Origin of the sequence: Lentibacter sp. (assembly GCF_965658795.1) — a bacterium.
GTDB lineage: Bacteria > Pseudomonadota > Alphaproteobacteria > Rhodobacterales > Rhodobacteraceae > Lentibacter.
Genome location: NZ_CBFHTG010000008.1, coordinates 60,399 through 116,048 on the forward strand (window position 1 = coordinate 60,399; position 55,650 = coordinate 116,048).

General features: G+C 54.9%; 57 protein-coding genes and 1 pseudogene (1 of these 58 cut by a window edge). 30 read left to right on the forward strand and 28 right to left on the reverse strand.

Going from position 1 to position 55,650, the window contains the following annotated elements; translation table 11 throughout:
• A partial coding sequence (locus tag ACTG3X_RS07725; RefSeq protein WP_439110673.1) for a hypothetical protein occupies positions 1-185 on the reverse strand: 185 nt, incomplete at its 3' end.
• Positions 186-461: 276 nt separating this feature from the next.
• Here ACTG3X_RS07725 and ACTG3X_RS07730 point away from each other — a divergent pair.
• On the forward strand, positions 462-1,913 hold the full coding sequence (locus ACTG3X_RS07730; RefSeq protein WP_439110674.1) for a Hint domain-containing protein: 1,452 nt from the start codon (positions 462-464) through the stop codon (positions 1,911-1,913).
• Positions 1,914-2,074: 161 nt separating this feature from the next.
• Complete coding sequence (locus ACTG3X_RS07735; protein WP_439110675.1) at positions 2,075-3,430, forward strand: sulfatase-like hydrolase/transferase; 1,356 nt, start codon at positions 2,075-2,077, stop codon at positions 3,428-3,430.
• A gap of 43 nt (positions 3,431-3,473) precedes the next feature.
• Here the strand turns inward: ACTG3X_RS07735 and ACTG3X_RS07740 are convergent, their stop codons facing one another.
• On the reverse strand, positions 3,474-4,607 hold the full coding sequence (locus ACTG3X_RS07740) for an S-(hydroxymethyl)glutathione dehydrogenase/class III alcohol dehydrogenase (RefSeq protein WP_439110676.1): 1,134 nt from the start codon (positions 4,605-4,607) through the stop codon (positions 3,474-3,476).
• Between the two features lie 144 nt (positions 4,608-4,751).
• Between ACTG3X_RS07740 and ACTG3X_RS07745 the strand changes: the two genes are divergently transcribed.
• Complete coding sequence (locus ACTG3X_RS07745; RefSeq protein WP_439110677.1) at positions 4,752-5,048, forward strand: I78 family peptidase inhibitor; 297 nt, start codon at positions 4,752-4,754, stop codon at positions 5,046-5,048.
• On the opposite strand, the gene ACTG3X_RS07750 is transcribed toward ACTG3X_RS07745, so the two are convergent.
• Positions 5,049-5,489, reverse strand: a complete 441-nt coding sequence (locus ACTG3X_RS07750; RefSeq protein WP_439110678.1) for a c-type cytochrome — start codon at positions 5,487-5,489, stop codon at positions 5,049-5,051.
• Between the two features lie 98 nt (positions 5,490-5,587).
• Here ACTG3X_RS07750 and ACTG3X_RS07755 point away from each other — a divergent pair.
• Positions 5,588-5,809: pseudogene (locus ACTG3X_RS07755) on the forward strand (Ada metal-binding domain-containing protein); the annotation flags it as partial.
• Positions 5,810-5,811: 2 nt separating this feature from the next.
• Here the strand turns inward: ACTG3X_RS07755 and rimK are convergent.
• Entirely contained in the window at positions 5,812-7,221 is a 1,410-nt protein-coding gene (gene rimK, locus ACTG3X_RS07760; RefSeq protein WP_439110679.1) for a 30S ribosomal protein S6--L-glutamate ligase, read from the reverse strand.
• A gap of 165 nt (positions 7,222-7,386) precedes the next feature.
• On the opposite strand from rimK, the gene tgt reads away from it, so the two are divergent.
• Positions 7,387-8,517, forward strand: a complete 1,131-nt coding sequence (gene tgt, locus ACTG3X_RS07765; protein WP_439110680.1) for a tRNA guanosine(34) transglycosylase Tgt — start codon at positions 7,387-7,389, stop codon at positions 8,515-8,517.
• A gap of 291 nt (positions 8,518-8,808) precedes the next feature.
• Positions 8,809-9,147: a DUF2794 domain-containing protein gene (locus ACTG3X_RS07770; protein ID WP_439110681.1), complete on the forward strand. Its 339-nt coding sequence runs from the start codon at positions 8,809-8,811 to the stop codon at positions 9,145-9,147.
• A 62-nt stretch (positions 9,148-9,209) separates the two neighbouring features.
• Here ACTG3X_RS07770 and gyrB read toward each other — a convergent pair whose 3' ends face one another.
• Positions 9,210-11,627 (reverse strand): DNA topoisomerase (ATP-hydrolyzing) subunit B, encoded by a 2,418-nt coding sequence (gene gyrB, locus ACTG3X_RS07775; protein WP_439110682.1) that lies wholly within the window; start codon positions 11,625-11,627, stop codon positions 9,210-9,212.
• A 141-nt stretch (positions 11,628-11,768) separates the two neighbouring features.
• Here gyrB and ACTG3X_RS07780 point away from each other — a divergent pair, with 141 nt between their 5' ends.
• Positions 11,769-12,092 carry a hypothetical protein gene (locus tag ACTG3X_RS07780; RefSeq protein WP_439110683.1) on the forward strand — a complete coding sequence of 108 codons (324 nt, stop codon included), beginning with the start codon at positions 11,769-11,771 and terminating at the stop codon, positions 12,090-12,092.
• Here the strand turns inward: ACTG3X_RS07780 and recF are convergent.
• The 6 genes from recF to mutM form a co-directional block, all read right to left on the reverse strand.
• Positions 12,072-13,175 (reverse strand): DNA replication/repair protein RecF, encoded by a 1,104-nt coding sequence (gene recF / locus ACTG3X_RS07785; RefSeq protein ID WP_439110684.1) that lies wholly within the window; start codon positions 13,173-13,175, stop codon positions 12,072-12,074. The genes ACTG3X_RS07780 and recF overlap by 21 nt on opposite strands.
• Positions 13,176-13,196: 21 nt before the next feature.
• A complete protein-coding gene (gene dnaN, locus ACTG3X_RS07790; protein WP_439110685.1) occupies positions 13,197-14,315 on the reverse strand; it encodes a DNA polymerase III subunit beta in 1,119 nt (372 codons plus the stop codon).
• 121 nt (positions 14,316-14,436) lie between these two features.
• Complete coding sequence (gene dnaA / locus ACTG3X_RS07795; RefSeq protein WP_439110686.1) at positions 14,437-15,813, reverse strand: chromosomal replication initiator protein DnaA; 1,377 nt, start codon at positions 15,811-15,813, stop codon at positions 14,437-14,439.
• Positions 15,814-16,233: 420 nt separating this feature from the next.
• Positions 16,234-16,497, reverse strand: a complete 264-nt coding sequence (gene rpsT / locus ACTG3X_RS07800) for a 30S ribosomal protein S20 (protein ID WP_439110687.1) — start codon at positions 16,495-16,497, stop codon at positions 16,234-16,236.
• A 169-nt stretch (positions 16,498-16,666) separates the two neighbouring features.
• A complete protein-coding gene (locus tag ACTG3X_RS07805; RefSeq protein WP_439110688.1) occupies positions 16,667-17,443 on the reverse strand; it encodes an enoyl-CoA hydratase in 777 nt (258 codons plus the stop codon).
• Between the two features lie 66 nt (positions 17,444-17,509).
• Positions 17,510-18,361, reverse strand: a complete 852-nt coding sequence (gene mutM, locus ACTG3X_RS07810) for a bifunctional DNA-formamidopyrimidine glycosylase/DNA-(apurinic or apyrimidinic site) lyase (protein ID WP_439110689.1) — start codon at positions 18,359-18,361, stop codon at positions 17,510-17,512.
• A gap of 94 nt (positions 18,362-18,455) precedes the next feature.
• Here mutM and ubiE point away from each other — a divergent pair, with 94 nt between their 5' ends.
• The 4 genes from ubiE to ACTG3X_RS07830 all read left to right on the forward strand — a co-directional run bounded on the left by ubiE (position 18,456) and on the right by ACTG3X_RS07830 (position 23,607).
• A complete protein-coding gene (ubiE, locus tag ACTG3X_RS07815) occupies positions 18,456-19,199 on the forward strand; it encodes a bifunctional demethylmenaquinone methyltransferase/2-methoxy-6-polyprenyl-1,4-benzoquinol methylase UbiE (RefSeq protein WP_439110690.1) in 744 nt (247 codons plus the stop codon).
• Entirely contained in the window at positions 19,196-20,725 is a 1,530-nt protein-coding gene (ubiB, locus tag ACTG3X_RS07820; RefSeq protein WP_439110691.1) for a 2-polyprenylphenol 6-hydroxylase, read from the forward strand. Before ubiE ends, ubiB begins: the two co-directional genes overlap by 4 nt.
• A gap of 102 nt (positions 20,726-20,827) precedes the next feature.
• On the forward strand, positions 20,828-22,933 hold the full coding sequence (locus ACTG3X_RS07825) for a YjbH domain-containing protein (protein ID WP_439110692.1): 2,106 nt from the start codon (positions 20,828-20,830) through the stop codon (positions 22,931-22,933).
• On the forward strand, positions 22,912-23,607 hold the full coding sequence (locus ACTG3X_RS07830; protein ID WP_439110693.1) for a YjbF family lipoprotein: 696 nt from the start codon (positions 22,912-22,914) through the stop codon (positions 23,605-23,607). The genes ACTG3X_RS07825 and ACTG3X_RS07830 overlap by 22 nt, the downstream gene beginning before the upstream one ends.
• Here the strand turns inward: ACTG3X_RS07830 and ACTG3X_RS07835 are convergent.
• Both ACTG3X_RS07835 and fliK read right to left on the reverse strand, forming a co-directional pair.
• Entirely contained in the window at positions 23,604-24,257 is a 654-nt protein-coding gene (locus ACTG3X_RS07835; RefSeq protein ID WP_439110694.1) for a flagellar hook capping FlgD N-terminal domain-containing protein, read from the reverse strand. The genes ACTG3X_RS07830 and ACTG3X_RS07835 overlap by 4 nt on opposite strands.
• Positions 24,258-24,268: 11 nt before the next feature.
• A complete protein-coding gene (gene fliK / locus ACTG3X_RS07840; RefSeq protein ID WP_439110695.1) occupies positions 24,269-26,002 on the reverse strand; it encodes a flagellar hook-length control protein FliK in 1,734 nt (577 codons plus the stop codon).
• Positions 26,003-26,070: 68 nt separating this feature from the next.
• On the opposite strand from fliK, the gene ACTG3X_RS07845 reads away from it, so the two are divergent.
• The 6 genes from ACTG3X_RS07845 to ACTG3X_RS07870 all read left to right on the forward strand — a co-directional run bounded on the left by ACTG3X_RS07845 (position 26,071) and on the right by ACTG3X_RS07870 (position 29,922).
• The gene (locus ACTG3X_RS07845; protein ID WP_439110696.1) at positions 26,071-26,418 is read left to right on the forward strand and encodes a rod-binding protein; all 348 of its coding nucleotides are present in this window, start codon (positions 26,071-26,073) and stop codon (positions 26,416-26,418) included.
• Complete coding sequence (flgN, locus tag ACTG3X_RS07850; RefSeq protein ID WP_439110697.1) at positions 26,396-26,755, forward strand: flagellar export chaperone FlgN; 360 nt, start codon at positions 26,396-26,398, stop codon at positions 26,753-26,755. The genes ACTG3X_RS07845 and flgN overlap by 23 nt, the downstream gene beginning before the upstream one ends.
• Before the next feature lie 212 nt (positions 26,756-26,967).
• Entirely contained in the window at positions 26,968-28,257 is a 1,290-nt protein-coding gene (locus ACTG3X_RS07855) for a flagellin N-terminal helical domain-containing protein (RefSeq protein ID WP_439110698.1), read from the forward strand.
• An 89-nt stretch (positions 28,258-28,346) separates the two neighbouring features.
• On the forward strand, positions 28,347-28,721 hold the full coding sequence (flaF, locus tag ACTG3X_RS07860; RefSeq protein ID WP_439110699.1) for a flagellar biosynthesis regulator FlaF: 375 nt from the start codon (positions 28,347-28,349) through the stop codon (positions 28,719-28,721).
• Positions 28,718-29,122 (forward strand): flagellar biosynthesis repressor FlbT, encoded by a 405-nt coding sequence (gene flbT, locus ACTG3X_RS07865; RefSeq protein WP_439110700.1) that lies wholly within the window; start codon positions 28,718-28,720, stop codon positions 29,120-29,122. The genes flaF and flbT overlap by 4 nt, the downstream gene beginning before the upstream one ends.
• On the forward strand, positions 29,119-29,922 hold the full coding sequence (locus tag ACTG3X_RS07870; protein ID WP_439110701.1) for a DUF1217 domain-containing protein: 804 nt from the start codon (positions 29,119-29,121) through the stop codon (positions 29,920-29,922). Before flbT ends, ACTG3X_RS07870 begins: the two co-directional genes overlap by 4 nt.
• A gap of 7 nt (positions 29,923-29,929) precedes the next feature.
• On the opposite strand, the gene ACTG3X_RS07875 is transcribed toward ACTG3X_RS07870, so the two are convergent.
• Positions 29,930-31,318, reverse strand: coding sequence for a FliI/YscN family ATPase (locus ACTG3X_RS07875; RefSeq protein ID WP_439110702.1), 1,389 nt, complete (start codon positions 31,316-31,318; stop codon positions 29,930-29,932).
• An 89-nt stretch (positions 31,319-31,407) separates the two neighbouring features.
• Between ACTG3X_RS07875 and ACTG3X_RS07880 the strand changes: the two genes are divergently transcribed.
• Genes ACTG3X_RS07880 through ACTG3X_RS07920 form a run of 9 tightly spaced genes read left to right on the forward strand, consistent with a single transcriptional unit; the run spans position 31,408 to position 35,981 of the window.
• The gene (locus ACTG3X_RS07880; protein WP_439110703.1) at positions 31,408-31,797 is read left to right on the forward strand and encodes a FlgB family protein; all 390 of its coding nucleotides are present in this window, start codon (positions 31,408-31,410) and stop codon (positions 31,795-31,797) included.
• Between the two features lie 8 nt (positions 31,798-31,805).
• A complete protein-coding gene (gene flgC / locus ACTG3X_RS07885; protein ID WP_439110704.1) occupies positions 31,806-32,198 on the forward strand; it encodes a flagellar basal body rod protein FlgC in 393 nt (130 codons plus the stop codon).
• Positions 32,199-32,210: 12 nt separating this feature from the next.
• A complete protein-coding gene (fliE, locus tag ACTG3X_RS07890) occupies positions 32,211-32,501 on the forward strand; it encodes a flagellar hook-basal body complex protein FliE (RefSeq protein WP_439110705.1) in 291 nt (96 codons plus the stop codon).
• A gap of 2 nt (positions 32,502-32,503) precedes the next feature.
• The gene (locus ACTG3X_RS07895; protein WP_439110706.1) at positions 32,504-32,770 is read left to right on the forward strand and encodes a flagellar biosynthetic protein FliQ; all 267 of its coding nucleotides are present in this window, start codon (positions 32,504-32,506) and stop codon (positions 32,768-32,770) included.
• A gap of 3 nt (positions 32,771-32,773) precedes the next feature.
• Positions 32,774-33,487 (forward strand): flagellar hook-basal body complex protein, encoded by a 714-nt coding sequence (locus tag ACTG3X_RS07900; protein ID WP_439110707.1) that lies wholly within the window; start codon positions 32,774-32,776, stop codon positions 33,485-33,487.
• Positions 33,488-33,502: 15 nt separating this feature from the next.
• Positions 33,503-34,288, forward strand: a complete 786-nt coding sequence (gene flgG / locus ACTG3X_RS07905; RefSeq protein WP_439110708.1) for a flagellar basal-body rod protein FlgG — start codon at positions 33,503-33,505, stop codon at positions 34,286-34,288.
• Positions 34,288-34,707 (forward strand): flagellar basal body P-ring formation chaperone FlgA, encoded by a 420-nt coding sequence (gene flgA / locus ACTG3X_RS07910; protein ID WP_439110709.1) that lies wholly within the window; start codon positions 34,288-34,290, stop codon positions 34,705-34,707. Before flgG ends, flgA begins: the two co-directional genes overlap by 1 nt.
• Positions 34,708-34,718: 11 nt before the next feature.
• On the forward strand, positions 34,719-35,450 hold the full coding sequence (gene flgH, locus ACTG3X_RS07915; protein ID WP_439110710.1) for a flagellar basal body L-ring protein FlgH: 732 nt from the start codon (positions 34,719-34,721) through the stop codon (positions 35,448-35,450).
• A gap of 33 nt (positions 35,451-35,483) precedes the next feature.
• The gene (locus ACTG3X_RS07920; RefSeq protein WP_439110711.1) at positions 35,484-35,981 is read left to right on the forward strand and encodes a flagellar basal body-associated FliL family protein; all 498 of its coding nucleotides are present in this window, start codon (positions 35,484-35,486) and stop codon (positions 35,979-35,981) included.
• Positions 35,982-35,994: 13 nt separating this feature from the next.
• On the opposite strand, the gene ACTG3X_RS07925 is transcribed toward ACTG3X_RS07920, so the two are convergent.
• The 10 genes from ACTG3X_RS07925 to ACTG3X_RS07970 all read right to left on the reverse strand — a co-directional run bounded on the left by ACTG3X_RS07925 (position 35,995) and on the right by ACTG3X_RS07970 (position 45,795).
• Complete coding sequence (locus tag ACTG3X_RS07925; RefSeq protein ID WP_439110712.1) at positions 35,995-36,411, reverse strand: hypothetical protein; 417 nt, start codon at positions 36,409-36,411, stop codon at positions 35,995-35,997.
• Entirely contained in the window at positions 36,401-37,474 is a 1,074-nt protein-coding gene (locus tag ACTG3X_RS07930; RefSeq protein WP_439110713.1) for an EscU/YscU/HrcU family type III secretion system export apparatus switch protein, read from the reverse strand. The genes ACTG3X_RS07925 and ACTG3X_RS07930 overlap by 11 nt, the downstream gene beginning before the upstream one ends.
• Positions 37,471-38,247 carry a flagellar biosynthetic protein FliR gene (locus tag ACTG3X_RS07935; RefSeq protein WP_439110714.1) on the reverse strand — a complete coding sequence of 259 codons (777 nt, stop codon included), beginning with the start codon at positions 38,245-38,247 and terminating at the stop codon, positions 37,471-37,473. The genes ACTG3X_RS07930 and ACTG3X_RS07935 overlap by 4 nt, the downstream gene beginning before the upstream one ends.
• A complete protein-coding gene (gene flhA, locus ACTG3X_RS07940; RefSeq protein ID WP_439110715.1) occupies positions 38,244-40,325 on the reverse strand; it encodes a flagellar biosynthesis protein FlhA in 2,082 nt (693 codons plus the stop codon). The genes ACTG3X_RS07935 and flhA overlap by 4 nt, the downstream gene beginning before the upstream one ends.
• Positions 40,322-41,083, reverse strand: coding sequence for a transglycosylase SLT domain-containing protein (locus ACTG3X_RS07945; protein ID WP_439110716.1), 762 nt, complete (start codon positions 41,081-41,083; stop codon positions 40,322-40,324). The genes flhA and ACTG3X_RS07945 overlap by 4 nt, the downstream gene beginning before the upstream one ends.
• An 83-nt stretch (positions 41,084-41,166) precedes the next feature.
• Entirely contained in the window at positions 41,167-43,416 is a 2,250-nt protein-coding gene (locus ACTG3X_RS07950; protein WP_439110717.1) for a hypothetical protein, read from the reverse strand.
• The gene (motA, locus tag ACTG3X_RS07955) at positions 43,413-44,282 is read right to left on the reverse strand and encodes a flagellar motor stator protein MotA (protein ID WP_439110718.1); all 870 of its coding nucleotides are present in this window, start codon (positions 44,280-44,282) and stop codon (positions 43,413-43,415) included. Before motA ends, ACTG3X_RS07950 begins: the two co-directional genes overlap by 4 nt.
• Positions 44,283-44,337: 55 nt before the next feature.
• Positions 44,338-44,928: a MotE family protein gene (locus ACTG3X_RS07960; protein ID WP_439110719.1), complete on the reverse strand. Its 591-nt coding sequence runs from the start codon at positions 44,926-44,928 to the stop codon at positions 44,338-44,340.
• Positions 44,925-45,302, reverse strand: a complete 378-nt coding sequence (locus ACTG3X_RS07965; RefSeq protein ID WP_439110720.1) for a hypothetical protein — start codon at positions 45,300-45,302, stop codon at positions 44,925-44,927. The genes ACTG3X_RS07960 and ACTG3X_RS07965 overlap by 4 nt, the downstream gene beginning before the upstream one ends.
• 10 nt (positions 45,303-45,312) lie before the next feature.
• Entirely contained in the window at positions 45,313-45,795 is a 483-nt protein-coding gene (locus ACTG3X_RS07970; RefSeq protein ID WP_439110721.1) for a flagellar basal body-associated FliL family protein, read from the reverse strand.
• A 122-nt stretch (positions 45,796-45,917) separates the two neighbouring features.
• Here ACTG3X_RS07970 and fliF point away from each other — a divergent pair, with 122 nt between their 5' ends.
• The 4 genes from fliF to fliP are packed head-to-tail and all read left to right on the forward strand — an operon-like array spanning position 45,918 to position 49,132.
• Complete coding sequence (gene fliF / locus ACTG3X_RS07975) at positions 45,918-47,516, forward strand: flagellar basal-body MS-ring/collar protein FliF (protein ID WP_439110722.1); 1,599 nt, start codon at positions 45,918-45,920, stop codon at positions 47,514-47,516.
• Entirely contained in the window at positions 47,516-48,112 is a 597-nt protein-coding gene (locus ACTG3X_RS07980) for a hypothetical protein (protein ID WP_439110723.1), read from the forward strand. Before fliF ends, ACTG3X_RS07980 begins: the two co-directional genes overlap by 1 nt.
• Complete coding sequence (locus tag ACTG3X_RS07985) at positions 48,105-48,395, forward strand: FliM/FliN family flagellar motor switch protein (RefSeq protein ID WP_439110724.1); 291 nt, start codon at positions 48,105-48,107, stop codon at positions 48,393-48,395. Before ACTG3X_RS07980 ends, ACTG3X_RS07985 begins: the two co-directional genes overlap by 8 nt.
• On the forward strand, positions 48,395-49,132 hold the full coding sequence (gene fliP, locus ACTG3X_RS07990) for a flagellar type III secretion system pore protein FliP (RefSeq protein WP_439110725.1): 738 nt from the start codon (positions 48,395-48,397) through the stop codon (positions 49,130-49,132). The genes ACTG3X_RS07985 and fliP overlap by 1 nt, the downstream gene beginning before the upstream one ends.
• On the opposite strand, the gene ACTG3X_RS07995 is transcribed toward fliP, so the two are convergent.
• The 4 genes in view from ACTG3X_RS07995 to ACTG3X_RS08010 are tightly spaced (each overlapping or abutting the next) and all read right to left on the reverse strand, a layout consistent with a single transcriptional unit that may run on beyond the window.
• Positions 49,129-51,183: a hypothetical protein gene (locus ACTG3X_RS07995; protein ID WP_439110726.1), complete on the reverse strand. Its 2,055-nt coding sequence runs from the start codon at positions 51,181-51,183 to the stop codon at positions 49,129-49,131. The two genes, fliP and ACTG3X_RS07995, sit on opposite strands and share 4 nt — an antisense overlap.
• A complete protein-coding gene (locus ACTG3X_RS08000) occupies positions 51,180-53,924 on the reverse strand; it encodes a DUF4159 domain-containing protein (RefSeq protein ID WP_439110727.1) in 2,745 nt (914 codons plus the stop codon). The genes ACTG3X_RS07995 and ACTG3X_RS08000 overlap by 4 nt, the downstream gene beginning before the upstream one ends.
• Positions 53,921-54,793, reverse strand: a complete 873-nt coding sequence (locus ACTG3X_RS08005; protein WP_439110728.1) for a DUF58 domain-containing protein — start codon at positions 54,791-54,793, stop codon at positions 53,921-53,923. The genes ACTG3X_RS08000 and ACTG3X_RS08005 overlap by 4 nt, the downstream gene beginning before the upstream one ends.
• A protein-coding gene (locus ACTG3X_RS08010) for an AAA family ATPase (protein ID WP_439110729.1) crosses the window boundary here: on the reverse strand, positions 54,790-55,650 show its 3' portion. It continues 147 nt past the right edge of the window; the window shows 861 of its 1,008 coding nt (coding positions 148-1,008); its start codon lies off the right edge, out of view; its stop codon occupies positions 54,790-54,792. The genes ACTG3X_RS08005 and ACTG3X_RS08010 overlap by 4 nt, the downstream gene beginning before the upstream one ends.

The window sequence follows — 55,650 nt, forward strand, 5'->3', positions numbered from 1 at the left end:
TCCAGAAGATAGGCAAGGCCGCCCACAGCCGAGAAGATCAGCAAGCCAACGCCCACAGGCATAACCGACAGCCCCAGCGCATCAAACCGCGCCCAGGCCTCAAAGCCGATCAGGTCACCAAGGCTCAACACCACGGCAAACGCCACACACAGCCCGACAACAAATACCACTGCTTTTCTGATCATGCTTTCGCCTCACCGTAGGGTGGGTGAAACCCACCATTCCTTTATCTAGCTTAGCTTCTATAAGCGGTCTTGTCGTCTTTTTCGACACCCTTTTCAAAGCCCAGCCTGCTTTGACCTTCACAGGCGTCTCTCCAACGGCTTCGGCGATATCCTGATCCGAGCCAAGCTGGCGCAGATGCAACATTCCCAAAACATCTTCACAGCACGGCTAGCGCGAAAATTCGGTTTGCGCGAAACTCAAAAGAAAAAAATTGAGTAAAATGAGCAGGTCATATTATGGCAATCGGTGAAGCTGGTAGCATCACAACCAATTCTCCCGTGGCAAATCAGCCAATCACGGTCAATCTGGCCGATCCGCTGACAGACCCGGTCTACGCGCTGACCGCCACCAACAATGGCGGCAACCAGTTTACCCTGCGCATCGTCAACGAAACGCTCGATGCCAACGGCGATGTCACCTCCTTCCAGTTCATTATCGAAGAATGGGAGTATCACGACGGCCCCCATGGCGCGACCGAGACAATCAACTGGATCGCTGTGGAAGAAGGGGTTCACACGCTCCCTGACGGGCGCATCATCGAAGCTGGCACAACCTCGGCCAACCACACCAACAGCTCCGTCACCTTCGCGGGAAGCCACACTGATCCGCCCGTTGTTCTCACCTCGGTGATGAGCAACAACGACACCACAACAGTCGACAGTGACCCGCTCAGCATCACCGCATCAGGCTTCGACGTCCGCCTGCAGGAAGAAGAAGCCGAAGACGGCATCCACGCCAATGAAACCATCGGCTGGATCGCCATCGAGCCGGGCGGTGACGCAACTTCAGGCACAGCCCAGAGCTTTGACAGGCTGGATGAGAACGTCGACACCCACGGCCTCGGCGCGACATTTACCAACTCGGTTGTCGTCGCCGAAACCCAGACAATCAATGGCGGTGACACGGCGACAGTGGTCATCGACAGCCAGTCCAACACTCAAGTCAGCGTGTTTATCGAGGAAGAGACCTCACGAGACGCCGAGGTAAACCACACCAATGAAACCGTTGGCATCATCGCTTTTGAGAACGGGGCCATCCCCTGCTTTACCCGCGGCACGCTCATAGAGACACCCGCAGGCAAAAGCGCAGTCGAAAGCCTCAAGGCTGGCAGCAGCATCCTCACAACCGAAGGCCCCCGCCGCCTCTTGCGCGCCTACAGCCGCCGTATCGCGCGGGCCGAGTTGGTGGCCAACCCGCGCCTCTTCCCCGTGCGCATCCTCGCAGGGGCCTTGGGCCTTGGCCTGCCCGAGCGCGACCTGCTTGTCTCGCCCCAGCACCGTATGGTGGTAAATACCCCCATAGTGGCCCGGATGTTTGATGCCCCCGAAGTGCTCATCGCCGCCATAAAGCTCACGGCCTTGCCCGGCGTTTATGTGGAATATGATGTGGAGGCCGTGGAGTATATCCACCTGCTCTTTGACAGCCACGCCATCGTCTACGCCGAAGGCGCCGCCAGCGAGAGCCTGCTTTTGGGCTCTGAAGCCCTCAAAATGCTGACGGCCGAAGCGCGGACAGAGCTGCAAACGCTGTTTCCCGACCTCTTGCGCGAAGGCGCAACGCCCGCACGCCTCATTCCCGAGCCACGCCGCCAAAAAGCGCTCACCCACCGTATGGCCAAAAACCGAAAGCTGGCGCTCAGCGCTCAGCACATAGCGCGCCCCGCAAGCCTATCCATCGCGGCAGAGTAGCCCACCTTCAGCCCTTGGTAGCCCGCAACCTTGACGGTTACGCTCGGCACAACACGACATTTAACGATTTATATTCAGTAGGATTTCCCTTGCAACCGCGCCCCACGCCAGCCTCATCCTCAAAGAAAAAAGCAAGCGCCCCAGCGCGGCGCAAGAATGTCATGCTTGTCAGCTTTGATGATGCCATCGCCTTCTGGCACTACAAAAGAGCCTTCGGCGTAAAGCTCTACACCCCCAACCTTGATCGTATCTGCGCCCAGTCCACCGCCTTCAAGTCGGCCTATTGCCAAGCGCCCGTGTGCGGCCCCTCCCGCGCAAGCTTCATGTCGGGCCTCACACCGCACCAGTCGGGCGTGTTTGAAAACAGAGTGTCGATCTTTGACCGCGTCGAGCCGCGCGAAATGTGGCCCTATCTGCTCAGGCAAAGCGGCTACTATTGCTCTTCTGGCGGCAAGGTTCACCACAGTTTCAAACCGCTGCCAAAGCCCTTGCACGAGCAGTTCTACGATGACGAGCGCAAGCATTTTCGCATCGACTGGAACCTGCCGGAAGACAAGCCACAAGTGGCCCTCGGCGGTCACCGCAAGGGCCTCGCCACAACCGACCCCGCCGATGACGACTACTATCACGACGCCCATTCGACCAGTTCGGCGATCAGGTTTCTGGAAGACTATAGCGGCGAAGCGCCCTTTTACCGCGAGGTTGGCCTCTATAGCCCGCATGGCCCCTACATCACGCCTCTGCGCTTCAAAGAACACTACCATGTCAACAAGATCAAACAGCCCGAAGCCTGGCGCAACGGCTTCCCCCAAAACGACTACGCCAACAAGATCATCAAAACCGACCCGATTGATGCTGTCCCGGGCTACTGGGCCAAAAGCGTGCGCAATTACATCTCGGCTCTCAGCCATGCCGATTACCAGATAGGCCGCCTCTGGCGGGCGCTCAAAGCCTCGCCCCACGCCGATAACACCGTGCTGATCATTGTCTCCGACCACGGGTTTCACCTGGGCGAGCGCAGCCGCTTCCGCAAAACATCGCTCTGGGAGCAGGTCGCCAATGTCCCGCTCATTGTGCATGACCCCGATACGCCCGAGGCCCGCGTGGTGCACGACCCTGTGCCGCTCCTCGACGTGGGCGCAACCGTGTTCGACTATGCTGGCCTGCCCCCGCTCAAAGGCCGCGTCGGCCGCTCTTTGCGCCACTATATCAAAGGTGGCAAAGACCTTGGCCGCGCTGTGCCGACCTTCTATTTTGACAACGTCAGCCTGCGCAAAGGCAAATACCGCCTCATCCGCTATGTCGATGGCAGCACCGAATTCTATGATCTTGAGAACGACTGGTGGCAAACCAAAGATCTGGGCGAGGATCACCCCGACTTTGCCAAAACCATGCAAGCGCTTGGCGAAGCTTCGGCAGAATACGGGCTCGACATCACCAAAGCCCGCCCGCGCCCCATGGAGCCCCGCTCCAAGAAACTCGCGGCAGACCCAAATGCAGAAACGATCTATGTCTGAGGGGTCGCCCCCTCAGACCTGAGCATGTGGCGCAAATCGCGCCTTAGTAAACCACCACGCTGCGGATACTCTCGCCCGAGTGCATAAGGTCAAACGCTGTGTTGATCTCTTCGAGCGGCATTTTGTGGGTGATCATCTCGTCGATCTCCACTTTGCCGTCCATGTACCAATCCACGATCTTGGGCACATCCGTGCGCCCCTTCGCGCCGCCAAAGGCCGTGCCTTTCCAGACACGCCCTGTGACAAGCTGGAACGGACGCGTGCTGATTTCGGCCCCCGCAGGCGCAACCCCGATGATCACCGAAACACCCCAGCCACGGTGGCTACACTCCAGCGCATCGCGCATCACCTGCACATTGCCTGTCGCATCAAAGCTGTAGTCAACGCCGCCAAACTGGTCTTGCTCAGTCTTGGTGAGGTCCACAATCGCCTCGGTCACGCTCTGGCCCGAAAGCTTTGAGGGGTTCACAAAGTCGGTCATACCAAATTTGCGCGCCATGGCCTCTTTGTCGTCATTGAGGTCGACACCGATAATCTTGTCAGCCCCCGCCATGCGCAGGCCCTGAATCACGTTGAGACCGATCCCGCCCAGCCCGAAGACAGCAGCCGTCGAGCCGATCTCGACCCCTGCGGTGTTGATCACCGCGCCAATGCCCGTGGTCACACCACAGCCGATGTAGCAAATGCTCTCAAACGGTGCATCCTTGCGCACTTTGGCCAGCGCGATTTCGGGCATCACCGTGTGGTTGGCAAAGGTCGAACAGCCCATGTAGTGATAGATCGGCGTGCCATCGAGCATCTTGAAGCGCGTGGTGCCGTCGGGCATCAGGCCTTGGCCCTGCGTGCCGCGAATGGCGGTGCACAGGTTGGTCTTGCCCGACAAGCAAGCGTGACACTCGCGGCACTCAGGCGTGTAAAGCGGGATCACATGATCCCCCGGCACCAGCGTTGTCACACCTTCGCCCACCTCAAGCACAACACCTGCGCCTTCATGGCCCAGAATACTGGGGAACAGCCCCTCAGGGTCATCGCCCGAACGGGTGAACTCGTCGGTGTGGCACACCCCTGTCGCCTTGATTTCAATCAGAACTTCGCCCGCCTTGGGGCCTTCCAGCTCAACTTCCATAATCTCGAGCGGTTTGCCCGCCTCAAGCGCCACTGCTGCACGTGTCCGCATCACTTCTCTCCCGAATTTGCTGGCCAGAGCCTGCGACAAGCGCAGACCAGTTGCAAGACTTAGGGGGAAGGTACACACAGTTATTCCCCTGAGAGGAAATCGTAACCTCTGTTACGTAAGGCTGTGGTTTAGGGGGTTTTCCATATGTTTTTTATACGATTTGTCATTATCGCGGCCAGCCTTGTTGCGCTATCGGCCTGCCAGCTTGCACCAACAGAGCCTGTCGGCCCGCGCGTGGGCGATGTCTCAAGCGACCCGTGCGGCGCAAATGACCTTGGTTTCATGACAGGTATGCGCGTCGGCGAAGTCCAGTTTGACACTGTAGACCGCCCCGTCCGTATCGTCGGGCCACGCAGCGCCATCACGATGGATCACCGCCCCGAGCGCCTCAATGTCAACATTGACGCCTCAGAGCGGATCACTGGCTTCAGATGCGGCTGATCACTTCTTGACGCGGTAAGCCTTGTGGCAAGCAGCGCATGTGCCGCCCAGCGTGCCCATGCCCGCTTGCAGCCACTCAAGCTCGCTTGCGTCAAGCTCTTCTGCGGCTGTGCCCATAGCCTTCGCCTTCATCTCGAAGTCGGCCCAGTTCTCCCAGATCGCGGGCAGCGCTGTTGACTTCGGGTCCATCTCTTGGGCCTCAAAGGCCGCAGGCACTTCAGCCGCGTGATCAATCAGCGCCTGGCGCGCTTCACCGGCCTTGGCCGCATCAAATGCCACCTCGCCCTTGGCCATACCACCCAGCGTGCCTGTCGCGTTTTTCACGCCATCCATCAGCATCATCCGCGCTTTCACAGCCTCGTTTTCCACACCTTCGGTCATGGCAAACCCCGTGCCCGCAAGCGTCGCACCCAGTGCCAGTGTCACAAAAAATTTCTTCATAGCTACTCTCCTATTGGCTGATCTGATTACGCCACGGAAAGCACAGCCGATCAACACAAGCTTGCGTGACAGGCCAAAAACCGCGCTATAATAGCCTCATGTCACCTGATCAGCCTGACCACGCCACACTCTACCAAGCCTTGCTTGACCGCGATGCAAGCTATGACGGGCAGGTCTATGTCTGCGTATCGTCCACAGGCATCTTCTGCCGCCTCACCTGCCCCGCGCGCAAACCCAAGCAAGAGAACTGCACCTTCCGCACCTCCACAGCCGACTGCATCGCAGCAGGCTTTCGCGCCTGCAAACGCTGCCACCCGCTGGCCTAGAGCTTGGCGCGCGCCGTCTTCTTGCGCACAGGCGTCGGGCGCACACGCGCCTCGATCATCTCGTAAAGCGTGCCGGCAATATTCTTGCCGCTCGCGCCTTCGATCCCTTCAAGCCCGGGTGATGAGTTGACCTCAAGCACCTTCGGACCGTCACTGGCGCGCAGCAAATCCACGCCCGCCATGTGCAGCCCGAATGCCTTGGTGGCTTTCAACGCCACATCGCGTTCAGCCTTTGTGAGCTTTACCGCCTCGGCCTTGCCGCCACGGTGCAGGTTCGAGCGGAAGTCACCATCCGCCCCCGTGCGCCGCATCGAGGCAACAACCTTTCCACCAATCACAAAACAGCGGATATCCTCGCCCGCGGCTTCCTTCACAAAGTTCTGCACCAGAAAGTTCGCCTTAAGCCCGCGAAACGCATCAATCACCGATTCTGCTGCCTTCTTCGTTTCTGCCAGCACCACGCCTTTGCCCTGTGTGCTCTCCAGAAGCTTCACAATCAGAGGCGCCGTGCCAACCAGCCCGACAATCGAGTTGGTGTCCTTGGGGCTGGCCGCAAAAGCCGTGTTCGGCATCCCGATCTTGTGGCGCGCCATCAACTGGTGCGCATGGAGCTTGTCGCGGCTCGCCGTAATGCCTTGCGAAGAGTTCACACAGAATGTGCCGATGGTCTCGAACTGGCGCACAACCGCCGTGCCATAGGCCGTGATCGACGCCCCGATCCGCGGGATCACCGCGTCATAGCGCGCAAGGCGCTTGCCATCATAATGCACCTCGGGCGCCAGCGCATTCAGCGCCATATAGCAGCGCGTCGTGTCGATCACCTCCACAACATGGCCCCGCTTCTCGCCCTCTTCCACAAGGCGGCGGGTCGAATAATTGTCCTCACGGCTCAAAACAGCAATCCGCAGCGCCCGCTCGGGTGCTGCCTCGCGCAAGCGCTTGGAATGATAGACATCATAGCTCAGCTCGGGCTGCAAAAACCGCTCTGTCGCCACGATGGTGATATGATCTTTCAGCGCCTGCCGCCCCAAAAGCATCCGGCTGTTCATGGTCGCGCGGTTCGTCAACGTAATCTCGACAGGCCAGCGGTGTCCGTTCACCAAGAGCGGTGTCTCGATAACATAACGATTCTCGCTCTCCCCGTTGGAAGAGGTCACTTCGCGGCGGTCCTTGATCTCGGCAGAGCAGGCAAAGACAATATCGTCACGCCCCGGAACAGGGTGCACCATAAAGCGCACCTTGGGCTTGCTGGCTGCGCCAAACACCTCGATATCATAGGCATGAAGCGCCGATGTCTTCGCGCCGGTGTCCACTTTGGCCTGAATGGCAGGCAAACCAAGGTCTGGCAGGGCCAACCACTCCTCCCACCCAAATGACAAAACGGAATTACTCTTCTCAAGACTCATGCGCTGCGATCCAATGTTTGAAAAATAGCTGTGGCCGAGCCTAACCGATAAGGTCTCATTCACCAACTTGCGCCCCATTCGCACAGTTTTTATCCTAGGGCTAGCCCTTACGTTCATCGGCTTGGCCCTTGGCATTCAGCTCTATTTGCGCCAAGAGACAAAACCATGACACAGCCCTTCTCCTTCTCCCTCGCCGCCACCTCTGGCAAAGCCCGCACCGGCACGATCTCCACCCCCCGTGGCGAGATCCGCACACCTGCGTTCATGCCGGTTGGCACCGCCGCCACCGTCAAGGCCATGATGCCCGAAAGCGTGCGCGCCACAGGGGCCGATATTCTCTTTGGCAACACCTACCATCTCATGCTGCGCCCCACAGCCGAGCGCATCGCCGCTCTGGGCGGCTTGCACAAGTTCATGAACTGGGAGCGCCCGATCCTCACAGACTCAGGCGGCTTCCAAGTCATGTCACTGGCCGATCTGCGCAAGCTCACCGAAGAAGGCGTGGCGTTCAAAAGCCACATCGACGGCTCCAAGCACATGCTCACACCCGAGCGCAGCATGGAGATCCAGAAGCTCTTGGGCTCTGACATTGTCATGTGCTTTGATGAGTGCCCCGCGCTGCCGGCCACGCGTGATGACATCGCCAAATCCATGGAGCTTTCCATGCGCTGGGCCAAGCGCTCGCGCACAGCCTTTGGCGAGCGTCCGGGCTATGCGCTCTTCGGCATCCAGCAGGGCGGCTTGGAAGAAGACTTGCGCGGCCAATCCGCCGAAGCGCTTCAAGAGATCGGCTTTGAAGGCTACGCCGTGGGCGGCCTCGCCGTAGGCGAAGGGCAAGAGGCCATGTTCGGCTGCCTTGACTACGCCCCCGACCAGCTTCCCGTTGATAAGCCCCGCTACCTCATGGGTGTGGGCAAACCCGATGACATCGTCGGCGCCGTTGCGCGCGGCATCGATATGATGGATTGCGTACTGCCCTCACGCTCCGGGCGCACGGGTCAGGTCTTCACCCGTCTTGGCGTGCTCAACATCAAAAACGCCCGCCACCAGGATGACCCCCGCCCGCTTGATGAAAACTGTGGGTGCCCTGCGTGCAAAAACTACAGCCGCGCCTATCTGCACCATGTTTTCCGCTCGCAAGAGATCATATCCTCCATGCTGCTCACATGGCATAATCTGCACTACTACCAAGACCTCATGGCAGGCATGCGCGCAGCCATATCCGAGAACCGCTTCGCAGAGTTCGAGCGCAGCTTTCACGCCACACGCGCCCAAGGCGACATCGACCCGCTCTAGGCCCGCGGGCTGATCTGCTCGTTTGGCTTGTGCAAAAAGCACACGAGAGGCAGCGGCCAATGAAAGCGCCGCGCGCATCGTTAAGAGGTCAGATTAACCCTTCGCCAAGCCCCTTAACCATTCGGTTACAAAGCCCGAGCACCGCGCGCTCCGTTCACAGTCCAAAATCCTGTTTTGGCGGTGCACGCATGGTGCACGGGGGGTGCACACATATCACCCCCCCGTTCAAAGCCGCATTAACCATATTTTCGGGGGCTTGATTCGGCGGCCAATCGCGGCCACGCTGAGCGTATGAACATGGCACCGCACACACCCTTTCCAAGCAGTGGCCAAGTGGCCTTTCACCGCACCGAGCTGGCGCTCATTCTGGGGCTTTACGGCCGCATGGTCGCCGCAGGCGAGTGGCGCGATTATGGCATCTCCTGCCTCAAAGACTCAGCCGTGTTTTCCGTCTTTCGCCGCACCGCCGAGCACCCCCTCTACCGCATTGAAAAACATCCGAAATTGCGCCTCAAACAGGGGCAATATTCCGTCATCGGGATGGACGGCCAGATCCTCAAACGCGGCCATGATCTCAAGACAGTGCTGCGCGTTCTGGAGCGCAAGCTCATCCGCGCTGTCAGCGACTGAAGCCCACAAAAAAGGCCCGCCTGCACAGAGCAAACGGGCCTCTTTCAATCTGGCTAAACGCCTTAGAAGTCTAGGTTTTCCACGCTCAAAGCATTCTGCTGGATAAACTCGCGGCGCGGCTCAACAACATCGCCCATAAGCTTGGTGAAGAGGTCATCCGCCTCTGCGATATCCTCGACTTTCACCTGCAAAAGCGTGCGCGCGTCAGGGTCGAGAGTGGTCTCCCAAAGCTGGCTCGGGTTCATCTCTCCAAGGCCTTTGTAGCGCTGCAAGGAAAGCCCGCGCTCCCCCTCTTCAAGGATCGCCTTCAGCAAGTCGAGCGGCCCATAAATCATCTGCGTGCGGTCTTTGCGCTCAAGCCGTGCTGGCGTCCCGTAGACCTCTTTCAGGCTCTCGGTCAAAGTGCCGGTGCGGCGCGCTTCACCCGAGCGCAGCATCGGCCCGTCAAGTGTGCGCACCTCTTCCACGCCGCGCAAAATACGCGCCAAACGGATGCCATGATCCTGCGTGATACGGCCTTGCCAGCCCTTCTCGTATTCCAGCGCAATAAGGTCCAAACGCTTCGCAACCAAGTCGGCAACACCCTGCAAATCAGCCTCGATCGCACCCGGCACAAACGCCCCCGCAATCGCTGCTTGCTCAAGGATGTGGCGCGGGTAATGCGTTGGAAACGCATCCAAAACACGGCGCAGCTGGCGCGCTTCGTCGATCACGCGGATCAGGTCCTGGCCAGCCATTTCGCTGCCATTGCCCAGCTTGAGAACCGCCCCGTCAGAGCCTTGCTGCACAAGGTAGTCGTCCAGTGCCGTCTGGTCTTTGAGGTAGACTTCAGATTTGCCACGCCCGACTTTGTAGAGCGGCGGCTGCGCGATGTAGAGATAGCCACCCTCGATCAACTCGGGCATCTGGCGGTAGAAGAACGTGAGCAGAAGCGTGCGAATGTGCGCGCCGTCAACGTCCGCATCGGTCATCAGAACGATCTTGTGGTAGCGCAGCTTTTCGATGTTGAATTCATCACGCCCGATACCTGTTCCCAGTGCCATCACGAGGTTGCCGATTTCCTGGCTGCCGAGCATACGGTCAAACCGCGCACGCTCCACGTTGAGGATCTTACCCTTGAGCGGCAAAATAGCTTGCGTGCCACGGTCACGGCCCGTCTGGGCCGAGCCCCCGGCTGAGTCACCCTCCACGATGAAAAGTTCTGTTTTGCTCGGGTCTTTCTCCGAGCAATCCTTGAGCTTTCCAGCCAGAAAGTTCACATCCATCGCCGTCTTGCGACGTGTCAGCTCGCGCGCCTTGCGCGCCGCCTCGCGGGCGTGTGCCGCTTCAACGATCTTGCCAACGATGATCTTGGCTTGCGTCGGGTTTTCTTCAAACCACTCCGCCAGCTTGTCCCCCATCAGGCTCTCGACCACAGGGCGCACTTCCGAGCTCACCAGCTTGTCTTTGGTCTGGCTGGAGAACTTGGGGTCTGGCACCTTGACGGAGAGCACACATGTGAGGCCCTCGCGCGCATCATCGCCCGTGAAGTTAATCTTTTCTTTCTTAGCGATACCCGATGATTGGGCATAGTTGTTGATCGTCCGCGTCAGCGCGCCCCTGAAGCCCGCCATATGCGTGCCCCCGTCGCGCTGGGGAATGTTGTTTGTGAAAGGAAGAACCGTCTCGTGGTAGCTATCATTCCACCACATCGCCACTTCAACGCCGATATCGTCCTTTTCACCGACGATATAGATCGGCTCTTCCATGACTGTCGTCTTGGAACGGTCCAGATATTTAACGAATTCCTTAACGCCGCCCTCGTAAAACAGCTCGGATTTAACGGGTTCGGCAGGGCGCTCATCTTCCAGAATGATGCGCACACCGCTGTTGAGAAAGGCCAGCTCGCGCAAGCGCTTTTCCAGGATCGAGAATTCATAATCAAGGTTCGAGAACGTTTCTGTCGAGGCCAGAAAGCGCACCTCGGTGCCTGTCTCGCCATTGGCATCGCCCGTAACGCGCAGGTGCTCCACCGTGTCGCCATGGCTGAACTTTGCATAATGCTCCTTGCCATCACGCCAGACGCGCAGCTCAAGCCAGACAGACAAAGCGTTTACAACCGAGACACCCACACCATGGAGGCCGCCTGAAACTTTGTAAGAATTGCTGTCAAACTTACCGCCCGCATGCAGCTGGGTCATGATGACTTCTGCCGCCGAGACACCCTCTTCTTCGTGGATACCAACAGGAATCCCGCGACCGTTGTCGCGAACAGAAATAGAGGAATCCGCGTGAATTTTGACATTCACATAGTCTGCGTGACCCGCCAGCGCTTCATCGATGCCGTTGTCGACAACTTCATAGACCATATGGTGCAAACCAGAGCCGTCATCGGTATCACCGATGTACATCCCAGGTCGCTTGCGGACAGCTTCTAACCCCTTGAGAACCTTAATGGAATCTGCGCCATACTCTTCGGGTTTCTGCTCGTTCTCTGACATTCTCACGCTTCCTTTGCGATTTTGTCAATTTATACGGTTTATAGGGGGGGATGTCACGCCCAACCGCTATATTTTGTGGCCACTGAGCCCAGTCTGCGAAAGACAGGCATTCGTTGAAAAAGCGCCGGAAATGTCTTTATTTTGACACGCGATTTTCCGCAGTTGGGCACAGTCTCGTGTGACTTTGGCATCATGATAAATCAGAACCCCGCAAAGCCTCGCAAGTCCAAGACGCAGGCCTTCAGGCCAGCCAAGCCCAAGGATGACCAGCTTTGGTCACCGCTGGAATTCGTGCTCTTCAGTCTCGCCATTGTGGCGGTCTTTGCCTTCACGATGGGTCAGGAAAAGTACATTTATGTCGCTTATCTGTTTGAGCCCGTCTTTGCGCTCGGCATCCTCGGCCTTGCGCTGCAATGGGCCTATAAAATCCGTCAGAGAAAGCGCCTAAAGCAGCACGACCTCTGAGGCGCCACCCTCTTCGCGCACCTCGATATGCTGCGCTCGGTCACCAAGCTCCGCAAAGAGCTCTGGCCCTGTTCCTGTCATCCAGGCCTGCGCCCCCAAGGCGCAAATCTCGTCATAGAGCGCCGCCCTGCGGTCGGCATCCAAATGCGCTGCAACCTCGTCCAACAGCACAATGGGCGACACACCCAGTTCTGCTTTAAGCCCGCGCGCATTTGCCAGAATGAGCGAGATCAGGAGCGCCTTCTGCTCGCCTGTGGAACAGTCCTTTGCAGGCACGCCCTTGGCTGCGAAAACACCATATAAATCAGACCTGTGCGGCCCCACCAAAGCCCGCCCTGCAGCCATGTCCCGAAAGCGGCTTTCAGCCAGTGCCTCTGCCAGATCAGCTTCTGTTTCCGGCATACCCCCTTCACTTTGTACAAGCTCAAGCTCAGCCGAAGGAAAGGCCGTCTCCGCGCCGTCTTGAGCTGCCTTGAGCCGCGCAAGTGCCGCAACGCGGTTGTTGTGGATCGCCGCACCACTGCGCGCCATCTGCCCCTCAAGGGCCGCATACCAATGCGTATCGCGCACCTCGGCCTTGAGCAGCCTGTTACGCTCGCGCATCGCCTTCTCATACTCAAGTGACACGTCAGAATGATCAGGGAAAAAGCTCATGCTCATCCGGTCAAGAAAGCGCCGCCGCCCATCAGCCCCCTCGATCCAGAGCCGATCCATTGACGGGATCAACCAAACCATCCGCGCAACCCGCCCCAGAGACGTCTGGGCAGCTGGCTTGCCATCAATCCGAACAGCCCGCGACCCTCCGTCTATAGAGCTGGTTTCCACCTCGTAGCGACGACCATCACTCTCAACCAGCCCCGACAGTTTCCAGCCCAGATCTTCAGGCCGCTTCGCCATATCCTTGGCCGCAGCCCGGCGCATGCCGCGCCCCGGCGAAAACAGCGAGACCGCTTCCAAAATGTTGGTTTTGCCAGCTCCGTTGGAGCCAAAAATAGCCAAAGGCCGCGCATCAACTTCGAGCCGCGCGGCCTTATGAGAACGGAAATGTGAAAGCGCAAGCTTGGTGAGGGCAAGCGAAGCCATGCGTGCTTACCCCGCCAGAGCTCAAACGCGCATGGGCATTACGACATAGACAGCCGACGTATCATTGCCTTCACGCATCAGCGTTGGATCACCTGAAGAGTTGAACATGAACACAGCGTTTTCACGGTCAACCTGACTGGCGATTTCGAGCAGATACTTGGCATTAAAGCCGATTTCCAAGCGCTCGTCGCCATAGGCCACGGCCAGCTCTTCTTCCGCCGCGCCACTGTCAGGCGCATTGACAGAAAGGATGAGCTTGTCTTCTTCCAGCGTCAGCTTCACAGCGCGCGAGCGCTCTGATGAAACAGTCGCCACACGGTCAACAGCCTTGGCAAACTCTGCGGCATCCACCTCAAGCTTGCGGGTATTTCCCTGAGGAATAACGCGGGTATAGTCAGGGAATGTCCCGTCGATCACCTTGGAGGTGAGCGTGATATCTGGCGTTGCAAAGCGGATTTTGGTTTCGCTCACAGAGACCGCGATCTTCGCGTCGTCATCTTCCAAAAGCTTGCGCAGCTCGCCTACGGTTTTGCGCGGCACAATCACACCGGGCATATCGGACGCGCCAGATGGCAGCTCTGCATCGATACGTGCAAGGCGGTGGCCGTCCGTGGCCACGCAGCGCAAAACCTTGCCACCATCGGCATCTGACACATGCATGTAGACACCGTTGAGGTAGTAGCGCGTTTCTTCGGTCGAGATCGCAAATTTTGATTTGTCAAAAAGGCGGCGCAACACAGGCGCAGGCGCCGAAAAGTTCGAGCTGTATTCAGACGTCGCCATCACAGGAAAGTCTTCTTTTGGCAATGTCGCCAAAGAGAAATTCGAGCGCCCGGCTTCAACAGTCAGACGGCCCGAAGCACCATCATCAGTGAGCGTGACGAGTGCACCGTCAGGCAGCTTGCGTACAATCTCATGGAGCATGACAGCCGAGACCGTTGTCGCGCCAGCCCGCTCTACATGAGCATCCGTGCGGTCTACGACCTCAATATCGAGATCAGTCGCGCGAAACCGCACATCACTGTCTTGCGCTTCAATCAGCACGTTCGCCAAGATCGGGATCGTATTGCGGCGCTCCACAACAGATTGCGCCTGTGACACGGCCTTCAACAATGCGGCGCGCTCTATACTAAACTTCATCCCTAGCTCCTCTGTGCTGGCGGGAGGGGCAAATTAGCCCATCCGTCTGGCAACTCAAGTTCTTTCTTGTGTTGTCCACTGGAAAGCCGGAGGCGTCAAGCGCAGACGCTTCTTTGAAGGCTCAGGCCTCAAGCATACGGCGCAAGATTTCAATATCTTCTGCCAACTGCCCATCTTGCATCCGCAAATCATCAATCTTGCGCACGCCATACATGATGGTGGTGTGGTCACGCCCACCAAAGCAACGGCCAATCTCTGGCAGCGAGCGGCTCGTGAGCTGCTTGCAAAGATACATAGCTATCTGGCGAGGCCGCGCATATGTGCGCACACGCTTGGGACCAATCATATCACTCAAACGGATATTATAGTGCTCCGACACCTTCCGCTGGATCTCTTCAACCGAGATCTTGCGCTCGGAATCGCGCAACACATCAGCCAGACAGTCTTGCGCCAGCTCAAGCGTAATCGGACGCCCAACAAGTGACGCAAAAGCAAAGAGACGCGTCAATGCGCCCTCAAGCACACGAACGTTTGTGCTGATGCGGTGAGCCAGAAATTCCAGAACGCCAGCGTCAAGCTCGAGCTCGGGGTATTGGGCTTGCTGCACCTCAACCTTTGACTGCAAAATTCCAAGGCGAAGCTCGTAGTCAGTCGGATGCAGATCGACAACAAGACCACACTGCAAGCGGCTCTTGATCCGCTCCTCAAGGCCTTTGATCTCGCCTGGCGCGCGGTCTGCCGAAATAATAATTTGCTTATGCTGATCAACCAGCGCGTTGAACGTGTGGAAAAACTCTTCCTGCGTACTGTCTTTACCAGCGATAAACTGGACATCATCAACCATCAAAACGTCAACAGAGCGGAACAGCTCCTTGAAATCCATCATCTTGCGGTCGCGCAGTGCCTGCACAAAGCGATACATGAACTGTTCTGCCGAGAGATACACAACGTTCAGATCAGGGCGCGTGGTTTGAAGCTCCCAGGCTATGGCGTGCATAAGGTGTGTTTTACCGAGGCCAACACCACCGTAAAGAAACAGCGGGTTGAACGTAACAGGGCCACCTTCGGCGACACGCTTAGCTGCGGCATGAGCCAGCTCGTTGGGCTTACCAACAACAAAATTTGAGAATGTGAACTTAGGGTCAAGCGGGGCAGCGGCAACAATGCTATGCCGCTTCTCCGCGGGCTGTGGCGCAGCTTCGACCTCAGAGCCGTCACGCGTGCCCGCCCCTGAAGCTTGCAGCGCAGGCGCCTTGCCTGCAGGGACCATGAACCTGACACGCGACACATCGAGACCCATTCCCATCATTTGATAGAGAATTTGATCACCAAAGTTCTGCTGTACGTAGTTGCCGAGAAAAGTTGTTGGAACATTAAACGTCGCGACGCCCTTGGAGAGACCATCATACGCCAGGGGCTCAATCCAGCTTGCGTAATTGTTCTTACCAACTGCCTTAAGAAGGTTGCCTTGCAACGCGCCCCATTGTTCGTCCGTCATGTTTTTCCCGCTTCGTCTGTTGGGCTCAAAAACAGCCACATCTGATATTCACAAAAAATAAAACGCCCTTGCAGGCCCACACAATAACCACTCAATCTCAAGTTGAGACAAATCAAAGGTGACCAGCAAACGCCAGCTATCTTTTGATCTAAAACTGCAACCAATGGACATACGGCAGAAAATTAAGGCTTAGCGTAAAAACCAAGACCCACTTAACTGCATGTCCCCCCAAGGCGAGATGAATCGCTGAGGCTGAAATTAGCAACATGCACACAGCTGCCGCAACTTATCTTCACGCTTGACTCACGATTCCTCAGAAAAGAATCTCAGAGAGATAATGGAGCTGTTGAAAACACACGACAAAAGAAAAACGGCGCCCCTTTCGGAGCGCCGTTTCTCAGTCTGAATTGCGCCTATAGTTTAGGCGATAGCTTTGACACGTGATGTCAGGCGCGACATTTTACGCGCAGCTGTGTTCTTGTGGAAAACGCCTTTTGTGACACCACGCATAAGCTCGGGCTGAGCTGCGCGCAGAGCAGCCGTTGCCGCCTCTTTGTCACCAGAAGCAATCGCTTCTTCAACTTTGCGGAGATATGTGCGGATGCGTGAACGACGCGCTTTGTTAACAGCGAAGCGTGCTTCGTTCTGACGTGCGCGTTTTTTTGCTTGGGGCGTATTTGCCATGTGAGTGACCTCGGTTCGGTTATGTTGTTTCGTTTAAACGCGCTGCGCCCATAAGCCGACACCAAAGTGGTGATTCTAGCCAAAGCGGGCTGCACACGCATGTATTGAGAGGCCGTATAGGCGAGTTTGCCGAAAATGCAAACCCCTATATAACGGCCTCACACTCGGTTTATCGGTCGCGAAACTGCGGCTGCCGTTTCTCACTAAAGGCCGCCATGCCCTCTTTCTGGTCTTCCGTTGCAAAGAGTGAGTGAAACACGCGGCGTTCAAAGAGCAAGCCTTCGTTCAGCGTCGTCTCAAACGATCTGTTCGTGGCTTCTTTAATTGCCATGGCTGTGATCATGGACTTCTCCGCGATCTTCGCCGCCGCGCTCATCGCCTCTTCCATCAACTTTTTCGCTGGCACCACGCGGCTCACAAGACCTGCTCGCTCAGCTTCTTCGGCGTCCATAAAGCGACCCGTGAGGTTCATATCCATCGACTTCGCCTTGCCAACCGCACGCGTCAAACGCTGCGTGCCGCCCAGACCTGCCATGACACCAAGATTGATCTCGGGCTGTCCAAATTTGGCTGTGTCAGAGCAAATGATGAAGTCACACATCATGGCCAACTCGCAGCCGCCGCCCAGCGCATAGCCTGACACAGCAGCAAGGATCGGTTTGCGAATACGCCCGATCTCGTGGCTCTCTGGCGTAAACAGATCTTCGGTGAAAACATCCACAAAGCTCTTTTCACTCATCATTTTGATGTCAGCACCCGCCGCGAAAGCCTTTTCGCTGCCGGTGATGACAATGCAGCGCACCTTCTCGTTGGATTGGGCCTCTTTCAGCGCTTCAACCAGCTCTGTCAGCAGCTGTGCGTTCAGCGCATTGAGCGCATCGGGGCGGTTTAGGCGGATAAGGGCAATGTGGTCTTCCACATCGACGATGATCGTCTCAAAAGCCATGAGAATGTCGCTTTCGCTTGTTTCACTCAGAGCCAGTTGAATATCACTCCTGACGGTTGGTTCAAGCTATCTTTGACAGCTCGGGCAATAGAAGGTCGAACGCCCCGCTTGCACAATACGCGCAATCGTCGCGTTACAGTCAGGCGACTGGCACGGTGCGCCCTCGCGATCGTAAACAGAAAACTGATGCTGAAAATAACCAAGCTCCCCGCTGGCCTGCTTGAAATCGCGCAGAGATGACCCTCCCGCCGCAATCGCAGTTTGCAAAACATCCCGCACCGCGGGAACCACCTGCGCCAGCTTGGCACGGCTCACTTTTCCCGCTTGCTTGGTAGGTGAAATCCCAGTTTTATGAAGCACTTCGCAGACATAAATGTTCCCAAGCCCTGCAATAATCCTCTGATCGAGAAGCGCCGATTTCATGGGTGTCCGCCGCCCTGCCAGCGCAGTGACAAGATAACTTTCCGAAAACGCGTTGCCTAAAGGTTCAGGGCCCAGCTTGGCCAAAAGCGGGTGGCTCTCGGCCCCCGCTGTGGGCAGCAAGTCCATCGCACCGAAGCGCCGCGGATCATTAAACGCAATGCGCGCGCCACCTTTCATCCAGATGACGACATGGTCGTGCTTTTCCAACTGTGGATGCTCATGAACAAACTGCCCCATAGGATCACCAGAAACAGTCATCCGGCCCGACATTCCGAGGTGAACCAAAAGTGATTCCCCGCTGGCGAGGTCAGCGAGGATATATTTTGAGCGCCGCCGCAGCCTTAGCACTTTTTGCCCATTAAGCCGTTCCGCCATCCGCTCGGGAAAAGGCCAGCGCAGGTCAGGGCGGTTCACATCAACCCTGTCAATGCAGACACCCTCCATGGAGGGCGCGAGCCCACGCATCACGGTTTCAACCTCGGGAAGTTCTGGCATAGTTCGCTCGCTTTGCTGTTTCGTGCCATTTCAACGCATTGTGCGCACCACAGCAGCACTATATGAGAAGGGAGCGCAGCAAACGGCAAGGCCCATGGTAGATAAAACAACACATTTCGGATTTCAAACCGTCCCTGAGTCAGAGAAAGCTGGGCGCGTGCAGGGCATATTTGGGTCCGTCGCATCCAAATATGACGTGATGAACGACGCAATGAGCCTTGGTATCCACCGCATCTGGAAAGATGCGATGATGGACTGGCTCGCGCCCCGCAGCGGCCAGCGTCTTTTGGATGTTGCGGGTGGAACAGGTGACGTTTCCTTCCGCTTTCTAGCCCGTGCTGGCGCAGCCGAAGCCGTTGTCTGCGACCTTACCGAGCCAATGCTGATCGAAGGGCGCAAACGCGCTGAAGCCGCGCAAATGGCCGAGCAATTGAGCTGGGTCGTTGGCGACGCCATGGCACTGCCATTCCCGGACAACAGCTTTGATGTCTACACAATCTCTTTTGGAATTCGAAATGTAACCCGCCCTCAAGAAGCGCTGACCGAGGCTTACCGTGTCCTCAAGCCCGGGGGTCGGCTGATGGTTCTGGAATTCAGCCAAATTCCAAACGAAATGATGCAAAAGGTTTATGACCTTTATTCGTTCAATATCATCCCACAGCTCGGCCAAGCCATCGCCGGGGACAAAGACAGCTACCAATATCTCGTCGAATCTATCCGCCGCTTCCCAGATCAGGAGACGTTTCTCGAGATGATCAAAGGCGCAGGCTTTGAAAATACGCGTTACCGAAACCTGAGCTTGGGCATCGCTGCGCTTCATTCGGGCTGGAAAATTTGAAGGGCCCGCACAATATCTTCCGGATGATCCGGATGGGCGCGACTCTTGAACGCACAGGCGCCATGCCTGTTGTGTTGGACGCCTTCGACGCTCCGCGCCCGCTGCGCATTCTGGCGCGCACACTTGTGTGGCCATTCCAATGGCTCGGCAAGCGCGGCGACACTGAGCTGCCAGCGCCTGCGAGAGCCTTATCAGCCCTTGGGCCCGCCTACATCAAGTTCGGACAAGTTCTAAGCACGAGACCGGACCTTGTTGGCGGCGACCTCGCGCAGCAACTCCGCGTTTTACAAGACAAGCTGCCACCCTTCCCCAGCGATGCTGCAAAATCCATGATCCAAGCAGAACTTGGCCAGCCCGTAACAGCCCTATTTGATGACTTTAGCGAGCCTGTCGCAGCGGCTTCTATTGCACAAGTCCACAAAGCTACGCTCCGCGAGACAGGCGAAAACGTCGCCATTAAGGTGCTACGCCCTGGCATCGAGCGCGCCTTTCAGCGTGACATTGACGTGTTCTATTTTGTAGCCGGGTTTATCGAGATATTCAGCCCGGGGTCGCGCCGATTAAAGCCGCGGGACGTGATTGAGCACTTTGAAGGTGTCGTCAAAGGAGAGCTTGATCTCAGGTTGGAAAGTGCCTCTGCCAGCGAATTTGCAGCCAACACGGCCAGCGATGCAGGCTTTACGCTTCCCAAAATACTGTGGGAACACTCAAGCCGCCGCGTCATGACGATGAGCTGGGCAGATGGGGTTCCACTCGGCGATAACGATGCGATTGATGCGCTTGGCCTTGACCGAAATGAACTCGGAACGCGGGTGCTGCAACTCTTTTTAAGCCACGCCCTGCGCGATGGTTTTTTCCATGCCGACATGCATCAAGGCAACCTCAAGGTTGCTCACAACGGCGATATTATCGCGTTTGATTTTGGCATCATGGGGCATATCGACGAGTATACTCGCCGCGTCTATGCGGAGATTTTGTATGGCTTCATCAAGCGCGATTACCAACGCGTTGCAGAAGTCCACTTTGAGGCGGGCTATGTCCCCGCCGATCAGGATGTTGACGCTTTTGCACGCGCACTCAGAGCCGTTGGAGAGCCGATTTTCGGAATGGACGCTTCGCGCATCTCGATGGGAAAATTGCTCAGCTATCTCTTTGAAGTGACCGAACGATTTGGCATGGAAACGCGCACAGAGCTGATCCTTCTGCAGCGAACGATGGTTGTCGTCGAAGGCGTTGCCCGCAGCCTCAGCCCACAGCTCAATATCTGGAACGTTGCACACCCAATTGTTGAGGCCTACATCAAGCAGTCTCTGGGGCCACGCGCTCTTGCTGGTGACTTGATCAAGACGCTGCAGGTGGTTGCACGTTTTGGACCAAGGCTACCGCGACTGGTCGAAAATGCCTTATCTGCACAAGCCGCAGAGCGGCAACAACCAGACTCCAGCACCAAACCACTGAGCTATGTAGCAGCAGCCCTTGTGGGCGCTGGTATAACTGCGCTCGGGTTTTTCGTCTTGGCAGGCTGAGACGAATATGCAGCAACAGATCCAAATCGCGAGGCTTTAGCCTATCAAAGGAAAGCTGTTTCGATTAGCCTATTGAAAATGTTTACAAGGTACACGCTCGGTATGCGCATATCATATTTTCTGTCTGGTCTCGTAGCCGTTGCGCTAACGCCTGCAACCCTAACCGCCGAAACGCAGACAACCCGCTGGGTAAACATGTATGGTCTGTCTGGCGGCTTGTTGGATATGCCGACCGCTGAAGTTGCGGCCGATGGCCAGCTGACAACGAGCATCTCGCACTTTGCAGGTACAACCAAAACAAACCTAGCCTTCCAACTCACCCCGCGGCTGTCTGGCGTCTTCCGCTACTCGGCCCTCAAGGGGTTTGATGTTCCTGGCTACACGCTCTCATCCTACTACGACCGTAGTTTTGATCTTCACTACCAGATCATGGATGAGGGCGAATATCGGCCTGCACTGGCTGTGGGACTGCGCGACCTGCTTGGCACTGGGCTCTATGGCGGCGAGTATGTTGTTGCGACAAAATCGCTTGGCCCAAAACTGCGCCTTACCGGCGGCGTGGGCTGGGGGCGACTTGGTAGCCACGACAGCTTTGCAACTGTCGGTACGCGGCCAACAGAGCTTCTCGGCGGCGGCGGTATCCCCAACTATGACAGGTGGTTTCGTGGTCCGATGGCCGCTTTTGCGGGCGTGAGTTATCAGCACAATGACCGGCTTAGCTTTGCACTCGAGTACTCATCCGACGCTTATTTGCGTGAAGACGGTGATCTGTTTGATGTAAAATCGCCTCTCAATCTAGGCATAAACTACAAGCTCAACAACACCGTACAGCTAGGTGCGTCCTACATGTATGGTAGTGAATTCGGCATCAATGTTGCTGTCGCGCTCAATCCGAAAAACTCGCCCGTGCTGGGCGGCAACGACACTGCGCCGCAACCTGTAGCTTTGCGAGATAACCGCAGCATACGTGACCTTGGCTGGGCTGAAGAAGACGCAAAAAAATCACAAATTTCTAGCGCGCTTAAAACAGCGCTGGCCCGTGAGGGTATTGTACTCGAAGGCGTAAACATCAGCGCCAATTCAGCTGAAGTGCTCATTCGAAACGAGCGGTTTGACATTGAAAGCCAGGCTATAGGCCGCACGATGCGGATTATGAGCCGTATTCTGCCAAGCTCAGTCGAAACGCTCAAAGTGACACACTCAAATCGAGGGGTTCCCGCAGGTTCAGCCACACTTTCTCGCTCCGATCTTGAGGCGTTGGAAAATGCTCCCTCGTCGGCCGTTCTTGCGCGCACGCGTTTCACAGCAAATAGCCGAGCGCGTGACTTTGAAGTGCTAAAGAGCAGCTACCCACGCCTAGAGTGGAAGCTTGGGCCCATGGTTAAACTGAGCGTCTTCGACCCCGACAGCCCCGTAAGAGCTGACCTATTGGCAAACCTTGAAGGCCAGTACCACATTGCCCCCGGCTGGATCGCATCAGGTGCTTTTACATACAAACTAGCTGGCAACCTTGATGGCATTTCAGACAATCGGACAGGCTTCGTTGCCGTCAATCCAGCTTATCCAGTCAGATCGGATGCCCGCAGATACGCCGAAGGTAACGGCCCAAAGATAGACCATCTTACCATCGCAAAATACGGCCGCCTGAGTGATGACCTCTACGGGCGCATGACTCTTGGCTACCTTGAGCAAATGTATGCAGGTGTTTCTGGCGAAGTTCTTTGGAAACCCACCAACAGCCGCCTCGCCCTTGGTGGCGAGCTCAACTACGTCGCGCAACGAAACTTCAGCCAAGGCTTTGGTCTGCAAGACTACAAAATCGCGACAGGTCATCTCTCCGCCTATTATGATCTTGGGAACGGATTTCACACTCAAGTCGATGCTGGCCGCTACCTTGCAGGTGACTGGGGCGTGACAGCCGCACTCGATCGCGAGTTTGGTAACGGATGGCGCGTCGGAGCCTATATTACAAAAACAGATCTCTCCTCTGAGAGCTTTGGCGAGGGTTCCTTCGACAAAGGCATCCGCATCACACTCCCAATGAGTTGGGCTTTAGGAAATTCAACACAACGCACTTCAGAAACGACAATCCAGTCTCTCAATCGAGACGGTGGTGCTCGGCTGACTGTGAACGGGCGGCTCTATGACAAAGTGCGCAGCACCCACGGCGCGGAGATGGCAAAAACATGGGGGCGGTTCTGGAGATGAACTCACACATAAAACTTAAGGTGCTTTGCGTCATTGTTGCGATTGGTGTTTCCGCTTGCGGCAATCAGCCAGATCAAGGTGGCGTGTCCAAAGCCATTCAACAGGTTGTTTTAAAGAAAAAGAGCCCCGCACCTGAAATGCCCACCGCCGACGGGCTTCAAAAAACAATCAAAGAAGCTCTGAGTAATACAGATCGTCGACTTGCTATTGCTGTCGTTGAGAGCAGAAACAGCTTCACTTTTTTGACCGAGATCGCCACGAACGGTAGCTTCAGCACTTGGGGCTCGCCAGACCGCCGGACCATTACTGAACGCCAAGGTCTTATTACTGCCAGCCGAGGCCTTGGAGCAGACCTTATGTCAGCCGATGTCTCCGATAGCCTTAGACTTGTTCGCACTCGCAAGGCAGGACAAGCATCACGCAAGCATATCTATCTGGACGGCCAAAACAAAGAAGTTGAAACCCGCTTTACCTGTACAATAGCCACGACTGGCCAACAAAGAATCGCAATTGGTGAAATCTCGACAACTGTGACAACGGTAGCAGAGCGCTGCAAAGGCGGCAGCGCATCTTTTGAAAACACATATCAGGTCGCACCATCAGGCCAGGTTGTGCAATCACGGCAATGGCTTGGCCCCGTAAACGGCTTTCTCACAGTACAAAAATTACGTTAACTCCGCAGACCGATAATATCAGACGGACGAACAGCTTGGCCACCAGCCAGCAGTAAGACAATTTGTCCCTCTATCATCTGAGCTTCTTCGACGCGCTGATATGTTTCTACAGGCGAAACACCCAGAGTGTTACCATCAGAATAGTTTTCAATTTCAAATCGATAACTTCCTTGGGAAAAGGGTGCACCCGACTGAGAGACGCCCGCCCAATCCATAGGCGCTCCGTCAAGCGCGATCTGGCTGCGCTGAACTTCTGCTCCCGCATCATCATAGACCACTAGATAGGCTTCATCAGCGATACGCGATGGCATTGGGTAAAGCGTGACGGGCGAGCCGTCAAAGTAAACAGGCGCTTCGCTGCGAGCATCCATACCAACCCAGCTTGAGAGCTGCGCCAAGTTAGATGAGCCCATTTGCTCGGCCAAGCCAGCAAGAAGATCGTTCGTCAAAACTTGCTGTTCCACAGAAGAAAAACTCGCAAGCTGTGATGCATACTCAGCCGAATCCATTGGGTTCAATGGGTCTTGGTTCTGTGCTTGAGTCGTCAGCATTTCGATAAACGTCTGAAAGTCTGAGTTAAGAGCCGTTTTCGCTTGCGTGGTCGCTGCCACTTGAGATGTCGCAGGCAAAGCAGAAGAGATTTGTGTCATCTGTAGTCCTTTCAAATTCTAATATCGAGACGTGCGTCAGGGTTTCCCCACTCGTAGCGCCTCACATCAACTTGAGGCATCGGGCCATCAGGTGGTGCCTCACCAGGCTCCGCAAAGTTGTCATCTGGCTGAGAACCCGTTGACCCTTGCTCAAAAGAAAACGTCGAAGAGCCGAAACCCTCAGCCGCAAATTCACGCGTCAGGATTTCAACATGCCTGCGCATTGCGTCTAGCGTTTCAGGGCGATCTGCAAATACTTGGACAAACATCTGGCCGTCTGCCGGGCTCATCACAAAGCGCAGGCGCCCAAGATCTTTTGGGTGCAACTGTAGCTCAATCTCTCGCTGCTGCTTTGCTGCCATTCCCTCGAGAGCCTCTCTGACTATAAGCACAGCCTTTTCTGCATTCACAGCAGGTGCCTGTGGCAAATCCAGGCGCGCAGCCTGCAGGTCAGGCCTAGTACTTTGGACAGGGGCGAAGACTTCGCCGAAAGACCTCTCGCTGCCCCCCTCTTGCGAAAGCTCTGGTTGGAGATTGGCCGCCACCGTTGTGGCACTTACAAGTTGTGGTGGGCTGCTCACAAATGGAGCCGTCAGGCTCGGTGCCAGTTCCTTGGTCACGCCGCCCTCACCCACAGACGTGCGCGCATCCTGGGGCAACAACTGAAAAGCTAATTCTGGTTTCAGGTTATCTCTAATCCGCCCTTGATCCACAGCAGGGTCTATGACGGCCCTTTCAAGCTTATGGCCCTGAGGTGCTGAAACATCGGCCTGCATTGGCTGAAATTCTACTAAGCGAGGGCCCTCGCCTCTATAGCCCTTTATCTCATGCTGCTGCGCCCGCTCTGGTATGAGTTGGTTCTGAATGAATTGCGTTTGACCCAGTACGCCTGCAAACGTCTCTGAAGCCGGCTGTGGGATAGCCTTGAGCAGCGCTGTGTTTTCGGCTGCTATTGCCTGTGGCAAAACAACAGGATCAGGCGAACTTGGTGAGATTGTTCCTGCCGGAACAACATCGCGTATGGCGTTTTGAATTGACTGCAACGCCGGGTCCTGAGGGCGCACGGCAGAGCCTTTAAAAACGCCAACCGTCGCATGAAATACTTGCTCACTACTCGTTTGGGTTGCCACCTGAAGCACCCCTTTTGACAGGTCTGCAGCCTGCGGGCGCTCTTCAGCGCTGGCCTCCAGTCGCATGGAGGGAAAGAGCCCAGCCTGCTCTTGAGCCGAAAACACCAAGTCATCAGACATCGTCAAATCGTACGACGAGGCCTCAATGCTAGCAGGCATCGGCTCCAGCACGCGACGAGCTGTATCGACCGCCACGTGGGGTGATTTCTCAAGCAAAGGATCACTGGGAAGTGTCGCCGCAATAGACCTCTTCTCGACTTCAGGCTGCTGCGGTGCCAAAGGATTACTTGCGTCCAATGGCTCCAAACTTGGTAATTTCCCAAGCTCAACAACCGGAACATCGATCTTGGGCACAGCAGGTATCCCCGCATCAACACCTTTTGACTCTGAGTTTTGCAAGGTGGGCTGCAGTTCATCTTCAGAGCCGTCTGGCAGGCTGCCCTCATCAATCAGTGCTGCTGGCTTCGCGTCCTCCTCACGCACCATCAGCGTAAAGACATCTCCAAAAATCGCAGACTGCTGAACAGCTTTTGTAAGATCCGCTTTCGCATCCAGTAACAAATTATCACCTTGCACTGACTGTGAAGGCGTCGCGTGCAGAAACTGAAATATCATACCAACCTCGGGAGTTCTTCCAACACGGAGAGCATCACAGAAGTCGGTTACCACATCTTTACCGTTTCATGTGCACAAGGAAAATAATCCAAATAATTGAAAGCAAATCAGCAATGAATTTGAACATGCCTCCCACAGCGGGCCCAACACTGCAGGACACCAAAGCGCAACAAAACGCGCAGCTTCGCCAAGTTGCGAAAGATCTAGAAGCGAGCTTTCTCGCCGAGATGCTAAAGGGAGCGGGTTTTGGAAAAGCCCGAGAAAGCATGGGGGGCGGTGCTGGCGAGGAACACTTTGGCTCGTTCATGGTTGACGCTCACGCAAAAAGCCTTGTGCAGCGCGGCGGCATTGGCCTTGCAGAAACGATTTTTGAAGCATTGAAGGAAAAGCAAAATGAGCACCTCAAGACAGAATAACCTCGTAAGCCAGATCGAAACACTGCTCGAAAAAGAACACAAAGCGTTGGTGAGCGGCGAGCTTGATACACTGGTCAAATTGACAGATCAAAAGCAAAAGCTGATCGATGCACTGAGTGCAGCCCCTCTCGAAAACCTCACATCCCTGCAGACGCTACAAGCTAAAGCTCTGCGCAATCAAGCTATGCTCGACAGCGCCACACGCGGGATCAAGACAGTCGCCAACCGTCTGTCTACTTTGCAAAAAGTGCGCCGCAGTCTAGAGACCTATGATGCTCAAGGCCAAAAAAGAACCATCCGCAGCGCCTCCAATGCAACATTGGAAAAGCGCGCTTAGACGTTTGTTCCACACTGACAAACCGAGGCATTTTGTCTCAAATCCAGAAGAGTTCGAGCTCAGCTGTTAAGACTATATTAGGAGCGCAAACCCCATGTTGAGCAGGCACCCAGCATCGGGTGGCGCAGCCGAGCCAAATCAAAATGCTGCACACGTCAGAATGACATAGTCCGCCCCAGCCGGGGTCATTTTAAGCTGGCGCAAAGCGCCTCGTGTCAAAAGGAAATCTACTCATGTCAAGTATTCTGACAAACAACAGCGCAATGGTTGCCCTTCAAACCCTGAAGTCAATCAACACCGATCTCAGCAAAACCCAGAACATGATCTCAACGGGTAAAAGCGTAGAATCATCAAAAGACAATGCCGCAACGTGGTCGATCTCGAAGGTCATGGAAAGCGACGTCAAAGGCTTCAAGGCAATCTCTGACAATCTGGCGCTAGGGGAATCAACAGTTGCCGTTGCCCGAAATGCCGCTGAAACTGTCACCGACCTGCTGATTGATATGAAAGACAAAATCATCAGCGCCCAAGGCGACAACATGGATCGCAGCAAGCTAAACGACGAAGTTCAGGCCCTGATTGGCCAAGTGAAATCAGTTGTCGGTGCGGCCCAATTCAACGGCATGAACCTAGTCAATGGCTCCCAGACAGACTTCAATTCCGACGGAAACGCAGGCGTTGATATCCTTTCCTCATTGGACCGAGGCGCAAACGGTGCTGTGACTGTATCTAACATTGGCGTAGATTCCCAGAATCTGTCGACAACATCAGGCACGGCCCTTACGGCGATGGCTGCTGACGTAACAACCCTGGCTGCAAACAGCGGCGCGGACATGGTAACAGTCACGCTGGGAGACGAGTTCCTCACGGCAGCAGGTGCTGCAACAGGTGCAGTTGCGCTTGATGCAGGCACAGCAGGTGTTGATCTAACAGACACGGTAGGGCTGGTTGAGGGCGATGTTATGCGCCTGAAAATTGGCGATGTTGAAGGGAGCTATACCGTCAGAGCCGGTGACAACAATGACGCTGTCTTTGCTGGATTGAAAAATGGCCTCCTGCAAGCTGGTATAGACGAAAGTAAATTCGCGATTGTCATTGTACCTGATACCAGTATCACCGTCGAGAACCTGACAAACCAAGCAGGTGTCGCGGTCAGCCTCACCCAGGAGCGTGGAACGGGTGCTCTAGCCCAGCTTGAAACAATGGATATTTCATCCGCTTCAGGCGCTGACACTGCGCGAAGCCAGATTGAAGGTATGATCCAAGCCTCGATCGATTCTGCTGCATCTTTCGGTTCGGTCGAGACTCGCATTGGGATCCAGTCACAATTTGTATCGGATCTCTCCGACTCTCTTAAAACAGGGATTGGGGCCATGGTCGACGCCGATATGGAAGAGGCGTCAGCTCGCCTTCAGGCACTGCAGGTTCAGCAACAGCTGGGTGTACAAGCCCTCTCGATTGCAAACCAGGCGCCCCAGGCACTGCTCTCGCTCTTCCGCTAAGCACACTGAGTTTGGGGCGCGTGCTATAACGCGCCCCATCTTTTCCGCACGCGGCACCTCAGCCACCAAATCCCCCAAGAGGCTTAGCAATGAACGTCCAATCCCTAGCACGAGCCGCCTATTCCCAGCATGGCGCACCAACAAGAACAGATCGCGGCACCGAATACGAAGTCTTCGCCCGAGTAACCAATGCACTGCGGAGCGCAGCTGCCAAAGGTACGCAGGGGTTCCCGGAACTGGCAGACGCTATTCACAGAAACCGCAAGCTTTGGACACTGCTTGCCACAGATGTGGCCAGCCAAGACAATGGGCTGACACAAGAACTGCGCGCACGCATCTTCTACCTCGCAGAGTTCACACAAGACTACTCTCCAAAGGTGCTTCGCCAAGGCGCAAGTATTGCACCTCTGCTAGAAATCAACGCTTCCATCATGCGCGGCTTGACTGCTGGAGGTTCAAAATGAGCGGACTTATCCTTAAGCTGGGGCCAAGAGAACGTGTCCTCATCAACGGCGCAGTTATCGAAAACGGCGACAAGCGTTCGCGCCTTGCAATAAAAACACCAGGCGCGAACATCCTTCGCCTCAAGGATGCTATTCACCCTGAAGAAGCCAATACCCCTGTACGACGTACATGCTATGCCACTCAGCTCCTCCTCTCTGGAGATTCTGAAGTTGAGCCGACCAAACGCCAAGTCTTGTGCCGAATTGAAGAGCTTAGCCGTATTCTAACCGATCACGACAGCCGCTCTTTGCTTGATGCCGCGACAACTGCGATCCGTGATGAGCAGTACTACCGAGCGCTTAAAGCCTTGCGCACACTTCTACCGCGCGAGGAACGACTTCTGGCCGCGAGGCTACAATGAGCTTCCAGCCCCTCCTTCCCACGTCAGGGTTAGCTGGCTGGCGTTTCTTGCAGAACACAATGACGCGCCAGACTGAAGCATATGAGGCTTCTCCTCCGATTCAGCGGGCGACCGACTATTTCAAAGAAAATATCGCCAATATAAAAACAGCCAGCGATCTTGTATCTGACAGGCGTCTACTTGAAGTGGCTCTCGGAGCTTTTGGTTTGTCTGATGATATCGGCAACAAATACTTCATCGAGAAAGTCCTGAGCGAAGGTACATCAGTCGATGGATCGTTGGCGAACAAGCTCGCCGATAAAAGCTACGCCGCCTTCGCAGATGCGTTTCGCTTCGACACAAACCCGCAAACAGCCATACCGGGCTTTGCTGAGGAGATCGTCAACCTATTTGAGCAGCGCGCCTTTGAGGTAGCTGTAGGCGAACAGAATGAAACATTTCGTTTCGGGCTGAACCTTGAGCGCGAGCTGCCAGACATCGCGGCAAAGGACAGCACCAACAATTCCAAATGGTTTGCTGTTATGGGCAATTCAGCCTTGCGTGAAGTTTTCCAAACAGCCTTCGGCCTGCCCGACGAATTTGGACAGGTTGGAATCGACCAGCAGCTAGAAGTTTTTAAAGAGACGGCTTTCCGTCGTTTCGGCACTGACGACCTCACCGATTTCGCTAGCCCCGAAAAGCTGGAGGAGCTGACGCAGCTCTATTTCCTGCAAGATCAAATCAAGCAGTCCGCGTCTCTTGGATCGGGCTCTATCGCATTGAGTCTTTTGCAAAGTGCACCATCGCTCTACGGTAACTAACTTACCTTTACTGCGGCGTTGGCAATCGACGCATCCCGTCATGTCCTACCCTGGCTGCTTGCCCCTGGACTGAGCCGTTTGCCTTTCTCAGTATAAGCTTCAACTTGTCAAAGCTTTGACGGACGCCTTGTTCTTGGGTCATTGCAAGAAATGCGTCTATTTCAGGCCAAGCGGCAATCGCCCGATCAAGGGCCTCATTGCGGCCAACCTCATAGAGTCCGGCGTCAATCATAACTTCCGATTTCTCGTACAGATTCAGTATTTGACGAACTTGGTCGATCAACTGATTTTCTGCAACATCTGCAGCAGCGGGCAGACTCCGCGAAATCGACCTTAGCAAGTTTACAGCCGGATACCTGCCCCGCTCCGCAATCGCGCGATCGAGCACAATATGCCCATCCAGCACGCCTCTTAGGATGTCCGAAACCGGTTCATCCATATCCGACCCTGCCACCAAGACAGAGAACACTGCTGTTATCGCCCCCGAAGTTGTACGCCCAGGGCCGGCACGTTCACAAAGGCTCATCAATTGATGGGACAAAGACGGCGGATACCCCCGCATGGTTGGCAGCTCGCCCGTAGCAACAGCCACCTCGCGATGCGCTTCCGCAAATCGTGTGACCGAATCTGCGAGCAAGAGAACATGCTTACCCTGATCGCGAAAATACTCCGCAACCGCCATCGCGCTCCAAGCACAACGCCGGCGCAAAAGCGGTGACTGATCTGCCGTCGCCGCCACAATCACGGTGCGAGCCAGCCCCTCTGGGCCAAGAACATTCTGCACAAACTCTGCAAGCTCACGGCCGCGTTCGCCAATCAATGCCAAAACAACCACATCGGCTTCGACACCCGTCGCAAACTTGGCAAGTAAGCTCGACTTACCAACACCCGAGCCAGCAAAAAGCCCGATCCTCTGCCCCTTAGCCAAGGGCAAGAGCGTGTTGAAAGTGGCCATACCTGTCTCCAAGCGCCCCCCAAGCAAAGTGCGCTGCGCAGGCGAAATGGGCGCTGCTTTCAAAGACATCTGCAACCCACCAACAGGCAAAGCACGGCCATCCAAAGGCCGTCCCATCGGATCAATAATGCGCCCGATCCATGCGTCATTTGGCGCAATAGTCGCTCCAGCGCAGAGCACAACACGATCACCAAGCGCGACACCATCGGGTGAGCTCTCAGGTAGAACAATCATTTTATCTTCAAGGAGTCGCAAGACCTCTCCAATCATGACCACACCATCACGAAGCTGAATTTCAACTTGGTCACCTTGCCCTGAGAAAGCCTGTAGGCCCTTCACCTGAACCAATCCGTTTTCCACCCCGCTCACGCGACCAATCCACTGCGCCATGTCCAGCTTGGAAATTGATTTCATGATCTGTTGAAATCCTGCTTCGCCCATATCCCGTTCCTCAAAAAAATTCATGCTGAACAATTTATAAAGGAATCAGGGTTAAGCCTTGATTGAAACCAATCGAGGGAGAAGCCCCGATGCTTGAAAAAATCACCGTTTTCAAAACGGCCTACGCAATGGCACGCCACGCGGGCGCTCGCCAAGCTGTCTTGGCAGAGAATATCGCCAATGCAGATACACCTGGCTACCGCGCCAAAGATCTCGCCCCCTTCAGTACTGGCGTCTCTTCCAAAGATGCAGCCACGAATATGATTGCGACACGCGCGACACATCTTGGCGGATCCAACACTGCAGCGCCCTTGGCGATTGCAGAAGTACGCAACCGAGCAACTGACCCAAACAAGAATAGCATTTCGTTGCAGGAAGAGATGCTCAACGCAGTCGAGGCAAAGCGTCAACATGATCGCGCACTCGCAATCTACAAAAGCGGCATGCGCATACTGCGCAGTAGCCTTGGCGGAAGGTGAGATAACCTATGAATGATTTCTCTAAAGCGCTCGACGTCACAGTCAGCGGGCTAAAAGCCCAATCACAGCGCCTGCGTCACGTGTCAGAAAACATAGCAAACAGTGACACCCCGGGATACCGGCGCAAGACAGTCAGCTTTGAAAGCGAGTATCAAGCTGGTTCTGGCGTGAGCCGCGTTGAAACAGGTCGCGTGCGCCTTGACCAAACCGAGCTGGAACGGGTCTTTGACCCCTCTCATCCGCTTGCTGACGAAAGTGGTCACTACCAGGGCTCAAACGTGAATCTTCTCATCGAAGTCGCAGACGCCCGCGAAGCCCAGCGTAGCTATGAAGCGAACCTCAAGATGTTCGAGCAAGCGCGTCAAATGTCATCAGACCTTATGTCACTCTTACAAAAGTAAAGGAGATCCAGAATGGATATTCGTGCCCTAAACGCCTCTCAAAAATATTCGGCTCTGCGTGAAGCAACACAGCCAGCAATCGCTGCAACCGATGGTGCCAAATTTGCCGGTCAAGTTGCCGATGATTTTGCTGCAACGCTCAAGCAAGGCGAAGACATGTCTATGGCCGCCATGTCAGGCGATGCTGATCCGCATGCACTTGTTCAGGCCCTTGCTCAAACCGAGCTCGCAGTTGAAGCCGCAGTCAGCGTACGCAACAAGGTTGTTGAGGCGTATCAAGAAATTCTACGGATGCCTGTCTAAAAATGGATGAGGCAATTTTCTTTGACACGATGCGCCAAGGGCTCTGGGTGGCAGTTGCCATTTCGACGCCACTCCTCGTTGTCGCACTTGCAACAGGTCTTATAATCGGCCTGTTTCAAGCGCTGACCTCAATTCAGGAAATGACGCTCACGTTTGTGCCAAAGCTCGCAGCGATGCTGGCCGTATTTTGGATCTCAATGGGATTCATGGCTCAGTCAATTGTCTCTTTCTTTCACGACAAAATCATCCCTCTCATTGTTGGAGTTTGACCTTTGGATAATACAAGCTACACGACACTCACTCGCCAATCTGGATTGATGCGCGAAATGCGGGTCATCGCCAACAATATTGCGAACTCGGCAACAACAGGTTTTCGACAAGAGGGCATAATCTTCTCAGAATATGTCTCTGGCACTGGCAACGGCCCGTCTGTCTCAATGGCTTTAGGAAATGTGCGCAACACGTCGATGGAGCAAGGCACCCTCACAAGCACGGGTGGGCGCTTTGATTTCGCGATTGAAGGGGACGGCTTCTTTCAAGTTGAAACAGCTGACGGCCCTCGGCTTACAAGGTCTGGTGCCTTCACGCCAAACGCAGAGGGTGAATTGGTCACCCACGCGGGCAATCGTGTCCTCGATGTTGGGGGCGCACCCATTTTCATCCCTCCTGATGCTGCAAATATGTCTGTCGGCAACGATGGAACATTAAGCTCTGATGGCCTCCCCTTGGCACAGCTTGGCCTCCTAAAACCCGCCGAAGGCACTCAACTTATTCGTGAGGACGGGGTCATGTTCCGGGCCGAAGGCGAACTGGAGCCAGCCGAGCAGGCATCCGTCCTTCAGGGCTTTCTTGAAAGCTCCAACGTAAACGCAATCGGACAGGTTGCACGTATGATCGAAGTCCAGCGCGCCTATGAGCTAGGCCAGAGCTTTGCCGAAAACGAAAACGAGCGCCTCAAAAATGCAACAACAGCATTCTTCAAGTAACCTCAGGAGAAACACATGCGAGCTCTAAAAATTGCAGCCACCGGTATGAGCGCCCAACAACTACGCGTCGAGACCATATCAAACAACTTAGCGAACATGTCGACGACCGGATACAATCCGCGCAGGGCGGAGTTTGCCGACCTGCATTACCAACAAGCAACAAAGCCGGGAACCATCAACGCCGCCGATGGAACAGTTCTGCCAACAGGCGTTCAGCTCGGCCTCGGCGTACGCCCTACAGCTGTTTCGGTACACCTGTCTCAAGGCTCTCTATCAGCGACGGGAGGCGACCTGGATGTTGCAATCGACGGCATGGGCTACTTAGAGGTTACGCTCCCGTCAGGCGAGGCGGCCTATACCAGAGATGGTGGCCTTAAACGCACAGGTGAGGGCCTGATCGTAACCTCAGATGGCTTCCCCGTTGCGCCTCAAATTACCATTCCAGCGGATGCGCGGAGCATCTCAATCAACGCAGATGGTGAGGTCTATGCCTACTTCTCAGGCGAGACAGAAGGCCAGCTCCTTGGACAGTTCTCGCTTGTTGGCTTCAACAATGCCAAGGGTCTTGAGGCGCTTGGGGCAAACCTGTTTTCAGAAACAGAGGCTTCGGGTGCACCACTTGTTACAACCGCTGGGCAAGATGGTCTCGGCACTCTTCGACAGGGTTACCTGGAAGACAGCTCCGTTGATGCCGTGCGTGAAATTACTGAACTGATTGAAGCACAGCGTGGATATGAAATGAATGCAAAAGTGATATCTGCAGCAGACCAAATGATGAGCGCTACGGCGCAGGTTCGCTAATGCGCCCTATAATTTCATGCCTCATTTGGGTTCTCGCCACACCGGCCTTGGCTGATGTTATCGTGCCAATACATACCATCAGGCCAAAGGCAGTGCTCACAGAGAGTGACCTGCAGATCCGCCCTGCAAACGTGACAGGGACTCTGAATAACCTGGCCGATGTCGTCGGAATGGAAGCACGGATCTCGCTCTACGCAGGCCGCCCAATACGCGCGACAGATTTACGCCCACCCGCTGTGATCGACCGAAATCAAATCGTCCCACTAAGCTATCAGAGCGGGACTCTCACTATCATGACTGAGGCCCGCGCCCTTGACCGCGCAGCACCAGGCGAAACCATCAAGGCGATGAACCTATCTTCCAGAACCACTGTGCATGCACTTGTGCTGCCTGATGGCACCCTCACAGTCAGACCCTGACGGAGCAACTTATGAGCTTTCGACACCTATATCTTCCCTGCCTTTTCCTCGCCGCAAGCGCTTGCGGGCGCTCCGATCATATTGGAAAACCACCAAGCTTCACCGAAAGCAAAGGTACGCCTGAACACATCGCAATGATGGCCCCCCCACTGCCCGAAAGTGTTTTTGAAACAGCGCCTGAAACAAAGGCATCCCTCTGGAGCAAAAGCCGTAACTCGTTGCTGGGGGATCGGCGGGCTATGGAACAAGGCGATATCTTAACAGTTGTGATTGAGATCGACGAGAAAGCCGAAATCTCGAACAAAACATCGCGATCAAGATCAGGGTCTGAAAGCATGTCAGTGCCTGGCCTTCTCGGGATACCGCAGCGGCTGAACGAAAAGTTGCCCGACGGTGCATCCATGGAGGAAGCTGTCTCAATCAATTCAAGCTCGAACTCAAGCGGCGACGGAGCGGTAAGGCGCAACGAAAAGCTCACATTGAGAGTAGCCGCGACCGTGACAGAGGTCTTGCCAAACGGTGTCTTATTTCTATCTGGTTCACAGGAAGTTCGTGTAAATTTTGAAATGCGAGAGCTTTTACTCAGCGGGTTTGTCCGGCCTGCCGACATAAGCCGCCAAAACGAAATCACCTACGACAAAATAGCATCCGCACGCATATCTTACGGCGGCCGGGGACAGATCTCCGACATGCAACAGCCTCGCATTGGCCAGCAAATCGCCGATGCCATATTGCCATTCTAACTTCAGACCTGAAATTCTAAGGAACACACAGTCATGGGAAAAATTCTGCCGATTATTCTGGCTCTTATCGGTGTGGGGGCCGGTGTTGGCGCTGGATTTTTCTTGCGCCCGGAACCCGCGCTAGAGGATACCGCTCTTGGGCCCTGCGGCGACATGCAGACACACGAAGAAGAGGCACATGAGTCTAGCGAGGAAGACGAGGTTTCTACACTGGAGTATGTCAAACTCAACAATCAGTTTGTCATTCCAGTGGTTGATGACGCACGGGTCGCAGCGCTTGTGGTGGTGTCGCTGACTGTAGAAGTAAGGCAAGGCCGAAAGGAAGATGTGTACCTAAGGGAACCGAAGCTACGCGACGCCTTTTTACAAGTTTTCTTTGATCACGCAAACTCAGGCGGCTTCAAAGGTGCGTTCACGAACTCAAGCAACATGGATGTCTTACGCAAGGCCCTTTTGGAAACCGCAAACGATACTGCCAAAGGACTGATCTCTGATGTCTTGATCATGGATATCGCAAGGCAAGACGTTTAACGTTAAACCAAGCTTAGGACTTTTTTTCAAACTCCTGCGCCAATAAGAGCGCGTTTAGCTTGCCTTCTGCTTTGCGGCGGTTGGTGAGCTCTTCAGTCTTCTGCTTTTTCATAAGAACGGCCTCAAAGGCCTTGGCCTTGCCATTTGCCTTACGCAGACGCTCACCAGCTTCTTCTCGCTTGGCATATAGGAGCGCAAGTTCCGACATAATTGTCGTCCGCCGTCTCTCAACCCAGTGGCGCCACAATACATCAGCACCGAGCGTTCTATACTTCACGTCTTCGACCTCTGAGGGCTGGTTTAACTGCTCTAAAACCCGTGTGGTTTGCGCAATCCGTTCACAGACCTCACGAAAAAAGACCTGTGCCTCGTCACACCGTGCCTGGAGGACACTCAATAACTGTTGGTTCTGGATGTTCTCAGAAACCATGGGACATCTTCGCCTTAATTTGATCCGCAAATCGAATGGCCGCAGCAACAGCTTTGAAGTGCTCAGCCTGAATCTCCTGATCAATGTGTGTGGTTGCATAAAGCGCACGTGCAGTTGGCGGATCTCGATGGATTGGAATGCCGTGTTCCCGAGCAATTTCTTTAATCATTTGAGCAGTCTCATCCACCCCTTTCGCAACACAAACTGGCGCCGCACCGGGCAAGCGGCTCCACGCCAGCGCCACAGCGTAGTGCTCAGGGTTTACCACGATCACAGTTGCTTCAGGCACGCGAGCCGCCATTTGATTCATTGCGATTTCTTGCGCTTTTTGCCGCCGTGCACCTTTCATATGCGGGTCACCTTCAGCTTCTTTTTGCTCATCTCGCAAGTCTTTGTCAGACATGCGGTTCTTGCGAAGGTGCTCATTATACTGCCAAAGATAGTCCACCGCTCCAATTGCAAGGGCGACCAGAAAAGCCACAAAGAAGAAATCAGCCCCCATCTCAAACATCAGAACAACCGCGCTGCCAGCTGACATGCTCGTGACATCGGCAATGTCACCCATTCGCGCTTTCAGAAAAAGGCCAAGACAGACTGAGTAAATAACCAGCTTGGTTGTACTTTTTCCGAATTCAAAAAGCCCACTGCGTCCAAACTTATTTTTTGCATTTGACAGAACGGAAATACGAGACAGTTTTGGAAGGATTTTATCTGGCGCAAATGTAAACCCGTTTAGCCCCAGAAGCAGGACAATCACACAACCTGCTGGCAAGACAAACCATCCTCCCGTCACCACCCAAACTGCATTCATAAGATCGCCTGTCAGGTTCCGAACGCCCTGCATATCGCGTTGCACGAAAGACTGCTCTAGGTATCCGACCATCTCGGCACACAGAAAAACAAGTGTCGCTGCGCCAAAACCAAAATAGACAATTAGCATACCTCCGTAGCTAGCGGCGACCGAGAGGTCAGCAGAACGAGGAATTTCTCCCTTCTTGCGGGCATCATCCAGTTTCTTTTGGCTAGGCTCATGTTGCTTGTCGTTATTGTCTTCTTCGCTCATCGTACAAAGCCCTCTGGTTGGGCAAGAAACACTTCAAATGCCGACCACCAAACCGTAAGCATAACAGGCGCGAAAATAACAAGAAAAATAAGACCTCCAGCGGTGATGACCGGTGCACCGACAAAGGCTACCATCAGTTGCGGCATCGCCCGGTTGATCACGCCAAGCGTCAAATTGTAGAGCACCGACATCACCAAAAACGGTGCGGAAATCGAAAACGCCAGCGCAAAACATCGTGCGACAAGCGCACCAGACCATTCGGCAAAAAGACCTAAATCAGGAGCGGACCCCACTGGAAGCGCTCTATAAGACATCTCAAGCAGCTCGATTACCCGCACTGGCAACCCCATGATCATGGCAAGCGCTAAACCCGAGACGACAAGCAAGTGGCCAATCGCGGGCATTGGTTCAGTTGAAGCTCCGGCAAACAACTGCGCAAGCGAAGTGGCTTGCGCAGCCATTGACCCCGCAATTTGAAGCCCAATCACAAAGAATCTGAGCGCCAGTCCCAAAAACAAACCAATGATCGTTTCGGTAAACAGAAGCGGCAAGAAAACCAACTCAACCTGCGTTGCCTCGGTTGGCTTCCCGACAACAGGTAACATTACGAGCGTTAAGCATAGCGCCAGAACAAGCTTCACACGGGCAGGAACCACTGACTCGCCAAACCCAGGCATGAAGGCAACAATGGGTGCTATGCGCAAAAAGAGGTAAAAAGCATGCTCTAGGCTTGTTTGCGTCACGCCAAGCAATGTGCTCAACGCTTCGGTCATAGCGCAACAACACCCACAAGAGAGGGATGTGCATCCAACCCTATCTCCTCGTAAGAGAATACAGGTGCCGCAATACCCTTGGCTTTGGTCAATGTACGCAGAAATCTCCGACGACGCGCTGACGTAACGATTGCTGCAGAAATACCCTGCTCTGATGCCTGGACCACTTTATCGGAAAGCCCTTGAGACAACTTGTTAAAAAGGTCAGGTGGAAGCGCGACATCAAGCCCGCCGCGCTCGGCACCAACTTGATAGTTGCTAAATTCAGCCTCCCATTCACCGGCCAATTGAATCAAAGGTATGGTGCCGTCTTCACGCTTCCATTCTGAAACAAGCTGAAACCCAAGCCGTTGCCGAACATGCTCACAGATAGCATCAACGCTTGCGTTAACGCCTCGCGCCTCGGCAATGGCCTCCAAAATCAGCGGCAAGTTCCGAATTGAAACCTGCTCATCAAGCAAGAGCCGCAAAACCATATGCAAAACATCAAGTGGAACTTTGTCTGGTATGAGCTCGTCAAACAGTTTTCGATTGGCGTCACTTCTTTTCTGGTCAGATAAGTTGGTCATCTCATCCAGGAGTTTGCGCAAAGACTTTAGGGAGAACAAACGGCTGAAGTTTTGCTTCACAACCTCGAGCAAGTGCGTGGCAAGAACCTCTCCTGGCGCAACAACAGTAAAGCCCTTCAAAACCAACTCTTCGCGAAATTGCGCAGGCACCCACCGCGCCTCTGCCCCGTAAACAGGCTCACGCACATCTATCCCGTCTGGCAACGACGAAGTGTATTCACCCCGCAAGACCAAAACATGATCGGCATGAAGTGCCGCATGGGACTGCTCGACGCCCTGAACCATCATTTTATATGTTCCAGCCGCCAATGCCGAATTATCCGTCAGGCGGATCTCCGGCAGAATAAGCCCAAAATGACCTGCGATGTGGTTTCGTATATTGGCGATCCGTGCATCCAGACCAGTCCCCGCATCCAAGATCATATCTACAAGATCAGGCGAGAACTCGACGCAAAGGTCATCCAGGTCAAGGATGTCGCCCAATGAACGCTCTGGCGGTGCGTCGCTCTGATTTTTAGGCAGCTTATCCAAAGTATCTTCGGACTGTTTCTTGCCTGACACATAAAACGCTGCGCCCCCAAGAACACACGACCCAACAAGAAACGGGAAAAAGGGAAGGCCAGGCACTAAGGCAAATAGCATCATCAAAAATGCGACAGTTGCGAGCGCTGCAGGGTGTTTTCCGAATTGCGCGAGCAGTGCAAGGTCAGTTGCGCCAGTCGCGCCGCCACGTGCCAGCAACAAAGCTGACGCGATAGAAATGATAACGGCAGGAATTTGAGTTACGAGGCCATCACCAACTGTCAAAATTGCATAAGTCTCAAACGCATGCCCCAGCGCCATATCGTGAACCGCAATACCCATCACAAGGCCAACAACGAGGTTCAGGAATGTAATGAGAAGCCCCGCAATCGCATCGCCTTTTACGAATTTTGACGCGCCATCCAAGGAGCCGAAGAACGTGGTCTCAAGCTGCTCTCGCTCGCGCCTTTCGCGGGCCTCATCGTGACCGATAGCACCAGCGGACATGTCCGCATCAATCGCCAGCTGCTTACCCGGCATACCATCGAGCGCAAAGCGCGCACCCACCTCAGCCATACGGGCAGCACCTTTAGTGATCACCATAAAGTTCACAATAAGCAGAACGCCAAAAACAACGAGGCCAAGAAAGACACTCCCCCCCATGACAAAATTGGCAAAGCCTTCGATCACGTCACCAGCGGCACTTGGTCCCGTGTGGCCCTCACCAATGATAAGCTTTGTTGAGGAAATATTGAGCGACAGCCGAAGCATAAGGGATGCCAAGAGGATCGTCGGAAAAGATGAGAAATCTAGCGGTCGCTCGATAAAGAGCGTGACAGTGAAAATCAAAATCGCCAACGCGAAGGATGCCGCTAGCCCCATATCAAGAACCCATGCAGGCATTGGCAAAATCATCATCACGATGATCGCCATCAATGAGAGTGCGAGTAAAACGGTTGGCTGAAAGATCGCTTCGATCTGTTTCATGATTGAGGCTCAAACAATGGATTTGCTGGCGTAAAAATACTGATGCTTGGCTGGTTGCTCAGAAGCGTCAACGAGCCCGCAGAGCGGGTTTCGCCAGCGCTCTGCAACAGAGGAAATTTGTTGCTGCGTAACTCTCCGGCTCCACGGAAAAGCGATCTTGCCATACGATCAGGCTCTGCACTTACCTTGGCATAATGCGCAGCATAAGCTTTTTTATATTTTGCCGCATATTCAGGTGTTCTTGAGTGGTATGCGCCAACAGCATCATCCCAGCTTCCAAGCTCTTGATACAACTGTGACAAAAAGCGTGCCGCATAAGTGGCATTCGCAAAAGGCTCAAACATTTCCTCAATGGAAGAGAACGCTTCGTGATGCCACCGGTAGTTGATTTGAAAACAACCCACATCAAAGCTTCGCGCGCCACGTTTATAGTTCTTATAAACAAACGCCAGCGCTGCATCTCGCGTGTCAAACCAGACGCCTCTGCCTTCCATGTTAACTGTCCATGGCCAAGGAATAACATCACCGCCCTTCAAGCGACCTGTTTCTGTCCGGCTGATTGCCTTCAAGACCACCAAAGGAACGTTACTCTCCTGCGAGACTGTCTCAGCAACACTATCGCAGACCAATGTCTGATCAGAGACCGATGCAACAGATTTACCTCCAAGAGAAACGCTCGCGCCAACGATCAAGACTCCCATACAGAACCAAGATCGATTTATGCCAATCCACGTTGGAAAATTCTTCGAGCTGCTCATTTGTCCTGCCACTTTATTGGTTGAGACAAATTTAGCTAAACAAAGTTGAAGATTTATTACTTTTTGCTCACAAAACTGAAACTCTAATTCAGAGGGAGTGCATTGGAGACTTCGTTGTTCTGAAGTACATCACCAATCAAGCGTCTCAGATCAGCCGTTTCATTCAACAAAGCCTCACCAGCAGCAAGAGACGAGTCTCGGGACAAGTTAGGCTCAATAGCCACAAGTTCTTGTTCAGACCGCCAGCTTTCTGTTTCCAAATCACCTAGACTGTTCCAGTCCTCAGCCAGCCAGGCTTGCTCGGCAGCAGCCTCAGCATCACCCAGGGTCTCCAGAACAATTTTCGCCGCGTGATGATCTTCTTGACCAATTTTTGCTTTGAGTCTGATCTCCTCCACATCGGCACCATGAAGTCCGAGCAGTTCTGCTTCCGCCTGTCGGACCCGGCCAAGTTGAAGGCTGGCTTGCGCCCGTATCAGTTTACGCTCGCGGCCTAAATCTCCTTGAGCCGCAGTTGACAGAAGGATGAGCGCACGTGCTGGAAAGCCAAGACCTAAGAGCCGCCTTGCAGCGCCATGTTCCGCAACTGTTGATAGAAGAAGTGTCTCTAATTCCGGCGCAAACGAGCTTTGCAAAAAAGTTAAATCATCTGCCTTTTCTGTGATAGCACCCAAGACATAGCTTGCGCTTTCGCTGTGTTGGACGCCGTCAAGGCGGTCTGAGAGTGCCGCAAGTGCTTCAAGGCTACCCTCATATTCGCCACTAGAAACGCGGGATAAAATCGCGACGCGTGACAAGTCTGCTGCCAAGTCTTCTTTTCTATATTCAATAGCAAACGCTTCAGCCAGCGCCGCGTCTCGCTCATCAATTATCTGACCATCGGCTATCAAAAGATCAAGTTTCTGGATAAGAGCTTGTGGAGCATTCTCGCCATTTGCCTGAACAACCTTTTCAAGATCTTCCAGCGCACTGGTGGGTTCGTCGCTCATAGCTTTTGCCTGAGCCGAAACCAGAGCCACATTGTCGATCTCGTCGGGTTGTCCACGCTTGGTATGCCGCACAATATCAGGCAAAAGGTGCTCCCTGCCCGCCATTTTCAATTTATTGCTAACAAAAGGTGCCAAGTGAGCCCTTAAATGTGTGGGCAATGAGCTGAAGCTCCGAATTATCGCCGGCTCGTTCAACTCAACCGTGTCGCCAACATCGTGCGCGGCCAAAAGCGCCCAAAGTGCAGCTGCGCCATCACAGTCGCTAAACCACCCGTCCGGCAAAGGGCCCCTTAGGTCACCATCCTCAATGATATCGGCCAGCGCCAAAAGATGTGCAGGAGCCTCTGCGCCCCCAACCTGAGTCACGAGTTGTTCAGCCTCTTGCCCCAACCCATACCCGATATAGGCTTTTATCAACCCAACAGCAGCCTCTACGTTAGGCCTATCAAATTCGCCATAGAGGCTTGAGCGAAGATCCGAAATCTGTGCGCCAAAGCCTTCACTAGAAATCCAGCTATGCAAGGCAAGCTCACTATCCTCCATACAGGTGTTACCGTCTCTGTTGAGCGCCCTCCCCTCACGAGACACAAGGAAGTCACGATCAACACTTGAAAAAGCACGAATATTCTTACCTTCTGGCACAGCAGGTGTGACATCTTCTACAATATCTTGTTCCGCGGTCGTCGGCTCAGCTTCTTTGGCCACCTGAGGCTGTACAGTTGCCAAATGAGGTTCAACCAACCCCTGTGATGCTGCTCGGCTCAATTTTTCAAGCAGCTTTATTTCGGCTTCGCGACTCCGCTCTGCTCGTGCAAGCTCTTCTTCACTGAGGCCTCCCACATCCAAAGTTTTGGCTTCTGTCTGTGGCCGCTGTTGAGGTAATCTTGTCCCAGGAAATATCAACGGCAACCGAAATACAGGGCGCTCTGGTGTTTCTATCTCAGGCGAGACATCTGCCTCAGGGATTTGCACCTCTGCTGTTTGATCCCGGATGTCTCCCACAAAGTCTACAACAAGCATTCGCTCACCCACGAAGAAGCTTCGCGTTTCGCAGTCACAGTTCACAGTCACTTCGAGAGCGGTTCCGTCTTTGGCTGCTGCCAAACCAAGAATGCGACCAGAATTCAAACGTGCCAAGGTGCCTGATAGATCGAACTCCGCTTCCAACTCTTGCAGTTCAATTGAATACACCTCACCCTTTTTGACGACCCAAGGCACAGTGCGAGGCACGTCAAGCACGAGCCGCGTAAAGCCACTGTGCTCACCAGTACGCACAGAAATCGCCTGAGCCAGCACAAGGCTGGGCAAGCACATGAATAATATCGCCGTCCAAACTCTTATCATGCCGCCTCCTGCTTCAACTCCTTGAGGGCCTCTTCCAGCTCTGAAAAGCTCGGGCGGCAATGTGACGGCGTATTCTGGCGCCCCACTTCGATACAGATGTTTGTCGCATGGTTGTGAAGGTTGGCCACCAAAACCTCACGAATCAACTGGTAAAAATGGCCATCCTCTTCCACCACCGATTTCACTTTGACTGAGAAGGGGCCGACAAGACCATATGCCAGAAATACGCCCAGAAATGTCCCGACAAGCGCGCCGCCGATCATCTTGCCAAGAACCTCTGGGGGTTGATCAATGGACGCCATCGTCTTGATAACACCCAGAACCGCAGCAACGATCCCAAGCGCGGGAAGAGCATCAGCAACGGTTTGCAAGGCATGGCTCGAATGCAGGGAGTGATGCAGGTTGGCTTCAATCCGCTTCTCGAGCACCTCTTCAACTTGATGCGGATCATCGTAGTTCATCGAAGCTGAACGCAACGTGTCACTGATCAGATTAACAGCCTCGCGATCCGTCAAGATCTTGGGATATTTGGAGAAAATTGAAGAGTCATCTGGCGCTTCTATATGCTCTTCAATCGCAACAGGGTTGGCACGCGCCAAGCGCACCAACTCAAAGAGAAGGCAGAGCAAGTCCTTGTAGTCCTCATGCTTCCACTTGGGCCCCTTAAAGACTTTGCCCATATCTTTGAGCGTGTGCTTCACGGCCGACATATCGTTTGAAATGAGAAACGCTCCAACCGCAGCGCCACCAATCATCATCATCTCAAACGGCAGAGCTTTAAGGATAATCCCAAGCTTGCCTCCAGCGAGCAGATACCCACCGAAAACCATGATGAAAATGACCGCAATACCGACTAAGCCAACCATTTGTGCTCACCTCAATTATTTCGCTCATTCTAGCCCAGAGGAAGTTAAGAAAGCCTCACTGCTTCGGAACATTTGCGTTCCGGCCTGCGAGAATTACGCTGATCGAATATGCGCGCTCTGCTGACAGACCAGCCATAATCGATGCGGCGGCTGCTGGCTTCATCCGGCCAAGAAATCCTGAAGAAAATTCGGGATCCATCTGCTCAAAAAGCGCCGAAGCGTCCTTTGGCTTCATGTTTTCATAGACGGTTGTCAGGCGCGAAAGATCGTCTTCAGCAGCAGAATCAGCTAAAGCAAGTGTTGCGCGCAGGTCTTCTTCGGCTTTTGTCAGCGCTGCCAGCTTTGCTTCAATTTTCTCATCTGCCACTGCCAAAGCCTGCATACGCTTTTTGATTTGTGTCTCGCGTTCAGCAATGCTCGCTTCACGGCTCTGAAACGCCGCAAGCATACCTTGCAAGTCACCCGTTGTTTCACACGCCGATGCCTCATGCACGTCACTATCTGTTTTGGATGTGGGGGTTTCGAGCGCGATGGCTTCACTTGCACTTAGACCGATACGCAGCACCGCAGATCCAACAAGCAAGATAGCAATTGTAAACAGAGCCCCTCTTGCGGGCCGTCCACTGCGGCGAAACGTCCAAATCATTGCGTCATCTCCTCAGCGGCCCTGCGCATGAAGATTGGCTGTTCTGTTGCCTCCTGCATGGCTGATTTGGGTGCGCCTTTCGGTGCCTCACCTGGCAAATCATGCATAGACGCCACCAAAAGCTCGAGCCTCTGGGCGACGTTTTCGGCCCGGTCCGTCAGCCCGTCGAGCGACGAAGTCGACGAAGCCGCCGTTGCGCGTGCAGCTTCAAGCGTTTTGGTCAAGTCGTCCACCTGCGCGGACAACACAGCGACAGCCCCGCCAACACCGTTTTCAAGGTCATTAAAGCGTGCAAGCCGTCGTGCCAAAACATAGCAATAAACACCTGCCCCCAATGCGCCACCGACCAGCAAGATATCTGCTAGAAATTCCATTTCACCCTCCTCAATTCAGAACAAATTCCATAATCAACAGGTCGTTGACCCTGCCTTCCCCTACAACCAGCTGAACCCGCCGCAACATTTGGCCGCGCAAGCGGACGAGTGCCGATGCATTCTTCAGATCATCCAGCTCAACGGCCCGCAGATAGCTGTTCAACACATCTACGATTCGCGGCAGCAGCAGCTCGACATCCGCCTTGTACTCACCTGATGTTTCCAGGTGAGCGCGAAAGCGTAAATGTCGATCTTGTCCATTGTCCTGCAAGGATACAGTCATCGGATCGACCTCCACAAAAGCAAGGTCAGGCAGGTCTTCAACTTCTTCTTGTTTGACCTCATGCGCCTTATTTTCAGCGCCGAACAAGGCACCGGAGTAGACAGCGAAGAACCCGCCGCCACCGCCAGCCAAGGCCACAACCAACCCTAAGATCACAGGTAACTTTGATTTCTTTTTTTGATCGTCATCTGACGTTTCGTCGTCTGCCATCGAAGCCTCTCAGCATTTTGTACAAATCTCATATAACCCGAGCCGCCCTAACCGATTGTTAAGGCTGATAGGTCAAATTGATCTTGAATTGGGCAGAAGCCCTGAAAACAGGAGAGCCATCCTTGGAGCAGCTACAGAACGTATTTGCATCGACCGACTTGCGCCGTAAAGTTATCGCTGGTCTTGCGGCAGCGGCTATGTTTGCCGCAATTTTGGCGATGACCAACCTAGCCTCAAAGCCAAGTCTTTCTCTGCTCTATTCAGGGCTCGAGACCAGCCAGGCTGGTGAAATCGTCCAATCCCTTGAGGCACGTGGAATCACTTATGATATTCGTGGTGGCTCAATTTTTGTTGAGTCATCCCAGCGTGATGCATTGCGTATGACATTGGCGAGCGAAGGGCTCCCCGCCAACAACACAAAGGGCTACGAGCTACTCGACACTCTCAATGGATTTGGCACAACCGCACAAATGTTTGATGCCGCATACTGGCGCGCAAAAGAAGGCGAACTGGCCCGCACTATCGCGGCAAGCCCCCTTATTTCAACGGCACGTGTGCACATCGCCAACAGTTCGCGAAACCCATTCCAAAAGAATGCCGAGCCCTCTGCATCCGTCTCTGTCACGGCTGTTGATGGCTCTTTGCCGACAAAGCACGCAAAAGCGTTGCGCTACCTTGTCGCCTCTGCGGTCGCCGGGCTCCCCCCCGAGAACGTCTCGGTTATCGATGATAAGGGCGGCCTTATTGGCACAGGTGACGAAGCCACGACCACCGAGGCAGGCCAAGACAAGGCCGAGGCCTTGCGCGCCAAGGTTCAGAACCTCATCGAAGCGCGCGTCGGTTATGGCAATGCTGTCGTGGAAGTCAGCGTCGAAACTGTCACTGAAACCGAATCAATTCGTGAAACACTGATCGATCCGGAAAGTCGCGTGGCGATCAGCACAGATACAGAAGAACGATCCGGCAACTCAACCGAAGCCGCGGGGGGTGATGTCACAGTCGCATCCAATTTGCCCGATGGCGCAGCGGGCGGGGGCGGTGATGGCAACTCGAGCCAAAATACCGAGACACGCGAACGCGTCAATTACGAGGTCTCCGAAACCTTACGCGAAGTGACCCGCGCTGCAGGCGCGGTCAAGCGGCTCAGTGTCGCTGTGCTTGTCAACGGGTCCGAGATCACAAATGCAGATGGGCAGACTGTCTTTGAGCCACGCTCCGCAGAAGAAATCGCAGATCTGAAAGAGCTGGTGTCTTCTGCCGTGGGCTTTGACGAGTCGCGCGGAGATGTGATCACACTTAAATCACTTCAGTTTCAGCCGCTCGATACTGTCGGAACCGAAGCAACAACATCTTTCATGAGTTCCATGGCACTTGATGCAATGTCACTGATTCAAATGGCTGTGCTCGCGGTGGTCGCTCTTATTCTGGGCCTCTTTGTTCTACGTCCTATTCTGACAAAGCCAGCGCCGGCCAACGTCCCAGCTCTGGCCCAATCTCGTGATCAAGCTGGTGCAGCCCAAGCACCGCTCACGGGCGAAATCGCAGCAGAAAACGAAGGTATGCAAGCCGTCGACTACGCCAAGCGTACTAAGCTACCCGAGACAGCCTCAAAAACCGAGGAAGACCCTGTTGAGCGCCTTCGAAACCTGATTGCTGAACGCCAGGACGAGACAGTCCAGATCTTGCACAACTGGCTTGAAAACAAACAGGAGCGCGCCTGATGTCGATCTCGCACCTTCTGGAGACCTTTGAAGACCAGTCCACGCAATCGTCCCATAGCGATTCTGTTGAAGACAACCGTGCCGATGAAGAATTGGCTCTCTTTGAGACAGGTTACAAAGCAGGCTGGGATGACTGTCACAAAGCCGCGCAAGCTTCGGCCACGGCTCTGAGCGAAGATTTCGCACAGAATATGCGTGAGCTTTCGTTCACCTATCAGGAAGCTTACACCGCCGTCATCCGCTCTCTAGAGCCCGTGGTGCAGGAGCTTATCACCGGAATTCTACCCGAGGTCGCAGCTCAGAGTCTTGGCCAACAAATTGCCCAGGAAGTCACGGGCATAGCCAAACATGCCGCAGGTAGCCCCATACTGGTCACATCACATTCCAGCAAGCAAGCGCTTCTGCGGGCGGCACTGCCCAAAGATCTTTCGCTCGATATCAAGCTGACACCAGACGACAGCTACCCATCGGGAAAGGTCAGTCTGCGTTTTTCAGGCAACGAGCGCGAGGTCGATATCACCAACTTTGCGCAACAGGCGCGCACACTTATCGAAAACTATTTTGACGACTTAACAAGGGAGCCAAACAATGGCTGACACCTCCGAAACGCCCAAACAAGACAGCGGCGGTCTCTTTTCCACCGTCCCTATAGAGATGACAGTTTCGGTCGGCAAAGCCCGCCCGCTGATCCGTGATCTGTTGGCGCTTGGCGAGAATGCTGTCTTAGCGCTCGACACCCGCGTTGATGACCCCGTTGAGCTCTTTGTTGGGGATCGCTTGGTCGCCCGTGGCGAGCTGGAAGAGCTGGAAGGCGAAGAGGCCGGCCAACTCGCCGTACGCATCACCGAGATTGTCGAAGCTGGAAAGCCACTGCTCTAATGACAAAACGTATGGTCATAACAGCCGCCCTCGCGGCTTTGGTTTCGCTTAGTGCAGGGCCACTGCTTGCACAGGAGTTTTCGGTTTCGTTGGGGGAAGGCGCGTCACTCTCCGGGCGCTCGGTCCAACTGATTTTACTGATCACCGTTCTCAGCGTGGCCCCTGGGCTGGCTGTTATGATCACATGTTTTCCCTTTCTTATAACGGTCCTGTCCATCTTGCGGCAGGCGATTGGCCTGCAACAATCTCCACCAAATATGTTGCTTGTCAGCCTGGCCATGTTCCTAACCTATTTCATTATGGAACCCGTTTTCATGCAGGCTTGGACAGATGGTATCGAGCCGCTCACCCGCGATGAGCTGACAATGGCTGAAGCCTTCCCCAAAGTCGCTGACCCCTTCCGCAGCTTCATGATAGGACGGATTGACCCAGAAACATTTGCATCCATGGCCTCTCTACGCCCCGAAATGGCATCCCTCAGCCCCACCGCAGATGCGCCGCTCTCCGTGCTCGTACCAAGTTTTATGCTGTCAGAAGTTTCACGCGCTTTTCAGGTTGGATTTCTCATTTTTGTCCCCTTCCTGATCATTGATCTGGTCGTGGCAGCCATCCTGATGTCGATGGGTATGATGATGGTTCCACCTGCTGTTGTGGCATTGCCGTTCAAATTGTCGTTCTTTGTTTTGGCGGATGGGTGGCGCCTGCTAACAGAAGGTTTGGTACGTAGCTACTTCTAGCGCCGCCTCCCCTCACGCAGCCAGCCAGCCACTATAAAGGTGACAAAAACAAGCAAAGCCAGCCAAGGCGGCATGAGCGGGTATTGCTGCAGCCCAACGGTTTCATACGCCCCCCGAGGCGTCAGCCCAAGCCACCGTGCACCCGCAGCGTTACGCCCAGAACGTACGTTGCGCAGATTGGGCAAACCGTCCTCAACAGCAAAGACACCGCCCTGCATAGCGTCAATTTGCGGCCTCATCGTATCTGCACTTGCGATGGTCGTAACAAACTCCCGTGGCGAAGCAGGCCCCAGTCCGACGACAGAAGAAAGCGCCGGATCATCGAGCCGGTAAAGCCCTGCATCGCTTGTCGCAATATCCGCTTCAAATACCCCGGGCCGCGCCTCTTTCAGAGTTAACTCAACTTGCTCTCCAGACGGGCGTGTGACCGTCACAGGTTCAGGGTTCTGCGCAAGGCTGCGCCGCGTAATCCGCAAGCCCCCGTCAATCGCTTCAGCAGAAAGGGCTTCTTCCTCAAGTTCTGGCTCTTTCATCATCCAGTGAGAAAGCCTGCGCAGAAGCTCGAGCTGCGGCCCACCCCCCTCATACCCGCGTGCCCAAAGCCACGCATGGTCAGATGCGAGAAGCGCAATCCGCCCCTCGCCAACATGATCAAGAACCAGAAGTGGCTGGGCTTCATACCCTTCCATCAAGATATCCCCGCGCACATCTTCCAGCTCGATCTGTCGCATCCAACGGCCCCAAGCCGCACCACCGTTGCTAGTGGCAAGCTCGCGCGCCACAGGGTGGCGCGCACCCGTCTCGCTCACAACTGGAAGATAGGGCCGTTCAATCACTCGCGCAGTCGGACGTGCAGGAATAATCTCACCCAAAGGAGAGCGGTAAAGACTGTCCGCCGAAGCAAAATCAGGCCCGGCTGAAATCAGCACTGCGCCCCCTGTCTCAACATAATCACGCACATTTTCAAGATAGGCCGCAGGCAAAATACCTCGCCGCTTGTAGCGGTCAAAAATGATCAGGTCGAAGTCTTTGATTTTCTCAATAAAGAGCTCACGCGTCGGAAAGGCGATGAGCGAAAGCTCCCCTACAGGCACACCATCCTGCTTTTCTGGCGGCCTCAGAATTGTAAAATGCACAAGATCAACCGAACTGTCAGACTTGAGTAAGTTGCGCCATGTTCGCCCGCCAGCATGCGGCTCGCCCGACACCAGCAAAACACGCAACCGATCACGCACACCGTTGATTTCAAGCAAGAAGCTGTTGTTGCGCGCGGTGAGTTCGCCCTCCCCTTCAGGAATATCAAACTTGATGACATTGCGCCCGCCATGCGGCAAGCTTACTGGCAACCGAATATCGCGCCCAATCGGCACTTCAAATTGCATCGGCGCCTCAGCCCCCACCGAGATCGATAGCTGCGTAAAGGTCTCATCAGTAGGCGCAGAACCTTGGTTTTCAATCCGCAAGGTCAGTTCAATCGGCTCCCCAATGATCCCGAACGCAGGCGCGCCTTCAACGCGCAACCGCCGATCCCAATCGTCGCTACGGCCAGTTCTAAGCAAATGAAGAGGCGCGGGCAGCTCGGGCGCGGTCTCAATATCGTGAACCAATCCATCGCTGATCACGATCGCGCCTGCGACACGGCTGCGTGGCTCTTCAGCCAACGCGCGCGACAGCGCAGTCATCAGCTCTGTCCCGGCATCATTGGGCCCATCTGGGACTGTAATCTGGCGAATATCAGTGTTCTCGCGCTGGCGGAGCTTTTGCAACATATCTGCCTCTGCACGATCAGTTTGTGCGCTACGCACGCCCAAATTTTGGCTTGCGCTGCGGTCACTCACAACAAAGACAATATCGCTCAGCGCTTCGCGCTCTTCCTGTTGCAAAACTGGCCCCGCCAACACAGCAAGCACAAGCGCGGCCCCGAGGGAACGCAGCCAAGCCCCGGAAAGAGCCTGCCAGAACGCAACGCCGACAGCCATGGCAGAGACAAGCGCCAAGCCCCACCATAGCGGCCACGCCAAAAGCGGATCAAAGACGATATCCAAGCTCATTGTCCCAGCCTTTCCAGAAGCGCTGGCACATGAACCTGATCTGATTTGTAGTTTCCTGTAAGAACATGCATCACAAGGTTTACGCCAAAACGATAGGCCATTTCGCGCTGCCTTTCTCCGGCAAAGCCCCGCCCAATCGGCAACAAAGGCGCGCCACGTGCATCCACAGCCCAAGCCGCGGCCCAATCATTGCCACCAATGACAACAGGCGAGACGCCGTCATTCAAATTGCGAAATGGCATTCCCTCGGCGCGCCCGGCTTCAGCTGCCGACGCCTCGACCCATATATCTCGGCTTGTATGGCGGCCTGGAAAATCCTGTAAAAGGTAAAAAGTCCGCGTGAGAACATGATCCTCGGGCAACGGCTCAAGCTCGGGAATGTCGAGCGGCCCAGCAAGCCGACGCAGTGCTTGTCCTGCAGGGCTCGCCGCCCCAAACCGCGCCACATCAGAATCTCTCGTATCAAAAAGGATCAAGCCACCCGCGCGCAAATACGCGTTGAGCCTAGCGTAAGCATCTGCCGAGGGCGTCGCTTGGTCTGGCCAAACAGGCCAATACAACAGTGGGAAAAAGGCTAGTTCATCCCGCTCCAGATCGACAGATTGCGGAGGATTGGGCTCAACCGATGTTCTGAAAAACAGAGTATCAGACAGGCCCACCAGCCCAGCTCGGGCCACATCATCAATACGTGCATCCCCCGTCAGCACATGCGCCAACACGATCTCATCTGTCGCGCTCATAGCTGTTTGCTCGCTTTGCGCTTCAGCGTCCTGTCCAACCGCACCCAAAGAGAGCAGCAACAACGCAAGTGCAGGTTGGCGCAAACGTCCTGACAAAAGCAATGTCGCTAAAATGTCGAGCGCCAAGACGATTAGCCCAAGCGCGAACAGAGGCCCGCCAAGCGCTTTTTCCTGAGGTCCTCCGTAGCTTTGCAGCGACACCCGCGCAGGCCAGACGGCTGGCTCCAACTCACGCGCCGGTGCAATGACATTGCGCGCAACGCGCTGGCCTGGCCCGTTATACAGGCCAGGGCGAAAGTCCGCGCCAAACGACCCTGTGATAAGGTCTGGCCCCGCCACACCAGAAAGGTTGGAAGGCTCTTGCAAACGGCCAAATCCATCAAGGGTCTTTACAGGTGTCCAGATCGTACCCTCCAATTCTTCCAGCTCAAGTGATCCACTTGATGTCGCAACTGACAGCCGCTCCAGCATACGCACAAACAGGCCTGACAGTGGTAGATTTGACCACTCCGCATTGGCGGAAATATGAAACAGAACCACCTCTCCTTGCCCCACAGCCTTACGGGTGACGAGGGGTGTCCCGTCACTGAGGCGTGCAATCACTCGCTCCGCCAACTGTGGGTCAGGCTGCGCAACCACCTGCGCTGAAACGCGAATATCCCCGTCAAGGCTCAGCCCGAAAAACGGCGACCCACGCTCAAACTCGGCCAGCGCCTTTGGCTCACCCCAGCTCATAGCACCACCAACAAAACGCCCCCCAGCGCGCAGCCTCACAGGAAGCAGCGGGTGCTCCTGCCCTCGGCTCACGTCACTCGCAGCAAGGCGTGGCCCCGCAAAGCGCACGATCTGTCCACCGTCAGTCACCCAAGCCAAAAGCGCGGCCTCATCAGCCTCGGTCAGTTCGGCGACATCGGCCATAACAAGTACATCTGGGCGGCTGCTCAAAAGCTCTTCAATGCTCCCCAGCTGCAAATTGGCAGACGCAACGAGCGCCTTTTCAAGGTAGTGCAGAGGTGACAACAGCTCCAGCCCCTCCCGGTTCACGCGCGTATCAACAAGGCCAATGTTACGCTGCTGCAAACTATCATCAGTCAGCACAATGGCGCCCGCATGCCCCGCTCCCTTGATGGCAAACCGTGTCACGCGCGCTTGTAGCTCGGGGGGCATCTCAAACATTATATCCACATCCTGTGCACCCACGTCAAAGACCACGGGCACCTCTTCCAAAACCCGCTCAACACCGGCTGGGTCCGCGCCGATGGCTTGCACGGTCGCCTCTTGCTCAAGGCCGTTTCGAGGCCGCTGAACCCGCAGGCCAACACCGCGCTCAGCCATCGGGTCTAGCGCAAGAGCAAGAAGCGGCGCTGTGCCTTGTGTCACAGCAACTTCGCCACGCTCTTCCAGCACAGCAAGAACACCCGCGCGCGCATCACGCTCAAGCCCATCACTGAGCCAAAGCGTGTCAAAAGACCCAGCAGGCAGAGCCGCCTCCACCACGGTAACATCAGGTGCCTCCCAGCTTTCGGGCGCAAGCCCCACAAGCCTGCGCGCCGCCTCTTGCGCCGCCAGAAACTCGACAGGTTCAGGCTTCGTCAGGCTGAGAAAGGCAACCGCTTTACTGTTTTTTGCTGCCGCACTGAGCACACGCTCCAGATACTGCTGTTGCTGTGCCCAGTCATTTGCGCTCGCCCAGCTCCCATCCAAAACAACAAGAAGACGCGCCGAACCACCTGCTCCACGTTGATCTTGAGGGTTCAAAACAGGCGCAGCCAAACCGATGATAACGGCCGCAACAGCCAGCATCCTCAACAACAACAGCCACCAAGGCGTTCTGTCAGTGCTCGTGTCATCATCCTTTAGGCCCATGAGCAGGCCAACGGCTGGAAACAGATGTCTCACAGGTGCAGGCGGCACAGCCCGCAACAAGATCCACAGGATCGGCAAAGCCAGAAGCGCCAGCAAGATATAAGGCGCTCCGAACAAGATTGGCCCAAAGCTCATTTGGGCCCCTCAATCATGTTATAAAGCCACATTACAGCGGCCTGCGCGCTTTCATTGGTGTGATGGCACGCATAGGCCCAACCTGTCTGTTTGCAGACAGCCGCAAGCCTTGCCTTGCGCTCGGCCAGCCGCGCAAGATAGCGCTCTGTCAGGTCAGCTGCCTGCAATGTCTCATGGCGCAAGCTTCCTCCAACCGAGTCAAAAACAGCCCGCCCACGAAACGGAAAGCTCTCCTCAATCGGGTCAAGTATCTGGAAGCAAACGCCCGTTGCCCCCTTTGATGCTATGTCCCGCAAAGCCGCCTCGGTTGCGTCAATATCTCCTAAAAAGTCTGAGACAAAGACAACAAAAGCGTTTTTTGTCACGGCCTCTATATGGGGCGCTGCGTAGTCTTCGCTCTTGGGGGCCGCCAAAAGCGCCGCAAAGCGTTGCAGCTGCTTCACCCCGGCCCGTGCAGGCAAGTCTTCTCCAGAAAGACCAATCCGCTCGCCCCCACGCGAGAGTAAAATGGCAATCGCAAGGCTCAAAAGCTGAGCACGATCCATCTTCTGCGGCAGAGCTGAAGCGCTGGCAAACTGCATAGACCGCGCGCGATCCACCCAAAAGAAAACCGATTGCGAAATCTGCCATTCTTTCTGCCTGACAAACTGCGCATCAGAGCGCGCAGAACGCCGCCAATCAACCATGCGAAGTGTGTCACCCGCTTGCACAGGGCGATATTGCCAAAAGTCATCCCCCGCGCCCGCGCGCCGCCGCCCATGCCCACCTGGCATCACTGCAGCTGCCAAAAGCTCTGCCCGCGCCAAGAGTGGTGCAAGGTTTGCCGTGGCCGCTTCAGCACGACTGCGCAGGGGCAGAACTTGGCTCATGCGGCATCTTTCAGTCGCGCATTCTTGCGAATTTCGGCGTCAATCAGCCCATCAAGGCTCTCACCACGCGCCAGCGCCGCATAGTTCAGCGCCATACGGTGCTTTAGAACAGGCTTCGCCATCGCGATCACATCAGAAGCATCTGGCGCAAGGCGCCCTTGCAAAAGCGCGCGCGCCCGAACAGTCATCATCAAGGCTTGGCTCGCCCGTGGGCCAGGCCCCCAAGCGACCATATCGCGCACAGCGTCAGATGCGTTTTCATCTTCTGGGCGAAACGCGCGGACAAGCTCGAGAATGCTCTCCATCACGCCCTCGCCAACAGGCATCCGCCGCAAAAGGCTCTGGCCCGCCAAAAGTTCATCGGCTGAAAAGACATTCTCAACGCTATCTTCCGTCTCGCCAGTGGTGGCGAGCAAAATGTTTCGCTCCGTCTCAAGGTCCGGATAGCCCACATCAATTCTGACCAAAAACCGGTCAAGCTGGGCCTCAGGTAAGGGGTAAGTGCCCTCTTGCTCAATCGGGTTTTGCGTGGCCAAAACGTGAAACGGTTTGGCAAGGTCGCGCGTTTGCCCCGAAACTGTTACCTGCCGCTCTTGCATAGCCTGCAACAAAGCCGACTGGGTTCGCGGGCTTGCACGGTTGATCTCATCCGCCATCATCAGCTGGCAAAAAATAGGACCTTCAATAAACTTGAAAGCACGGCTCCCGTCTTGCCCCGTCTCCAGCACCTCGGATCCCAAAATATCAGCAGGCATCAAATCGGGCGTAAACTGCACGCGTTTTCCATCCAGCCCCATCACGGTTGCAAGGGTTTCAACCAAGCGGGTCTTCCCAAGCCCGGGCAAGCCTACAAGCAA

Bases quoted from the DNA above. Each gene is read 5' to 3' on its own strand.
- ACTG3X_RS07730 (WP_439110674.1), top strand. From the start codon at position 462: ATGGCAATCGGTGAAGCTGGTAGCATCACAACCAATTCTCCCGTGGCA.
- ACTG3X_RS07735 (WP_439110675.1), top strand. From the start codon at position 2,075: ATGCTTGTCAGCTTTGATGATGCCATCGCCTTCTGGCACTACAAAAGA.
- ACTG3X_RS07740 (WP_439110676.1), bottom strand. From the start codon at position 4,607: ATGCGGACACGTGCAGCAGTGGCGCTTGAGGCGGGCAAACCGCTCGAG.
- ACTG3X_RS07745 (WP_439110677.1), top strand. From the start codon at position 4,752: ATGTTTTTTATACGATTTGTCATTATCGCGGCCAGCCTTGTTGCGCTA.
- ACTG3X_RS07750 (WP_439110678.1), bottom strand. From the start codon at position 5,489: ATGAAGAAATTTTTTGTGACACTGGCACTGGGTGCGACGCTTGCGGGC.
- rimK (WP_439110679.1), bottom strand. From the start codon at position 7,221: ATGAGTCTTGAGAAGAGTAATTCCGTTTTGTCATTTGGGTGGGAGGAG.
- tgt (WP_439110680.1), top strand. From the start codon at position 7,387: ATGACACAGCCCTTCTCCTTCTCCCTCGCCGCCACCTCTGGCAAAGCC.
- ACTG3X_RS07770 (WP_439110681.1), top strand. From the start codon at position 8,809: ATGAACATGGCACCGCACACACCCTTTCCAAGCAGTGGCCAAGTGGCC.
- gyrB (WP_439110682.1), bottom strand. From the start codon at position 11,627: ATGTCAGAGAACGAGCAGAAACCCGAAGAGTATGGCGCAGATTCCATT.
- recF (WP_439110684.1), bottom strand. From the start codon at position 13,175: ATGGCTTCGCTTGCCCTCACCAAGCTTGCGCTTTCACATTTCCGTTCT.
- dnaN (WP_439110685.1), bottom strand. From the start codon at position 14,315: ATGAAGTTTAGTATAGAGCGCGCCGCATTGTTGAAGGCCGTGTCACAG.
- dnaA (WP_439110686.1), bottom strand. From the start codon at position 15,813: ATGACGGACGAACAATGGGGCGCGTTGCAAGGCAACCTTCTTAAGGCA.
- rpsT (WP_439110687.1), bottom strand. From the start codon at position 16,497: ATGGCAAATACGCCCCAAGCAAAAAAACGCGCACGTCAGAACGAAGCA.
- ACTG3X_RS07805 (WP_439110688.1), bottom strand. From the start codon at position 17,443: ATGGCTTTTGAGACGATCATCGTCGATGTGGAAGACCACATTGCCCTT.
- mutM (WP_439110689.1), bottom strand. From the start codon at position 18,361: ATGCCAGAACTTCCCGAGGTTGAAACCGTGATGCGTGGGCTCGCGCCC.
- ubiE (WP_439110690.1), top strand. From the start codon at position 18,456: ATGGTAGATAAAACAACACATTTCGGATTTCAAACCGTCCCTGAGTCA.
- ACTG3X_RS07825 (WP_439110692.1), top strand. From the start codon at position 20,828: ATGCGCATATCATATTTTCTGTCTGGTCTCGTAGCCGTTGCGCTAACG.
- ACTG3X_RS07830 (WP_439110693.1), top strand. From the start codon at position 22,912: ATGGGGGCGGTTCTGGAGATGAACTCACACATAAAACTTAAGGTGCTT.
- ACTG3X_RS07835 (WP_439110694.1), bottom strand. From the start codon at position 24,257: ATGACACAAATCTCTTCTGCTTTGCCTGCGACATCTCAAGTGGCAGCG.
- fliK (WP_439110695.1), bottom strand. From the start codon at position 26,002: ATGATATTTCAGTTTCTGCACGCGACGCCTTCACAGTCAGTGCAAGGT.
- ACTG3X_RS07845 (WP_439110696.1), top strand. From the start codon at position 26,071: ATGTGCACAAGGAAAATAATCCAAATAATTGAAAGCAAATCAGCAATG.
- flgN (WP_439110697.1), top strand. From the start codon at position 26,396: ATGAGCACCTCAAGACAGAATAACCTCGTAAGCCAGATCGAAACACTG.
- flaF (WP_439110699.1), top strand. From the start codon at position 28,347: ATGAACGTCCAATCCCTAGCACGAGCCGCCTATTCCCAGCATGGCGCA.
- flbT (WP_439110700.1), top strand. From the start codon at position 28,718: ATGAGCGGACTTATCCTTAAGCTGGGGCCAAGAGAACGTGTCCTCATC.
- ACTG3X_RS07870 (WP_439110701.1), top strand. From the start codon at position 29,119: ATGAGCTTCCAGCCCCTCCTTCCCACGTCAGGGTTAGCTGGCTGGCGT.
- ACTG3X_RS07875 (WP_439110702.1), bottom strand. From the start codon at position 31,318: ATGGGCGAAGCAGGATTTCAACAGATCATGAAATCAATTTCCAAGCTG.
- ACTG3X_RS07880 (WP_439110703.1), top strand. From the start codon at position 31,408: ATGCTTGAAAAAATCACCGTTTTCAAAACGGCCTACGCAATGGCACGC.
- flgC (WP_439110704.1), top strand. From the start codon at position 31,806: ATGAATGATTTCTCTAAAGCGCTCGACGTCACAGTCAGCGGGCTAAAA.
- fliE (WP_439110705.1), top strand. From the start codon at position 32,211: ATGGATATTCGTGCCCTAAACGCCTCTCAAAAATATTCGGCTCTGCGT.
- ACTG3X_RS07895 (WP_439110706.1), top strand. From the start codon at position 32,504: ATGGATGAGGCAATTTTCTTTGACACGATGCGCCAAGGGCTCTGGGTG.
- flgG (WP_439110708.1), top strand. From the start codon at position 33,503: ATGCGAGCTCTAAAAATTGCAGCCACCGGTATGAGCGCCCAACAACTA.
- flgA (WP_439110709.1), top strand. From the start codon at position 34,288: ATGCGCCCTATAATTTCATGCCTCATTTGGGTTCTCGCCACACCGGCC.
- flgH (WP_439110710.1), top strand. From the start codon at position 34,719: ATGAGCTTTCGACACCTATATCTTCCCTGCCTTTTCCTCGCCGCAAGC.
- ACTG3X_RS07920 (WP_439110711.1), top strand. From the start codon at position 35,484: ATGGGAAAAATTCTGCCGATTATTCTGGCTCTTATCGGTGTGGGGGCC.
- ACTG3X_RS07925 (WP_439110712.1), bottom strand. From the start codon at position 36,411: ATGGTTTCTGAGAACATCCAGAACCAACAGTTATTGAGTGTCCTCCAG.
- ACTG3X_RS07930 (WP_439110713.1), bottom strand. From the start codon at position 37,474: ATGAGCGAAGAAGACAATAACGACAAGCAACATGAGCCTAGCCAAAAG.
- ACTG3X_RS07935 (WP_439110714.1), bottom strand. From the start codon at position 38,247: ATGACCGAAGCGTTGAGCACATTGCTTGGCGTGACGCAAACAAGCCTA.
- flhA (WP_439110715.1), bottom strand. From the start codon at position 40,325: ATGAAACAGATCGAAGCGATCTTTCAGCCAACCGTTTTACTCGCACTC.
- ACTG3X_RS07945 (WP_439110716.1), bottom strand. From the start codon at position 41,083: ATGAGCAGCTCGAAGAATTTTCCAACGTGGATTGGCATAAATCGATCT.
- ACTG3X_RS07950 (WP_439110717.1), bottom strand. From the start codon at position 43,416: ATGATAAGAGTTTGGACGGCGATATTATTCATGTGCTTGCCCAGCCTT.
- motA (WP_439110718.1), bottom strand. From the start codon at position 44,282: ATGGTTGGCTTAGTCGGTATTGCGGTCATTTTCATCATGGTTTTCGGT.
- ACTG3X_RS07960 (WP_439110719.1), bottom strand. From the start codon at position 44,928: ATGATTTGGACGTTTCGCCGCAGTGGACGGCCCGCAAGAGGGGCTCTG.
- ACTG3X_RS07965 (WP_439110720.1), bottom strand. From the start codon at position 45,302: ATGGAATTTCTAGCAGATATCTTGCTGGTCGGTGGCGCATTGGGGGCA.
- ACTG3X_RS07970 (WP_439110721.1), bottom strand. From the start codon at position 45,795: ATGGCAGACGACGAAACGTCAGATGACGATCAAAAAAAGAAATCAAAG.
- ACTG3X_RS07980 (WP_439110723.1), top strand. From the start codon at position 47,516: ATGTCGATCTCGCACCTTCTGGAGACCTTTGAAGACCAGTCCACGCAA.
- ACTG3X_RS07985 (WP_439110724.1), top strand. From the start codon at position 48,105: ATGGCTGACACCTCCGAAACGCCCAAACAAGACAGCGGCGGTCTCTTT.
- fliP (WP_439110725.1), top strand. From the start codon at position 48,395: ATGACAAAACGTATGGTCATAACAGCCGCCCTCGCGGCTTTGGTTTCG.
- ACTG3X_RS07995 (WP_439110726.1), bottom strand. From the start codon at position 51,183: ATGAGCTTGGATATCGTCTTTGATCCGCTTTTGGCGTGGCCGCTATGG.
- ACTG3X_RS08000 (WP_439110727.1), bottom strand. From the start codon at position 53,924: ATGAGCTTTGGGCCAATCTTGTTCGGAGCGCCTTATATCTTGCTGGCG.
- ACTG3X_RS08005 (WP_439110728.1), bottom strand. From the start codon at position 54,793: ATGAGCCAAGTTCTGCCCCTGCGCAGTCGTGCTGAAGCGGCCACGGCA.